Origin of the sequence: Aureimonas pseudogalii (assembly GCF_014196835.1) — a bacterium.
Lineage (GTDB): Bacteria > Pseudomonadota > Alphaproteobacteria > Rhizobiales > Rhizobiaceae > Aureimonas > Aureimonas pseudogalii.
Window position 1 is genome coordinate 275,031 of record NZ_JACIEK010000001.1, and the last position, 56,744, is coordinate 331,774.

General features: G+C 69.3%; 50 protein-coding genes, 1 other RNA gene and 1 pseudogene. 35 read left to right on the plus strand and 17 right to left on the minus strand.

Translation table 11 applies throughout. From position 1 onward, the window contains the following. Positions 1-158: 158 nt before the first annotated feature. The 4 genes from GGR04_RS01390 to GGR04_RS01405 all read left to right on the plus strand — a co-directional run bounded on the left by GGR04_RS01390 (position 159) and on the right by GGR04_RS01405 (position 6,655). Positions 159-638: a (2Fe-2S)-binding protein gene (locus GGR04_RS01390; RefSeq protein ID WP_183197111.1), complete on the plus strand. Its 480-nt coding sequence runs from the start codon at positions 159-161 to the stop codon at positions 636-638. Next, the gene (locus GGR04_RS01395) at positions 635-1,618 is read left to right on the plus strand and encodes an FAD binding domain-containing protein (protein WP_183197113.1); all 984 of its coding nucleotides are present in this window, start codon (positions 635-637) and stop codon (positions 1,616-1,618) included. The genes GGR04_RS01390 and GGR04_RS01395 overlap by 4 nt, the downstream gene beginning before the upstream one ends. Then, entirely contained in the window at positions 1,615-3,912 is a 2,298-nt protein-coding gene (locus GGR04_RS01400) for a xanthine dehydrogenase family protein molybdopterin-binding subunit (protein ID WP_183197114.1), read from the plus strand. The genes GGR04_RS01395 and GGR04_RS01400 overlap by 4 nt, the downstream gene beginning before the upstream one ends. 115 nt (positions 3,913-4,027) lie before the next feature. Further along, positions 4,028-6,655, plus strand: coding sequence for a hybrid sensor histidine kinase/response regulator (locus GGR04_RS01405; protein WP_183197116.1), 2,628 nt, complete (start codon positions 4,028-4,030; stop codon positions 6,653-6,655). A gap of 26 nt (positions 6,656-6,681) precedes the next feature. On the opposite strand, the gene GGR04_RS01410 is transcribed toward GGR04_RS01405, so the two are convergent. Continuing rightward, complete coding sequence (locus tag GGR04_RS01410; protein WP_183197118.1) at positions 6,682-7,467, minus strand: hypothetical protein; 786 nt, start codon at positions 7,465-7,467, stop codon at positions 6,682-6,684. A 234-nt stretch (positions 7,468-7,701) separates the two neighbouring features. Here GGR04_RS01410 and argB point away from each other — a divergent pair, with 234 nt between their 5' ends. From argB to GGR04_RS01430, 4 genes are all read left to right on the plus strand, one after another. After that, positions 7,702-8,586, plus strand: coding sequence for an acetylglutamate kinase (gene argB / locus GGR04_RS01415; RefSeq protein WP_183197120.1), 885 nt, complete (start codon positions 7,702-7,704; stop codon positions 8,584-8,586). A 104-nt stretch (positions 8,587-8,690) separates the two neighbouring features. Further along, positions 8,691-9,977 (plus strand): MFS transporter, encoded by a 1,287-nt coding sequence (locus GGR04_RS01420; RefSeq protein WP_376769818.1) that lies wholly within the window; start codon positions 8,691-8,693, stop codon positions 9,975-9,977. A 113-nt stretch (positions 9,978-10,090) separates the two neighbouring features. Next, positions 10,091-11,281, plus strand: a complete 1,191-nt coding sequence (locus tag GGR04_RS01425) for an OprO/OprP family phosphate-selective porin (RefSeq protein WP_183197123.1) — start codon at positions 10,091-10,093, stop codon at positions 11,279-11,281. A 70-nt stretch (positions 11,282-11,351) separates the two neighbouring features. Beyond that, complete coding sequence (locus tag GGR04_RS01430; protein WP_183197125.1) at positions 11,352-12,077, plus strand: pyrimidine 5'-nucleotidase; 726 nt, start codon at positions 11,352-11,354, stop codon at positions 12,075-12,077. Positions 12,078-12,088: 11 nt separating this feature from the next. On the opposite strand, the gene GGR04_RS01435 is transcribed toward GGR04_RS01430, so the two are convergent. Next, positions 12,089-12,409, minus strand: coding sequence for a hypothetical protein (locus tag GGR04_RS01435; protein WP_183197128.1), 321 nt, complete (start codon positions 12,407-12,409; stop codon positions 12,089-12,091). Between the two features lie 66 nt (positions 12,410-12,475). Continuing rightward, complete coding sequence (locus tag GGR04_RS01440) at positions 12,476-13,354, minus strand: LOG family protein (protein ID WP_376769819.1); 879 nt, start codon at positions 13,352-13,354, stop codon at positions 12,476-12,478. Between the two features lie 100 nt (positions 13,355-13,454). Here GGR04_RS01440 and dapD point away from each other — a divergent pair, with 100 nt between their 5' ends. Both dapD and GGR04_RS01450 read left to right on the plus strand, forming a co-directional pair. Next, positions 13,455-14,309 carry a 2,3,4,5-tetrahydropyridine-2,6-dicarboxylate N-succinyltransferase gene (gene dapD / locus GGR04_RS01445; RefSeq protein ID WP_183197132.1) on the plus strand — a complete coding sequence of 285 codons (855 nt, stop codon included), beginning with the start codon at positions 13,455-13,457 and terminating at the stop codon, positions 14,307-14,309. 100 nt (positions 14,310-14,409) lie between these two features. Further along, on the plus strand, positions 14,410-14,898 hold the full coding sequence (locus GGR04_RS01450) for a DUF805 domain-containing protein (RefSeq protein ID WP_183197134.1): 489 nt from the start codon (positions 14,410-14,412) through the stop codon (positions 14,896-14,898). 70 nt (positions 14,899-14,968) lie between these two features. Here GGR04_RS01450 and GGR04_RS01455 read toward each other — a convergent pair whose 3' ends face one another. After that, positions 14,969-16,381 (minus strand): lytic transglycosylase domain-containing protein, encoded by a 1,413-nt coding sequence (locus GGR04_RS01455; protein WP_183197136.1) that lies wholly within the window; start codon positions 16,379-16,381, stop codon positions 14,969-14,971. Between the two features lie 210 nt (positions 16,382-16,591). Here GGR04_RS01455 and dapE point away from each other — a divergent pair, with 210 nt between their 5' ends. Both dapE and GGR04_RS01465 read left to right on the plus strand, forming a co-directional pair. Further along, positions 16,592-17,773, plus strand: a complete 1,182-nt coding sequence (dapE, locus tag GGR04_RS01460; protein ID WP_183197138.1) for a succinyl-diaminopimelate desuccinylase — start codon at positions 16,592-16,594, stop codon at positions 17,771-17,773. A gap of 4 nt (positions 17,774-17,777) precedes the next feature. Continuing rightward, on the plus strand, positions 17,778-18,368 hold the full coding sequence (locus tag GGR04_RS01465; protein ID WP_183197140.1) for a hypothetical protein: 591 nt from the start codon (positions 17,778-17,780) through the stop codon (positions 18,366-18,368). A 6-nt stretch (positions 18,369-18,374) separates the two neighbouring features. Here the strand turns inward: GGR04_RS01465 and truA are convergent, their stop codons facing one another. From truA to def, 3 genes are read right to left on the minus strand one after another with little or no spacing between them, the layout of a single operon-like run. Continuing rightward, positions 18,375-19,127, minus strand: coding sequence for a tRNA pseudouridine(38-40) synthase TruA (gene truA / locus GGR04_RS01470; protein ID WP_183197142.1), 753 nt, complete (start codon positions 19,125-19,127; stop codon positions 18,375-18,377). Positions 19,128-19,131: 4 nt separating this feature from the next. Continuing rightward, positions 19,132-20,073, minus strand: coding sequence for a methionyl-tRNA formyltransferase (gene fmt / locus GGR04_RS01475; RefSeq protein WP_183197145.1), 942 nt, complete (start codon positions 20,071-20,073; stop codon positions 19,132-19,134). A gap of 13 nt (positions 20,074-20,086) precedes the next feature. Then, the gene (gene def, locus GGR04_RS01480; protein WP_183197147.1) at positions 20,087-20,605 is read right to left on the minus strand and encodes a peptide deformylase; all 519 of its coding nucleotides are present in this window, start codon (positions 20,603-20,605) and stop codon (positions 20,087-20,089) included. A gap of 100 nt (positions 20,606-20,705) precedes the next feature. On the opposite strand from def, the gene GGR04_RS01485 reads away from it, so the two are divergent. Together GGR04_RS01485 and GGR04_RS01490 are read left to right on the plus strand one after the other, a co-directional pair. Then, positions 20,706-21,869, plus strand: a complete 1,164-nt coding sequence (locus tag GGR04_RS01485; protein ID WP_183197149.1) for a DNA recombination protein RmuC — start codon at positions 20,706-20,708, stop codon at positions 21,867-21,869. Positions 21,870-22,052: 183 nt separating this feature from the next. Next, positions 22,053-23,507, plus strand: a complete 1,455-nt coding sequence (locus GGR04_RS01490; RefSeq protein ID WP_246392596.1) for a trypsin-like peptidase domain-containing protein — start codon at positions 22,053-22,055, stop codon at positions 23,505-23,507. An 83-nt stretch (positions 23,508-23,590) separates the two neighbouring features. On the opposite strand, the gene GGR04_RS01495 is transcribed toward GGR04_RS01490, so the two are convergent. Continuing rightward, positions 23,591-23,914, minus strand: coding sequence for a hypothetical protein (locus GGR04_RS01495; RefSeq protein ID WP_183197151.1), 324 nt, complete (start codon positions 23,912-23,914; stop codon positions 23,591-23,593). Between the two features lie 265 nt (positions 23,915-24,179). Here GGR04_RS01495 and GGR04_RS01500 point away from each other — a divergent pair, with 265 nt between their 5' ends. Next, positions 24,180-26,204, plus strand: coding sequence for a PhoX family protein (locus tag GGR04_RS01500; RefSeq protein ID WP_183197153.1), 2,025 nt, complete (start codon positions 24,180-24,182; stop codon positions 26,202-26,204). A 58-nt stretch (positions 26,205-26,262) separates the two neighbouring features. Here GGR04_RS01500 and GGR04_RS01505 read toward each other — a convergent pair whose 3' ends face one another. Next, positions 26,263-27,168, minus strand: coding sequence for a cation diffusion facilitator family transporter (locus GGR04_RS01505; RefSeq protein WP_183197155.1), 906 nt, complete (start codon positions 27,166-27,168; stop codon positions 26,263-26,265). A 57-nt stretch (positions 27,169-27,225) separates the two neighbouring features. Next, entirely contained in the window at positions 27,226-28,467 is a 1,242-nt protein-coding gene (locus tag GGR04_RS01510) for a lytic murein transglycosylase (protein WP_183197157.1), read from the minus strand. 113 nt (positions 28,468-28,580) lie between these two features. On the opposite strand from GGR04_RS01510, the gene GGR04_RS01515 reads away from it, so the two are divergent. After that, a complete protein-coding gene (locus GGR04_RS01515) occupies positions 28,581-28,949 on the plus strand; it encodes a VOC family protein (protein WP_183198970.1) in 369 nt (122 codons plus the stop codon). Between the two features lie 5 nt (positions 28,950-28,954). On the opposite strand, the gene recR is transcribed toward GGR04_RS01515, so the two are convergent. The 3 genes from recR to GGR04_RS01530 all read right to left on the minus strand — a co-directional run bounded on the left by recR (position 28,955) and on the right by GGR04_RS01530 (position 32,037). After that, a complete protein-coding gene (gene recR / locus GGR04_RS01520; protein ID WP_183197159.1) occupies positions 28,955-29,560 on the minus strand; it encodes a recombination mediator RecR in 606 nt (201 codons plus the stop codon). An 82-nt stretch (positions 29,561-29,642) separates the two neighbouring features. Further along, positions 29,643-29,966, minus strand: a complete 324-nt coding sequence (locus tag GGR04_RS01525) for a YbaB/EbfC family nucleoid-associated protein (protein ID WP_183197162.1) — start codon at positions 29,964-29,966, stop codon at positions 29,643-29,645. Between the two features lie 28 nt (positions 29,967-29,994). Continuing rightward, positions 29,995-32,037 (minus strand): DNA polymerase III subunit gamma/tau, encoded by a 2,043-nt coding sequence (locus tag GGR04_RS01530; RefSeq protein WP_446680268.1) that lies wholly within the window; start codon positions 32,035-32,037, stop codon positions 29,995-29,997. 241 nt (positions 32,038-32,278) lie between these two features. On the opposite strand from GGR04_RS01530, the gene GGR04_RS01535 reads away from it, so the two are divergent. Next, a complete protein-coding gene (locus tag GGR04_RS01535; RefSeq protein WP_246392598.1) occupies positions 32,279-32,887 on the plus strand; it encodes a methyltransferase family protein in 609 nt (202 codons plus the stop codon). A 48-nt stretch (positions 32,888-32,935) separates the two neighbouring features. Here the strand turns inward: GGR04_RS01535 and ffs are convergent. Beyond that, positions 32,936-33,032: signal recognition particle sRNA small type (ffs, locus tag GGR04_RS01540), an RNA gene on the minus strand. A gap of 30 nt (positions 33,033-33,062) precedes the next feature. Here ffs and GGR04_RS01545 point away from each other — a divergent pair. From GGR04_RS01545 to GGR04_RS01555, 3 genes are all read left to right on the plus strand, one after another. Beyond that, a complete protein-coding gene (locus GGR04_RS01545) occupies positions 33,063-33,491 on the plus strand; it encodes an HIT domain-containing protein (protein WP_183197166.1) in 429 nt (142 codons plus the stop codon). After that, a complete protein-coding gene (gene nudC, locus GGR04_RS01550; RefSeq protein ID WP_183197168.1) occupies positions 33,488-34,483 on the plus strand; it encodes an NAD(+) diphosphatase in 996 nt (331 codons plus the stop codon). Before GGR04_RS01545 ends, nudC begins: the two co-directional genes overlap by 4 nt. 130 nt (positions 34,484-34,613) lie before the next feature. Next, positions 34,614-34,760: a DUF1127 domain-containing protein gene (locus GGR04_RS01555; RefSeq protein ID WP_183197170.1), complete on the plus strand. Its 147-nt coding sequence runs from the start codon at positions 34,614-34,616 to the stop codon at positions 34,758-34,760. Positions 34,761-34,848: 88 nt separating this feature from the next. Here the strand turns inward: GGR04_RS01555 and GGR04_RS01560 are convergent, their stop codons facing one another. Both GGR04_RS01560 and GGR04_RS23815 read right to left on the minus strand, forming a co-directional pair. Beyond that, positions 34,849-35,739: a prephenate dehydratase gene (locus tag GGR04_RS01560; RefSeq protein WP_246392717.1), complete on the minus strand. Its 891-nt coding sequence runs from the start codon at positions 35,737-35,739 to the stop codon at positions 34,849-34,851. 6 nt (positions 35,740-35,745) lie between these two features. After that, positions 35,746-36,456: pseudogene (locus GGR04_RS23815) on the minus strand (3-deoxy-manno-octulosonate cytidylyltransferase); the annotation flags it as partial. Positions 36,457-36,663: 207 nt separating this feature from the next. On the opposite strand from GGR04_RS23815, the gene GGR04_RS01565 reads away from it, so the two are divergent. From GGR04_RS01565 to GGR04_RS01625, 13 genes are all read left to right on the plus strand, one after another. Beyond that, entirely contained in the window at positions 36,664-37,581 is a 918-nt protein-coding gene (locus tag GGR04_RS01565) for a c-type cytochrome (protein WP_183197172.1), read from the plus strand. A 382-nt stretch (positions 37,582-37,963) separates the two neighbouring features. Next, entirely contained in the window at positions 37,964-39,820 is a 1,857-nt protein-coding gene (locus GGR04_RS01570) for an extracellular solute-binding protein (protein WP_183198973.1), read from the plus strand. Next, positions 39,817-41,697, plus strand: a complete 1,881-nt coding sequence (locus GGR04_RS01575) for an extracellular solute-binding protein (protein WP_183197174.1) — start codon at positions 39,817-39,819, stop codon at positions 41,695-41,697. Before GGR04_RS01570 ends, GGR04_RS01575 begins: the two co-directional genes overlap by 4 nt. 46 nt (positions 41,698-41,743) lie before the next feature. Next, positions 41,744-42,829, plus strand: a complete 1,086-nt coding sequence (locus GGR04_RS01580) for a microcin C ABC transporter permease YejB (RefSeq protein WP_183197176.1) — start codon at positions 41,744-41,746, stop codon at positions 42,827-42,829. 100 nt (positions 42,830-42,929) lie between these two features. After that, positions 42,930-44,054 carry an ABC transporter permease gene (locus GGR04_RS01585; RefSeq protein WP_246392719.1) on the plus strand — a complete coding sequence of 375 codons (1,125 nt, stop codon included), beginning with the start codon at positions 42,930-42,932 and terminating at the stop codon, positions 44,052-44,054. Between the two features lie 8 nt (positions 44,055-44,062). Continuing rightward, positions 44,063-45,148, plus strand: coding sequence for a cation diffusion facilitator family transporter (locus GGR04_RS01590; protein WP_183197180.1), 1,086 nt, complete (start codon positions 44,063-44,065; stop codon positions 45,146-45,148). Positions 45,149-45,189: 41 nt separating this feature from the next. Next, positions 45,190-46,824 carry an ABC transporter ATP-binding protein gene (locus GGR04_RS01595; RefSeq protein WP_183198974.1) on the plus strand — a complete coding sequence of 545 codons (1,635 nt, stop codon included), beginning with the start codon at positions 45,190-45,192 and terminating at the stop codon, positions 46,822-46,824. Further along, on the plus strand, positions 46,821-47,480 hold the full coding sequence (locus GGR04_RS01600; protein WP_183197182.1) for an NUDIX domain-containing protein: 660 nt from the start codon (positions 46,821-46,823) through the stop codon (positions 47,478-47,480). Before GGR04_RS01595 ends, GGR04_RS01600 begins: the two co-directional genes overlap by 4 nt. Then, a complete protein-coding gene (locus tag GGR04_RS01605) occupies positions 47,477-48,418 on the plus strand; it encodes a 2-hydroxyacid dehydrogenase (protein WP_183197184.1) in 942 nt (313 codons plus the stop codon). Before GGR04_RS01600 ends, GGR04_RS01605 begins: the two co-directional genes overlap by 4 nt. Positions 48,419-48,497: 79 nt before the next feature. After that, complete coding sequence (locus tag GGR04_RS01610; protein ID WP_210291603.1) at positions 48,498-49,403, plus strand: ABC transporter substrate-binding protein; 906 nt, start codon at positions 48,498-48,500, stop codon at positions 49,401-49,403. After that, complete coding sequence (gene fhuB / locus GGR04_RS01615) at positions 49,400-51,409, plus strand: Fe(3+)-hydroxamate ABC transporter permease FhuB (protein ID WP_312857380.1); 2,010 nt, start codon at positions 49,400-49,402, stop codon at positions 51,407-51,409. Before GGR04_RS01610 ends, fhuB begins: the two co-directional genes overlap by 4 nt. 117 nt (positions 51,410-51,526) lie before the next feature. After that, a complete protein-coding gene (locus tag GGR04_RS01620; protein ID WP_246392614.1) occupies positions 51,527-52,297 on the plus strand; it encodes an ATP-binding cassette domain-containing protein in 771 nt (256 codons plus the stop codon). A 181-nt stretch (positions 52,298-52,478) separates the two neighbouring features. After that, positions 52,479-53,480, plus strand: coding sequence for a helix-turn-helix domain-containing protein (locus GGR04_RS01625; RefSeq protein ID WP_183197188.1), 1,002 nt, complete (start codon positions 52,479-52,481; stop codon positions 53,478-53,480). 96 nt (positions 53,481-53,576) lie between these two features. Here GGR04_RS01625 and GGR04_RS01630 read toward each other — a convergent pair whose 3' ends face one another. Continuing rightward, a complete protein-coding gene (locus GGR04_RS01630) occupies positions 53,577-54,881 on the minus strand; it encodes a PQQ-dependent sugar dehydrogenase (protein ID WP_183197190.1) in 1,305 nt (434 codons plus the stop codon). Between the two features lie 191 nt (positions 54,882-55,072). Between GGR04_RS01630 and GGR04_RS01635 the strand changes: the two genes are divergently transcribed. Then, positions 55,073-56,002 (plus strand): class I SAM-dependent methyltransferase, encoded by a 930-nt coding sequence (locus GGR04_RS01635; protein ID WP_183197192.1) that lies wholly within the window; start codon positions 55,073-55,075, stop codon positions 56,000-56,002. Next, positions 55,999-56,736 (plus strand): pseudouridine synthase, encoded by a 738-nt coding sequence (locus tag GGR04_RS01640; protein WP_183197194.1) that lies wholly within the window; start codon positions 55,999-56,001, stop codon positions 56,734-56,736. The genes GGR04_RS01635 and GGR04_RS01640 overlap by 4 nt, the downstream gene beginning before the upstream one ends. The last annotated feature ends 8 nt before the right edge of the window (positions 56,737-56,744 follow it).

Sequence of the window (56,744 nt, forward strand, 5' to 3'; positions counted from 1 at the left end):
ATAATCGGAGGCTGCCTCCATTTAATACCCGGCGGCTCGCTCGGCCTATCGCATTCCGGCCTGCCTCTGTCACGTCGCCCTGCGCGTGCCGGCAGATCAAACCATTCGTCCGACGACCACCCGAGCGGCGCACGGCGCCACGAGAGGGAGCATCCACGATGTCGAACACCCGACGATCCCTTCAGTTGCAGGTCAATGGGCAGACGCATGCCTTGCAGGTCGAGCCGCGCGTGACGCTGCTCGACGCGCTGCGCGAAAGCCTGCATCTCACGGGCACCAAGAAGGGCTGCGACCAGGGCCAGTGCGGCGCCTGCACGGTGCATGTCGATGGCCGACGCGTGCTCTCCTGCCTGATGCTGGCCGCGCAGGCGGAGGGGCGTGCCGTCACGACGATCGAGGGGCTGGAGGGCGAGGACGGCGCGCTGCATGCGGTGCAGGCGGCCTTTCTCGAAGCCGATGCCTTCCAGTGCGGCTACTGCACGCCAGGGCAGATCATGTCGGCCGTCAGCGTGATCCACGAGGGCCGCACGGGCTCGGACGCGGAGATCCGCGAGGCGATGGCCGGCAATCTCTGCCGCTGCGGCGCCTATCCCAACATTGTGACGGCGGTGCGCCGCGCCGCGGAGGCGCTGGCATGAGGGACTTCTCCTATTCGCGGGCCGAAACGCTCGACGCCGCACGCGCCGCCGCCGCCCGTTCCGGCGCGATGCTGATCGCCGGCGGCACCACGCTGCTCGACCTCGCCAAATGCGGCGTCGCCGCACCCGAGACGGTGATCGACATCACCCGCCTTCCCGGCCTCGCCGACATTTCGGTGGGGGCTGACGGCGCGCGCATCGGTGCGCTCGCCACGATGGCCGACGCCGCCGGGCATGCCTCCCTGCGCGCCGCGTTCCCGGCCGCCGTCGAGGCGCTCGACCTCGCAGCGTCCGCGCAGATCCGCAACATGGCGAGCGTCGGTGGCAACCTCCTGCAGCGCACCCGCTGCGCCTATTTCCGTGATCCCGCCGCCTACCCCGCCTGCAACAAGCGCCGGCCGGGTTCGGGCTGCGCGGCGATCGGCGGCGTCACGCGCAACCACGCGGTGCTCGGCGTGAGCGACCATTGCATCGCGCTCTATCCCGGCGACTTCGCCGTGGCGCTCGTGGCGCTGGGCGCGACGGTCCATCTCGGCGACCGCTCGGTCCCGGTCGAGGACTTCTTCCTCGAACCCGGCCCGACGCCGGATCGCGAGACCGTGCTCGCCCCAGGCGAACTGATCACTGCCATCTCCCTTCCCGCCTCGAAGGCCGCCGCGCACTCGACCTACCTGAAGGTGCGCGACCGCCAGTCCTACGAGTTCGCCAGCGCCAGCGCGGCGGTGGCGCTCGACCTGCACGAGGACGGACGCACGGTCCGCGAGATCCGCGTCGCGCTCGGCGGCGTCGCGACCAAGCCGTGGCGGGCCCGCGAGGTCGAGGACGCGTTGCGCGGGCGACCGCTCACCGAGGCGGTCGTGCGCGCGGCCGCCGAACTCGCGATGATCGGCGCGCTCGCGCAGGGCGGCAACGCCTACAAGATCGATCTGGCGCCGCGCGTCGTCGCCCGCGCCATTCTCAAGGTCGGAGGTCTCGCATGACGATCCACGAACCCCGCACCCGGCACGGCGACGCCTCGGACGGCGCCGGCCCGCTCGGCCGCGCGACGAGCCGCCTCGACGGCCCCGCCAAGATCACGGGCCGGGCGACCTATGCGCTGGAGAACCATCCGGCAGGGCTCGTCCATGCCGTGATGATCCAGGCGACGGTGGGTGCCGGCCGCGTCCTCTCGATCGAGGTGGAGACGGCGAAGGCCAGCCCTGGCGTTCTCCTCGTGCTGACGCCCGAGACGGCGATCGAGCTGCGCGAGGCCGCCAACCCGTTCGGCGCGCCGGCGCGCGATCGCGCCTATTGCCCCTTCGCCACCGAGGTGACCTACAACGGCCAGCAGGTGGCGGCCGTGGTCGCCGAGACCTTCGAGCAGGCGACCGCGGCGGCGGCGCTCGTCGTCGTGCATTACGACGAAGGGCCGGTGGTGCCCGATTTCCACGCCGAGAATGCCGGCGCCGGTCATCCGATGGACCGCGCCAGCGTCGAGTGGGGCGAGGCCGAGACGGCGCTGGCCGAGGCGCCGGTGCAGATCGAGGCGACCTATCTCACCCCGCGCGAATACAACGTGCCGATCGAGCCGCACGGCCTCGTCGCCGAATGGGAGGGCGACCGCCTGACCGTTCACGAGCCGAGCCAGTGGGTCGACGGCATGGCGCGCACCTATGCCGAATGGTTCGCCATCCCCTTCGAGAACGTGCGGATCGTCTCGCCCTTCATCGGCGGCGGCTTCGGCTCGAAGGCGCTGAGCCTGCCGCATGGCGCGATCGCCGCAATGGCGGCGAAGATGCTGGGACGGCCGGTGAAGCTTGCCGTCACCCGGCCGCAGACCTTCACGGCCTATGGCGGCCGCCCGGCGACCCGCCAGACCTTGAAGATCGGCGCCACGAAGGAGGGCAAGCTCCTCTCGATCGTCCAGACCGGCGCCAACGAAACCTCGATCGGTGCGGCCAAGCTGGAGCCGCTCGGCTCGGTGACGACGCTGATGTACGCGGTGCCCCACCTCTCGACGCGCCAGACCGTCGTTCCCGTCAACACGGTGGAGCCCGGCGCGCTGCGGGCGCCCGGCGAGAACCCCAGCGCCTACGGTCTCGAATGCGCGATGGACGAGCTCGCCTATGCCGTCGGCGTCGATCCTCTGGCGCTGCGGCTGCTCAACTACGCCGAGGAAGACCCGCAGGCCCGCAAGCCCTGGTCGACGCGCCGCCTGCGCGAGGCCTTCGCGGCGGGCGGCGAGGCCTTCGGCTGGGCGCGGCGCACGATGGCGCCGCGCTCGATGCGCGAGGGGCGCGATCTCGTCGGCTGGGGTCTGGCCGCCGGCACCTATCCGGTGCGGCGCACGCCCGGCGAGGCGATGGTGCGGCTTCTCGCCGACGGCACGGCCGAGGTCTTGTCGAGCGCCATCGACATGGGCACAGGCACCTACACGATCCTCGCGCAGACCGCCGCCGACGCGCTCGGCCTTCCCGTGGAGCGCGTCGCCGTGACGCTCGGCGACAGCCGCCTGCCCCGCGCGCCCGTGGCCGGCGGCTCGCAGCTCGCCAACCTGATGACGGCCGCCGTGCAAAAGGCCGCGCTCGCCGTGCGCGAGGAACTGGTGGGGCTCGCCATCAACGCGCCGGCCTCGCCGCTGGCAGGTGCACAGGCCAACGATCTGGAGATCGAGAACGGCGAACTACGCCTGCCCCGCGCCACCGGCGACGGCCTGCCGATCGCCGCGCTGATGCGGGCGATCGGGCGCGACAGCATCGAGGCGCTGCGCGACAATCTGAAGGACGGCGCCACCGCGAAGGACCGGTTCGACAACTTCACCTCCGTCTCGGGCATGCGCTCGCCGACCGACGGCGACCACTCGCTCCACTCCTGGTGCGCGCATTTCGTCGAGGTGCGGGTGGACGAGGATTTCGGCACGGTGCGGGTGTCGCGCGTCGTCTCGGGGCTGGATTCCGGCCGGCTCTACAACCCGAAGCTCGCCGAGAGCCAGTGGAACGGCGGCATCGTCATGGGCATCGGTCAGGCGCTTCTGGAAGAGGGCGTCGTCGATCCGCGCGACGGGCGCATCCTCAACGCCAACCTCGCCGACTACATGATCCCCACCAACGCCGACATCCCGGAGATCCGAACGATCTCGGTCGGCGTGCCCGACTTCGAGGCTTCGGCGCTCGGCGGCAAGGCGGTGGGCGAACTGGCGATCGTGGGGGTGGCGCCTGCCATCGCCAATGCCGTCTTCCACGCCACGGGCAAGCGCATCCGGCACCTGCCGATCACGCTGGAGACGCTGCTCTGACAGGCACTTAAAGAGACGCGGGAGGATTTTTTAGTCGCAGGCATGCCTTGCGAATGCCTGGATTTGCGGGCATCCCTCGTGCAGGGACCGAAGTCGTCGCGGGGGAAGCAGGATCATGTCGCAGTCGGTCGAGGCGGGCGTTTTCGTCGGCGCCGGTGAGACGCGGGCGCTGCTGGCGTCCGTCGACTGGGCGAGCACGCCGCTCGGGTCCCGCGAGAGCTGGCCGGCGGGGCTTCGCATCGTCGTGGATTCGGTGATCGACTCGCCCGTTCCCAAGGTGCTGATGTGGGGGCGCGACCCCGTCATGCTCTACAACGACGGCTATATCGACATTGCCGGCGGCAACCATCCCCGCGCCTTCGGAGCCTCCGTGCGCGAGATCTGGCCCGAGATCTGGGACTGGAACCGCCGCATCGTCGAAGCCGGGCTCGAGGGCCAGACCCAGGCCTTCCGCAACCAGCAGATGGTTCTCCACCGCAACGGTGCGGCCGAGACGGTATTCTTCGATCTCTTCTACACCCCGATCCACGACGAGGGCGGCGCGGTCGGCGGCGTGCTCTGCACCGTCATCGAGAACACCGAGCAGGTGCTCGCCGAGCAGCAGCTGTTCCGTGCCAACGAGCGCTTCCGCGCCGCGGTCGAGATCGTCCACGCCACGATCTGGACCAACGGCGCGGACGGGCGCATGGGACCGGACCAGCCGGGCTGGGGCCGCCTCACCGGCCAGTCGCCGGCCGAATATGAGGGTTTCGGCTGGGCGGACGCGGTGCATCCCGACGACGCCCCCGGCACGGTGACGGCATGGAACGAGGCGGTCGCCGACCGCCGCCTCTTCGTGCACGAGCATCGCCTGCGCCGGGCCGACGGTAGCTGGGGCTGGTTCGCCATCCGCGCCACCCCGACGCTGGACGAGAACGGCGCCATCCGCGAGTGGGTCGGCGTCCACACCGACATCACCGAAACGCGCCTTCACGAGGAGCGCCTGCGCGAGCACGCGGCGATGCTGGAGCGGCAGGTTCGCCACCGCGAGCGCGCCGAGGAGCAGCTTCGCCAGCTGAACGAGACGCTGGAAAACCGCGTCGTCGCCGCGATCGAGGAGCGCCGCCGCGCCGAGGCGGCGCTCGCGCAGTCGCAGAAGCTCGAGACCGTCGGCAAGCTGACCGGGGGCGTCGCGCACGACTTCAACAACCTGCTGCAGGTCGTCTCCGGCAACCTGCAGCTTCTCGCCAAGGACATCGCCGGCAACGAGCGGGCCGAACGACGCGTGCAGAACGCGATGGCCGGCGTCTCGCGCGGCTCCAAGCTCGCCGCCCAGTTGCTGGCCTTCGGTCGCCGGCAGGCGCTGGAGCCCAAGGTCGTCAACGTCACGCGCTTCGTGCGCGGCATGGACGACATGCTGCGCCGGGCGATCGGCGAGCGCGTCGAGATCGAGACCGTGGTCTCCGGCGGCTTGTGGAACACGTTCATCGACCCCGGCCAGATCGAGAACGCGCTCCTCAACCTCGCGATCAACGCGCGCGACGCGATGGACGGCCAGGGCAAGCTGACGATCGAACTCGGCAACGCCTCGCTCGACGACGACTACGCCCGCACCCATGCCGAGGTGACGCCCGGCCAGTACGTGATGCTGGCGGTGAGCGACACCGGCTCGGGCATGTCGCCGGCGATCATCGAGCGCGTGTTCGAGCCCTTCTTCTCGACCAAGGCCGAGGGCAAGGGCTCGGGCCTCGGCCTCTCCATGGTCTACGGCTTCGTGAAGCAGTCGGGCGGCCACGTGAAGATCTATTCCGAGGTCGGCCACGGCACCACGATCAAGCTCTACCTGCCGCGCGCGGTGGAGGCCGAGGACGTCGAGGTCGCCGTCGACACCGGCCCGATCTCCGGAGGCACCGAGACGGTGCTCGTGGTCGAGGACGACCACGAGGTGCGGGCGACGGTGGTGGAGATGCTCTCCGATCTCGGCTACCGCGTGCTCAAGGCGGTGGACGCGCAGTCGGCGCTGAACGTCGTCGAGAGCGGCATCGCGATCGACCTTCTGTTTACCGACGTGGTGATGCCGGGCACGCTGAAGAGCCCGGAACTGGCCCGCAAGACCCGCGAGCGCCTGCCTCAGGTCGCGGTGCTCTTCACCTCCGGCTACACCGAGAATTCGATCGTGCACGGCGGGCGCCTCGACGCCGGCGTGCAGCTTCTCTCCAAGCCCTACACGCGCGAGGCGCTGGCACGGAAAGTGCGCCACGTCCTCGCCAACCAGGCACAGGCCAACCGCAGCCAACGCGGGCACGGCGCGCCGTCGCTGGTGCCGGCCGACCCGCAAGGGCTCGTCGCGGCCCCGGCCGGCGCTGCGATGCCGGAGCGCCCCGCGCCGCGCAATGCTACGGTGCTGCTCGTCGAGGACGACGCCCTGATCCGCTTCAACACATCGGACATGCTCAAGGATCTCGGTCATGTGGTGGTCGAGGCCGGTCGCGCGGAAGATGCACTCATGGCGATCCAGACCGTGCCGTTCGACGTGCTGGTGACCGACGTCAACCTGCCCGGCATGTCCGGCCCGGAACTCGCGCGGCAGGCGCTCGAATTGAAGCCCGGCGTCGGCGTGGTCTTCGCCACCGGCGATCGTCACGTCGAAGGCTTCGACACCGCTGCCGGTGCCAACGTCGCGCTGCTGCCCAAGCCCTACGGCCCGGACGAGCTGGACGCGGCGATCAAGTCGGTGCTGGCACGCGCCAAGGTCGACGCCTGAGCGGGGTTCTGGGCGCCGCGCGCGCCTCAGAACTTGAACCAGAGCGCCGACAGGAGCCCGTCCTCGCGCAGCGCGTTTCGCCCGGCCACCGTGGTGAAGCCGCCGAGCTGGACCGAGATGCGCGGCGTCACGTCGTAGACGCCGCTCAGCTGCACCTTGTGATAGTCGTAAGGGGCCAGGCTCTCGGCTGAGCCTGCGGACACCACGCTGAAGACCTGCGCCAGCGCCAGAAGCCGCGGGGTCGCGCGGATGCCGAGCGTCGTGTCGACGCGGATCTCGTCCGGCCGGTCGCCGGCCCGCGCCCGGTAGGCCAGCTCGACATTGGCGAAGCTCGGACGCTCGCGCAGCGTGAAGCCGTATCCCCCGAGCAGCCGCGCCTCGTACTCGGCCTCCAGCAAACCGGCCTGCACGGGATCGACGAGATCCTGAACCTCGGCCAGCCGCAGATTGGCTTCTGCCGACGCCACGAACCCGCCGCGCTGCAAGAACCGGTATCGCCCGCCGATCTCGGAGAAGCCGAGGCCGGTGCGGCGCTCGGGATCGCCGCCCTCCTGGCGCACGTCCCGCACCTCGGTTCGCACGCGCGCGGTGAAGCGGTCGGAGATCCCGTACTCCGCGAGGCCCTGGATCTCGACCTTGCGAAACCCGGCGACGGCTTGCGTCTTGCGCTCGGCCGCGAAGCCCTTGTCGGCGCGCGACGCGAACCCGGTGACGATCACCAGGCCCTTGCCCTTCTCCAGCGTCCAGGCGCCCGCCAGGGCCTGCGACGGCGCGGCGGCCGAGAGGGCGATGAGCGCCAACGACGCGGACAAGCCCGCGACCCGGGTTCGACCTTTCCTGATCCGCATCGACGTCACCGCTTCCCTTCCCGCCGGTGCGGACATCGCACCTGACGTAGCGTCACACGCAGCACGTAAAATTTGAGCTAAACCTCCGCCTCTGGCGTGTGGTGCGGACGGTCGGCGATCTTTCTCACGGGCAGATGCTTCTTTCTGCCGGGCGCTCGCGCTAAACCGCGCGCACTCTCCTTCACGCCGGGATGCGCCATGAACGACAACGCGGAAATGCAGGCGAGCCTTCTCGCCGAGGCCCTGCCCTTCATGCAGGCCTACGAGCACAAGACGGTGGTCGTGAAATATGGCGGCCATGCCATGGGCGACCCGGCGCTCGGAAAGGCCTTCGCGCGCGACATCGCGCTGCTCAAGCAGTCGGGCATCAACCCGATCGTGGTGCATGGCGGCGGCCCGCAGATCGGCCGCATGCTCGAGAAGATGGGCATCGAGAGCCGCTTCGAACACGGGCTTCGCGTCACCGACCAGCGCACGGTCGAGATCGTCGAGATGGTTCTGGCCGGTTCCATCAACAAGGAGATCGTCGCCCTCATCAACGCCGAGGGCGAATGGGCGATCGGCCTCTGCGGCAAGGACGGCAACATGGTCTTCGCCGAGAAGGCGACGAAGACCGTGATCGATCCCGACAGCAACATCGAGCGCGTGCTCGATCTCGGCTTCGTCGGCGAGCCCGTCGAGGTCGATCGCACGCTGCTCGACCTCCTCGCCCGCTCGGAAATGATCCCGGTGATCGCCCCCGTCGCGCCCGGCCGCGACGGCGCGACCTACAACATCAACGCCGACACGTTCGCCGGCGCCATCGCCGGCGCCGTGCAGGCGGCGCGGCTTCTTTTCCTCACCGACGTGCCCGGCGTTCTCGATGCCAATGGCCAGCTCATCAAGGAGCTGTCGGTGGCGCAGGCCCGCGCCCTCATCGCCGACGGCACGATCTCGGGCGGCATGATCCCGAAGGTCGAAACCTGCATCGAGGCGCTCGACCGGGGCGTCGCAGGCGTCGTGATCCTCAACGGCAAGGTGTTGCATGCCGTGCTGCTCGAACTCCTGACCGAGCACGGCGCGGGCACGCTTCTCGTTCCCTGACGGAGCAAGCGGCATCGCACGGGTTGATCGACAGTGTACCTTGCGTTACTGCGCATGGGCGTACCCCAGGGTACGCTCATGCGCCAGAAGGGTTTCCCGTGTCCATCGCCTCCTCGCCTCCCGCCGCCGCCGTCAACTCGAAGGGCCGCGTCCTCTTTGCCAGCCTCATCGGCACGACGATCGAGTTCTTCGACTTCTACATCTACGCGACGGCCGCGGTTCTGGTGTTTCCGCACCTGTTCTTTCCCAGCGCCGAGCCGACGACGGCGATGCTGCAGTCCTTCGCGACCTTCGCCATCGCCTTCTTCGCCCGGCCGATCGGCGCGGCGATCTTCGGCCATTACGGCGACCGGATCGGGCGCAAGGCGACGCTCGTCGCGGCCCTGATGACGATGGGCCTCTCCACCGTCGCCATCGGCCTGCTGCCGACCTATGAGAGCGCAGGCGTCGTCGCGCCGATGCTGCTGGCGCTCTGCCGGCTCGGCCAGGGCCTCGGGCTCGGCGGCGAGTGGGGCGGTGCGGTGCTGCTCGCCACCGAAAACGCCCCGCCCGGCAAGCGCGCCTGGTACGGCATGTTTCCGCAGCTCGGCGCGCCCATCGGCTTCATCTGCGCCACCGGCTCCTTCCTCATCCTCTCCGACGTCCTGACCGACGAGCAGTTCTTCGCCTTCGGCTGGCGCCTGCCCTTCGTCGCCTCGGCGCTCCTCGTCTTCGTCGGCCTCTACGTGCGGCTGAAGATCCACGAAACGCCCGCCTTCCAGAAGGCGATCGAGCGCCACGAGCGCGTCGAGGTGCCGATCGTCGAGATCTTCGCGCGGCACAAGGCCCACCTTCTCGCCGGCACGTTCGGCGCGATGGCGACCTTCGTGCTGTTCTACCTGATGACGACCTTCGTCCTCTCCTGGGGCACCGGCCCGCTCGGCTTCGCGCGCTCGACCTTCCTGCCCATCCAGATGCTCGGCGTCGTGTTCTTCGGCCTCGCCATCCCCGTCTCGGCTGTCCTGGCCGACCGCTATGGCTCGCGCGCCATGCTGCTGGCCGCGACGCTCGGCATCGCGCTCTTCGGCTTCCTCTTCCACCCGCTCTTCGGTGCGGGCACGACGGGCAGCGTCGTCGCCTTCCAGATCGTCGGCTTCGCGCTGATGGGCCTGACCTACGGCCCGCTCGGCACGGCGCTCTCGGAGCTGTTTCCGACGAAGGTGCGCTACACCGGCGCCTCGCTCACCTTCAATCTCGGCGGCATCGTGGGCGCTTCGCTCGCGCCCTACATCGCGACGCGCCTCGCCACCGACCATGGCCTCGCGGCGGTCGGATACTACCTGTCGGCCGCCGCATTGATCACACTCGTGGCCTTGGCGCTGTCGCCGCGCTCGAAGGCCGGCGCCGACTAGGCGAGAGCCACGCGGCACCGCCGAAAGGCGCGGCGGGTGTGGCGGCCGCGCACTGGCATGTGACGGGCGCGGATGGGACGAACCGGCCACCGCTCATGGACAGGAGGTTCCCCGTGACCCGCACCGCCCTCGCGATCTCGGCTCTCGTCGTCGGCTTCCTGCCTGGCATGGCTAGGGCGCAGGTTGCATCCGACACATCGCTTGCCGAGCGCCTGGAGACCGCACCTGAGATCGGCGACGACGCGCGCTTCGTGCGCTTCTCGCCCTTCGTGCAGTTCGACGGCGGCTGGGCCTCCTCCTCGCCGGACGATCTCGTCGCGCAGGCCGACCGGCGCAACGGCGAGGTGCGGCGGGGCCGGCTCTACGTCGATTTCGGCTTCGATCAGATCGGCGGCCGGCTGACCGTCGACTTCGCCAATCTCGAGACGGACCCGGTCACCTACGCCTATCTGAACTATGAAGTCGGCGATGCGCTGACGGTGCAGGCGGGCTACCAGGACGTCACCTTCTCGATGCAGCAGCTGATGGGCAGCCGGTCCGCCACCTTCGCCGAGGACGGGCAGAACGCCGGGCTGCAGCTGACCGACGCCGTGGGCGTTGCGGCGCTCGCCGGCGGCGAACGCTGGAGCTTCAACGGCGGCGTCTTCGGCGGCGACATCAATCGCCAGCCCTTCGACGACGGCGTGACGGTGGCCGGGCGCGGAACCTATGCCCCCTATCTCGACGGTGACGACGCCGTGCATCTCGGCCTCGGCCTTGCCGGCGGCTTCGACCGGCAGGAGACACTCTCCTTCTCCGGCGACGCGGGCACCAGTCTCGTCGCCGCCTCGCCGGTCTCGACCGGCGATTTCGAGGGCCCAGGCAAGCTCCTCTCGGTCAATCTCGAGGCCGCCGCGACGCTCGGGCGTCTCACGCTGCAGAGCGAATACACCGTGAGCCGCGTCGAATCGCGCGCCGGCGGCGAGGCGACGCTCGGGGGCGGCTACCTCTCCGCGCTCGTGTTCCTCACCGACGATCATCGACAATACGAGGCGAAGTCCGGCCAGTTCGAGCGGGTGAAGCCGGCGCAGTCGGTGACGAAGGGCGGCATCGGCGCCTTCGAGATCGGCGCCCGTCTCGACCATCTCGACCTCTCCGACGCCGAGGACGGCGGCACGCAGCTTTCCGGCACGGCGATCCTCAACTGGTATCCGACCGACGTCCTGCGCTTCACCACGAGCCACACGTATACGCAAGTGACCGAGGGCCCGGACGACGGCGACGAGGTGAACGCGACGCTGCTGCGGGCGGCGATCATCTACTGAGCGCCGAAGCCGCACGCCGTCGCAGCGATTGGCGATTGACGGGACGCGTTGCGCCATGTCGAAAGGAGCGATGAACGACAGCACCACCATCCTTCGGACCGTCGAGGCCGACCCGACGCATTTCGCCGACGTGCGGACCTGGGTCTTCGACCTCGACAACACGCTCTACCCGCGCAAGACCGATCTCTTCTCGCAGATCGACGGGCGGATGACCGCCTTCGTCTCGGAGCTGCTCCAAGTGCCGCGCGAGGAGGCGAAGACCCTCCAGAAGGACCTCTATCGCCAGTACGGCACGACGCTGCGCGGGCTGATGGAAGTGCATCGGATCGAGCCCGACGCCTTCCTCTCCTACGTCCACGACATCGACTATTCGTGGCTGGCGCCCGACCCCGCGCTCGGTGAGGAGATCGCGGCGCTGCCGGGGCGCAAGTTCATCTTCACCAACGGCGATCGCGGCCATGCCGAGCGGACCGCGCGCCAGCTCGGCATCTTCGAGCATTTCGAGGACGTGTTCGACATCGTCGCCGCCGGCCTCGTGCCCAAGCCCGCCGCCGAGACCTACGACAAGTTCATGGGCCTCCACCGGATCGACACGGCCCATGCCGTGATGTTCGAGGATCTCGCGCGCAATCTCGAAGTGCCGAAAGCGCTGGGGATGAAGACCGTGCTCGTGGTGCCCGAAAACTTCGAGACGACGCTCGGCGACGTCTGGGAGCACGAGGGCCGCGACGCCGCCCATATCGACTTCATCACCGACGACCTGACACGCTTCCTCAAGAGCATCCGCGCCGTCTGAGGCTGCGAACCTCAGGACCCGAGACGCGAGCGGCCCGGCTGCGCCAGAGACTGGCGTTCGGCCTCGCGGCGGTCCTCCGGCGTGCGAGCAGTCCTCGCATCGCTCTCGTCCGACGAGACGGCGCGCCGGTTGGCTTCGAACACGACGTCCATCTGATCGCGCCCGTCCGCGACGTTCCCTGCCTTGGCGCGCTCGCGCTCGGTCTGGCTCACAGCGTCGACATCGTTCGGTCGAAGCGCTGCCTTCGCCGTCTCGTCCGTTTCGATCGTTTCCGGCGCGTCCTCGTTCTGCTGCGTACGCATCATCTTCGGATCGGTGTCGAGGTCGCCCATCGCGTTCTCCTTCGCCTTCTTCATTGCCACCCGTGCCAACGAGCCGCAGACGAGCCCGTTCCCGGTCTAAAAGCCGTAGAAGCCGCGGATGATCGCCCAGCCCTCTTCCGCCGTGTCGGCGAAGCGGAAGAGCTGGAGGTCGTCCGGTGCGATCGTGCCCTCCTGCGCCAGGAACTCGAAATCGACGACCCGGCGCCAGAAGGCCTCGCCGAACAGCACCACGGGCATGCGCGCCATGCGCCCCGTCTGCATCAGCGTCAGCGCCTCGAACAGCTCGTCCAGCGTGCCGAAGCCGCCGGGAAAAGCCACCATCGCCTTGGCGCGCATCAGGAAATGCATCTTGCGCATGGCGAAGTAGTGGAAGTTGAAGCAGAGCTCGGGCGTCACGTAGGGGTTGGGCGCCTGCTCGTGCGGCAGGGTGATGTTGAGCGCGATCGAGACGCCGCCGACATCCGCCGCGCCGCGGTTTCCCGCCTCCATCACACCGGGCCCGCCGCCGGTGACGATCACGAACTCCTTGCCGCCCGAACTGTTGGCCGAGTGCTGCGAGGCGAGCGCGGCGAAACGGCGGGCCTCCTCGTAGTAGCGGCTGTTGGCAACGAGGCGCTCCGCCTGCCCCTCGTTGCGCGCCGCCCAGGCCGGCTTGCCGGGCTCGGGGATGCGCGCGCCGCCGAACAGCACCACGGTCGAGAGGATGCCGGCCTCGCGCAGCGCCATGTCGGTCTTCAGGAGTTCCAGCTGCAGCCGCACGCCGCGCAGCGGCTCGGAGGCGAGGAAGTCCTCGTCGTCGTAGGCGAGCCGATAGGTCGGCGAGAGCGTCTGCGGGGTCTGGGGCTTGGCCTTCTGCTGCGCGCGGTCGGTGCCGGAATCGGGGAATGGCGTGAAGCCGCCGCCTTCGGTTTCGCGGCCCGTCGCGGGCAGGTCGTCGGCCATGTCGTCGGCCATGTCGTCGTCGGTCATCGCCGGGTTTCCTTCGATTGATTGTTGGAGGGCCTTCTACTAGGAGAACGAACCACTTCCAAACCCCTTCCGGAGATCCCGACCGATGACCGATGGCACGCATGCCGGCCTCGAACGCACCATCGAAGCCGCCTTCGAGGCCCGTGACGGCATCGACGCTTCGACGAAGGGCGAGGTGCGCGAGGCCGTGGACGCCGCGCTCGAGCTTCTCGACGCCGGCGAGGCCAAGGTCGCGACGCGCGGCGAAGACGGCGCCTGGACGGTGCACCAGTGGCTGAAGAAGGCGGTGCTCCTGTCGTTCCGGCTCAACGACATGGAGATCGTCGAGGGCGGACCCGGCGGCGCGGTGTGGTGGGACAAGGTGCCCTCGAAATTCGCGGGCTGGGGCGAGAACCGTTTCCGCGACGCGGGCTTCCGGGCCGTGCCCGGCGCAATCGTGCGCCGCTCTGCCCATATCGGCCGCAACGCCATCCTGATGCCCTCCTTCGTCAATCTCGGCGCCTCCGTCGGCGAGGGCACGATGGTGGACACCTGGGCGACGGTGGGATCCTGCGCACAGATCGGCCGCAACGTGCATCTGTCCGGGGGCGTCGGCATCGGCGGCGTGCTGGAGCCGCTGCAGGCCGGCCCGACCATCATCGAGGACAACTGCTTCATCGGCGCCCGATCGGAGGTCGTGGAAGGCTGCATCGTGCGCGAGGGCGCGGTGCTCGGCATGGGCGTCTTCATCGGCCAGTCCACCAAGATCGTCGACCGCGAGACCGGATCGATCACCTATGGCGAGGTGCCGCCCTATTCCGTGGTGGTCGCGGGCTCGCTTCCGGCCAAGCCGATGGGCAACGGCGAACCCGGCCCCGCCCTCTACTGCGCGGTGATCGTCAAGCGCGTGGACGAGCGCACGCGCTCCAAGACGAGCATCAACGAGCTGCTGCGCGCCTGATACCGGCAGAGGAGCCGCCACGCCCGGCACACAACCTGGGCATCGTTGTGCAAACCCGTATCAGTCGTACGCTGCAGGGAATGCACGACGGGCGCCCCTCATGTCGAACGTATCGATCCGCGAGCTTTTCTTTTCCTGGCACGGCACGATCGGACGCGGGTCCTGGTGGCTCGGCGTCTGTGCCCTCGTCGGCGGCACCATCGTCGGTCTGATCGCGCTCGGCGTCCTTCTTCTCTGGATCGCTCCGATTGGTCCCGTGGCGGTGAAGACGTTCACCACGGCAAACGGCCTCCAAGCAGAGAACCGCACATCCGTTGCGATGAACGTGGCGGGCGCGATCTGGCTTCTTGCGGCGGTCGTCTGCTTCATGATGCTGTCGGCCAAGCGGCTTCGGGATGCTCGCATTTCGCCGGCCCTTCTGGCTCTCGTGCCGTTGCCGATCCTGCTGGTCGTCGGGCTGCCTCTGATCCGCGAGCCGTCGCCCGGAGGAGACGCGCTGGCGATCCTTCTGGTCGCGCTGGCATGCTATGGGCCGCTGTGGGTCGTTCTCGGCTTCAAGCCGAGCGCAGCACGCGATCCCCTGATCTGATCGACGTTGCCGGCACGAAAAAGCCGGGACGAAGCCCGGCCTTTTCCAAACTCGATCCGCTTTAACGCCGTCAGTTGAAGCCGAGACCACCGGCCGGCGCAGTGGTCGCCGGCGTCGAGGCGTCGAAAGCGCCGCCGAACCGGTCGATGTCGGGCTGCGGCACGGCGGCCGCCGACGGGCGCACCACCCGGCCGCCGACCATGCGGCCGACGGGGATGCCGCCGTTCGCGGCGGCAGCCGGCCGCGAGCTGTTGTCGGCGACGCGCACCGGGTTCACGGCCGGAACCGGCACGGTCTTGGGAAGCCCGACCGCGGCGGCCGCGCCCGAAGCGGGCGCCTGCGAGGTCATCGCCGTCGCGGCAGGCGATGCCGACTGGGGTGCCGCGGCCACGGCATTCGTCGCGGCGACGCGCGCGAGCACGGGCTTGGCGGCGACGGTGCGCTCGATGATCCCCGCGCGTACGGTCGGCTCGACCGCGGCGATGAGCGTCGAATCCGACGACATGGCCGGGCTCTTGCGCGAGCGGATCGCCGCCATGTGGCGCTTGACGTTGGAGCAGTAGACGCTGGCCGACTTCGACATCGTGGTCGTGCGGTGGCCGCCCTTGTACTTCATGGCGGTCTGGCAGACGTCGCCGCCGCCCTGCTCCCAGGCGCCCTTCAGGTAGCGCATGCCGTAGCGAAGGTTGGTCTCGGGGTCGAGCAGCGCCTCGGTGGGCCCGGAGAAGCCGAGCCCACGCGCGGTGGCCGGCTTGATCTGCGAGAGGCCGTAGACGCCGGAGCCGCGCGCGCGCGGATTGTAGTGGCTCTCGACGCGCACCACGGCATAGGCCAGTTCGCGCGGGATCTCGTTGTCGTCGGCGGCCTGGGCGATCAGGCGGTCGATCTTCGGGTCGCCCGTGATCGTGTCGCCAACGGCCTGCGCGACGGTCTTCACGGTCTGCACGGAGACGTTGGCCACCGCCACCGCGCCGGCGCCGACACGCGAGGCGCCGGCGACGACGCTGTCCTTCGCGGCGACCGCGCCGTCCTTCGCCGCGGAGACCGTGTTCGTCGCCACGGTCTTGGCGGCCGCCGCACCGGCGACGGCGCGGGTCGTCAGGGTGGCGGACGAAGCGTCGCGAGCGGTCTCGGCGGACGAGGCCTTGGCGGCGGCGACGACGACGCGTCCACCACGAGCGGTCTCTGCTCCACTCGTCGTCGCGGCGGCGACGGGACGACCCGAAGGAACCGTGACGCGGGAGGGGCCGTTGTCGGCCAGCGAAATCTTCGTGATCTCGGGCCGGGCGGTGCTGGTGGACGAAGCGGAACTCGAGGCGGTCTCGGCGGCCGGCGCAAGGTTGGCCGTTCCCGTGAGTTTGTCCCCGTCGGAGACGCAGGCCGACAATGTCAGCGGAGCAAGAAGGGCGAAAGCCGCCACCGAAGCCAGACGGCTGGAACGCTTGAAGACGCTCCGATCTCCCTCAGCCCGCTGTATCGTCATGCAGAGTCCCCAAGGCCGTTTCCCATGCAGAACGAACTTGGCCTCGAAACCGGCCAAAACGTGGCGGCCCTCGGGCAGAAGTTACGATCCGTTCACGAAGGTTAGCGCAATGTTGCCAAAAGACACCACCCCCATCCCGTCAGAAAGTCGGCTCGGAGCCAGTTTCACCGCCGCGTGACGGCCTCTGCCGCATCGGATATGCAGGCCGGCATGACCGCGCTCGCCCTCGACCCCGTCGCCAATCTCGTCGCGCTTCTGCGCTGTCCGTCCGTGACGCCGCAGGAGGCCGGCGCCCTCGACGCCCTGCAGGCGCTGGTCGAACCGCTCGGCTTTTCGGTCGAGCGCCCGGTGTTCCGCGAGCCGGGAACTGCGGATGTGGAAAACCTCCTCGCCAGCTTTGGAAGCGGCCCTGCGCACCTGTGTTTCGCCGGCCACACCGACGTCGTGCCGCCGGGGCGCGACGCCGACTGGACGCACGGTCCCTTCGACGGTGTGATCGACGGGGGCGAGATCCACGGCCGCGGTGCCGTGGACATGAAGGGCGGCATCGCCTGCTTCGTCGCGGCGGTGGCGCGGCTCGTCGCGCGCGGGGCCATGCCGGCCGGCCGCATCTCGCTGCTGATCACCGGCGACGAGGAAGGACCGGCGGTCAACGGCACCGTCAAGCTGCTGGCCCATGCCGAGGCGCGGGGCGAGCGCTTCGACGCCTGCCTCGTCGGCGAGCCGACCAATCCCGAGCGGCTCGGTGACATGATCAAGATCGGGCGCCGCGGCTCGCTCTCGGGCATCCTCACGCTCAACGGCCGGCAGGGCCACGTCGCCTATCCCCACCTCGCCGACAATCCTCTCCGCCGGCTCCCGGCGGTGCTCGAGGCGCTGCAAGCGACGCCGCTCGACGCGGGCACGCCGGACTTCCAGCCCTCGAACCTCGAGATCACCTCGGTCGATGTCGGCAATGGCGCGACGAACGTCATCCCGGCGCGGGTGTCGGTGGCCTTCAACGTGCGCTTCAACGACCGCTGGACGGCAGCCGCGCTGCGCGCCGAGCTGCTGCGGCGGATCGAAGCGGCGCTCGCCTCGGCGGGCGCGCCGGGAAGCGCCGAGATCGCGTGGCGCGAGCCGGTGTCCGACGTCTTCCGCACCGCGCCGGGCCCGCTGACGGCCGAATTGGCGGGCGCGGTCGAGGCGGTGACGGGGCGAGTTCCCGAACTCTCCACCTCCGGCGGCACGTCCGACGCCCGTTTCATCAAGAACCATTGTCCGGTCGTCGAATTCGGGCTTGTCGGCAAGACCATGCATATGGCCAATGAGCGGGTCGCCCTGTCCGACCTCGAAACGCTGACGGCCATCTATGAAACCTTCATTGCCCGCTGGTTCGCCGCCCAGTCCTGACTTCATGCCCTCGCTGCCCGAGATCGCCCGCTACTTCACAGGCGCGGCGCGGCTGATGAGGGGGCACCGCGACGGTCTCGACCGGCTCGACCTTTCGGCCGATGGATTCTGGCGCTCGTTTGCCGCCCTCGTGGTGGCGCTGCCGCCGACGATGCTCTCCTGGCTCGAGTTCGAGCGGGTCGAGCGCGCCGGGCTTCACGCCGGCCGGAGCGAGATGGCGACCTATTCGGCCCACGCCCTCGCCGACCTGACGGCGTGGCTGCTGCCGATCCTCGTCATGACCGTGGCGGCGCGCCGTCTCGGCCTGTCGAAGAAGATCGTCGCCTTCGTGGTGGCGACGAACTGGGGCGGCGCCCTGCTGACCTGGCTCTTCGCGCCCTATTTCCTGCTTCTCATGGCGGTCGGCCCGAGCGAGGCGATGCAGCTCGTTGGGCTGCTGATCTCGATCGCCTCGATCGTGCTGACGGTCCGTCTGATCGCCGCCGCCACGGCGATCGACATCCCTCTGTCCATCGCGATCACCACGATGATGGTGATGGCGACGCTCCTCTCCTATGCAGCGGTGTCGGATCTCTTCCAGGTGCCGCTGGCCTGACGGGCGTCACGCCGCGTCGTAGTCGATCCGCGCGAGGTAGAGCCCGTCCGGCGGCGCCACCGGGCCGCAGCGCTTGCGATCGCCCGATGCCAAGGCCGCCGCGAGGTCGTCGGCGCTCCAGCGCCCCTCGCCCACCAGCTTCAACGAGCCCGCGAAGGAGCGGATCTGGTTGTGCAGGAAGGATCGCGCGGAGGCGTGGATGTGGATCTCGTCGCCGGGCCCCCTGATCACGTCGAGCCGCTCCAGCGTGCGGATCGAGCTTTTCGCCTGACAGTTGACCGAGCGAAAGGCGTTGAAGTCGTGCGTGCCGAGGAGGCGCTTGGCGGCCCGATCCATCGCCTCGACGTCGAGCCCCTTCCAGACCCACCAGACATGGCCCTTCAGGACGGTGGGCGGCGGCCGGCGGTTGAGGATGCGGTAGAGATAGTGCCGCTGGCGGGCCGAGAAGCGAGCATCGAAGCTGTCGGGCACGATCTCGGCGGCGAGCACGGCGACGCCGCCTTCCTCGCGCAGATAGGCGTTGAGCGCGTCGCGCACCGTATCGGTCGGCCACGCCTTGGCGATGTCGACATGCGCCACCTGGCCGGTGGCATGGACGCCCGCGTCTGTGCGCCCTGCCCCGAAGAGGGTCACGTCGTCGCCGCAGAAGGATTTCAGCGCGGTCTCGACGGTCTCCTGCACGGAGATGCCGTTCTTCTGGCGCTGCCAGCCGACATAGGCGGCGCCGTCGTATTCGAGCGTGAGGCGGTAGCGCGGCATGCGCTCAGCCGAGCCGCGTGCCGGCCGGCACGCTCGTGCCGCGCAGGAACTCCGCCGCCTCGGCCGGCCGGCCGCCGGCCTTCTGAACGCTCAGGAGCCGCACCGCCCCCTCGCCGGCGGCAACAAGGAGCGAGCCGTCGAGTGCGGTGCCCGGCTCGCCGTCGCCCGGCTCCGCCACCGCCCGCAGCAGCTTCAGCCGCTCGCCCGCAAGGCTCGTCCAGCCGCCGGGAAAGGGCGAGAAGGCGTTGATGCGGCGTGCGATCTCGCCCGCCGTCCGGGTCCAGTCCACCGCGGCCTCGCCCTTCTCGATCTTGCGGGCATAGGCGAGCTCGCGCCCGGTGCGCGCGGCGATCGCGTCCTGCGGCTCGAAGGCGAGCGTTCCCGCTTCCAGCTGTGCGAGCGCCTCCACCATCAGCTCGGCCGAGGCGAGCGACAGCCGGTCGTGGAGTTCGCCCGCGGTCTCGGACGGGCCGATGCCCAGTTCGCACGTCAGCGCCACCGGCCCCGTGTCGAGCCCGGCTTCCATGCGCATCACCATCATGCCGGTGACGGCGTCGCCTGCCTCGATCGCGCGCTGGATGGGCGCGGCCCCGCGCCAGCGCGGCAGCAGCGAGCCATGGCCGTTGAGCGCACCGAGGCGCGGCGCGGCCAGAATGTCGGGCGGCAGCAGGAGCCCGTAGGCGACGACCACCGCGACGTCGGCACCCAGCGCGGCGAAGGCCGCCTGCTCGGCCTCGCCCTTCAGCGAGACGGGCGTGCGCACCGGGATGCCCAGCCGCTCGGCCTCCCCCGCCACCGGCGACGGCACGGCGTTCAGCCCGCGGCGCCCGGCGGGCCGGGGAGGCTGCGAATAGACGGCGGCGATGCGATGGCCGGCCTCTGACAGCGCGCGCAGCGTCGGCACCGAGAAGTCCGGCGTTCCCATGAAGACGAGGGTCAGCGGCATCGGATACGACCGGTCAGGACGCCACCCGCTTCGAGGCCTTGGTGAACTTGCGGATCACCATGTCGCGCTTCAGCTTGGAGATGTGGTCGATGAACAGGACGCCGTTCAGATGGTCGAGCTCGTGCTGCAGGCAGGTGGCGAGAAGCCCGTCGGCCTCGGTCTCGTGGGTCTCTCCGTCGAGGCCCAGATAACGTAAGGTCACGCTCGCAGGGCGCTCGACCTCGGCGTAATAGTCGGGGATCGACAGGCAACCTTCCTCGTAGACCGAGCGCTCGTCGCTCGCCCGCAGGATCTCGGGGTTGAGGAAGACCTGCGGCGCCTTGGTCTCGTCGTCTTCCTTCGAGAGGTCGATCACCAGCATGCGCAGGGGCACGCCGACCTGCACGGCGGCAAGGCCGATGCCGGGCGCGTCGTACATGGTCTCGAGCATGTCGGCGGCGAGACGCTGCACGTCGGCGTCGACCCGCTGGATGGGGGTGGAGACCTGCCGAAGAACGGGATCGGGAAGGAGAACGAGGGGCTTGACGGTCATGGGCTCCCCCTAGATCGAAGGCCGCAAAGGGTCAATCCGGGTGACGAATGTTCTTGCTTTGATCTGGTCTCGCCCTTGCGAATCCGCTAGGGTCGCGGGCATGGATTTCGCCGCGCTCGCCCCCGTTCTCGACCATGTGCTCTTCGTCGTCTTCGGACACGGGGTCACGTTAGGCGAGATCGCGTTCGCGCTGGCGGTGCTGTGGGGGCTGCTGCGCCTCGCGCGGTCGCTGCGGCACGCCGGCGACGACGAGCCGTCGGGTGAGGAGGAAGCGCGAAGCGAGGCGATCCTGCGCTCGCAGGCCGAACTCGCGGGACGCCTGCAGAGCATGGGCGAAATGCTCGGCGCCAGGCAGGCCGAGCTTGCCCGCAGCGTCGGCGAGCGTCTCGACGGCATGGGCGTCCGCGTCGGGCGGTCCCTGTCGGAAACGCAGGTCCAGACCGGCGAGACCCTGTCGCGCCTCGCCGAGCGCCTCGCCGTCATCGACCGGGCGCAGGGCCAGATCCGCGATCTCGCGGGCGAGGTCGTACGCCTGCAGGACATTCTCTCCAACAAGCAGGCGCGCGGCGCCTTCGGCCAGGGGCGGATGGAGGCGATCGTCATGGACGCCCTGCCCCGTGGCGCCTACTCCTTTCAGGCGACGCTCTCCAACGGCAAGCGGCCGGATTGCGTCATTCCCATGCCGAACGGCGCGCCCTCGCTGGTGATCGACGCGAAGTTTCCGCTGGAGGCCTGGACGGCGTTTCGCGAGGCGGCGTCGGACGAGGCGCGCAGCTTCGCGGCCGGGCGTATGCGGCGCGACATGGAGGTGCACATCCGCGCGATCGCCGAGAAATATCTCCTGCCCGGCGAGACGCAGGACACCGCCTTTCTCTTCGTGCCCTCCGAGTCCGTCTTCGCCGAGCTGAACGAGCATTTCGAGGACGTGATCCGCCGTGCCCACCGCGCCCGCGTCGTGATCGTTTCGCCGTCGCTCCTCATGCTGTCGATCGAGGTCGTGCGCGCCCTCTTGAAGGACCAGCGCATGCGGCAGGAAGCCGGACGGATCCAGAAGGAGGTCGCGCTGCTGGCCGAGGACTTGCAGCGGCTCGACCAGCGGATGGCGTCGCTGAAGACGCATTTCGGCCAGACCGGACGCGACATCGATCAGATCCTCGTCTCCACCGAGAAGCTGATCCGGCGCGGCGAGCGGATCGCACGGGTGGAGGTGGAAGCCGACGAAGCCGACGCTTCACCGGGCGGCATGACCACGCGACTGGGATGATTCGATAAGATGCAGCAAGTTTTCCACAGCCGACCGCAACCATGCTAAAAGAGACCCGCGTCAAAGCTTGACAAATCCTTAAGACGCCGGGATCGAAACCGGCGCCGCCGCATTGTTCGAAAGACGAACGGATATCGGGGGCTTTCAATGCGCAGCGTGGCGACGGCAGTTCTGGCAGGATTGATGCTGTGCGCCTCCCCGGCCGTATTGCCGACCGCCGCGCAGGCGGTGACGACCGATCTGGCCACCGCGTACAACGATAACACGGACGCGGGTTTTCGCGTCGGGTTGCAGACGCGCCTCGCCTGGACGGGCGACTATTCCGGCAAGTTCGACGGACGCATCGGCGCACAGACGCTGCGGGCCATCCGCGATTTCCAGGCGCGCTTCGGCTTCAAGGCCGACGGCGTCATGGACGAGGCGTTCCTGAAGGCCGTCATCGCTCGCTCGGACATTGCGCGCGATGCGGTCGGCTATAAGTTGACGAACGACCAGACCACCGGGGCTCGCCTCGGTCTGCCGCTTTCGCTGGTCGCGAGCGCGGGCGACACGGAAGTCGGGCATATGTGGCGGTCCGCGGATGGAAAGGTCGAGGTCGAGACGGTTCGCTTTGCGGAAGACAGCTACTCGCTGGCCGGCGTCTACGAGGTTCTCTCGACACCCGGACCGTCCAAGACCATTATCTCACAGCAATTGACCGAAACCGGTTTCGACATTCGCGGCGTCGATGCGGGCCGCGAGTTCGTCATCCGCTTCGCGGGCAAGGACAAGGACCTGCGCGGCTTCTCGGTCGCATGGAACGACGACGTCGCCGGGCTGGTCGCACCCTACGTCTCCGTCGCGCTCAACAGCTTCGATCCCTTCGCCGGGCGTCCACGTGAGACCGATATCGGGCCGGTCGCCAAGCTGTTCGAGAGCGGACGCGCCGAAGGCGTGGCATTCGGCGACCATGGCACGGCGGCGCTCGGCAATGGCGCGGACGCCACGTCGCTGACGCCCCCGGCCGCGCCCGGCTTCGACTCGTCGGGCACCGGGTTCGTGGTGTCGAAGGGTGGCTGGCTGCTGACGAACGCCCATGTCGCGAAGTCCTGCAAGACCGTGCTCGTCGGCGATCTCGGCGCGGCGTCGGAGGTCGTGGTCGACGAGGATCACGATCTCGCGCTCATCAAGATCGACGCTGCGCTCGGCAGGCCCCTGTCCATCGTCGCCGGCAAGCCGCGCCTCGGTGAAGACGTGCTGGCGCTTGGCTTCCCGCTTCGCTCGATCCTCGCCGACAGCCTCAACGTGACGCGCGGCAATGTCTCGTCGCTGATGGGCCTGCGCAACGACGCGAACTATCTGCAGATTTCCGCCGCCGTGCAGCCCGGCAATTCCGGTGGTCCGCTGGTCGATCTCGCCGGTCGCGTCGTCGGTGTCGTCACCGCCAAGCTCAACGCGGTGGCCGTCGCCGATCTGACCGGCGATATCCCCCAGTCGATCAACTTCGCCATCCGGCCTGACGCCGCGGCGAAGTTCCTGACCGATCACGGGATCGACTTCCAGAAGGCGGACGCCTCCGCACCGCTTTCCAGCGTTCCGGATGCCACGGCCTCGGTGCAGGAGTCGATCTACCCGATCCTCTGCCTCGGACAGAACTGAGACTTGCAAGACGGTTGAGTGAAAAAGGGGTGGCCCGTCGTGCAGGCCACCCCTTCTGTACGTCTGGTTCGGACTGCTCGCGCTTAACGGCGGACAACGGCCTCGAAGAGCGGGGTTACCGTCACCCTGTCGCCATCGGCGCTCGCGCCGGTCAATGGCACTTCGAGGCGCCGCCCCTTACGCTCCATTACGAGAATGCCGCCGTCGCTCGTATCCGAGCTGCGCTGAACGGCGACGAGCCGGCCGATCTCGCGTTCGTCCGAACTGACGACGGTCTTGCCGATCCAGCCTTGCGTCTCGTCGTTACCGACGCCGGAATCGAGGCTTTCGCTCTCTTCCGTGATGGAGGGCACCGCCGGCTGGACGGCTGTCTGGGCCCGTAGGGGACCACCGGTGGCGGCGAGCAAGGCGAAGCTCAAGGCCGCGATGTGAAGACGTTGCGATGTCATGGTCCGTGGACTCCCGGTTCACGAGATCGGTTCGTCGTGTCCAGCGGATGACGCCGTCGCCGACCACCCCGTTCCGCTGTCACGGAAGTTTCGCAGAGCTGCGCTCGCGCGAGCGCTGCGTCGCCGCCGCGCCTCGACCGGCGAGCGCGCATGTCATCGCGCTGTGACAAAGCTCTCGTATGCGGGGTTTGGAACCCTTCCAGATCCGCAGAGAGCGTCCCCGATGACCGAACTCGTCACCGCCCGCCACGTCTTCCCCACCAGCCGTCTCGAAGACGGCGAGGGAGAGGGCCTCAATCCGACCGCGAACCGGACGATGGGCGAGATCGTGGCGGCGCGCTTCTCGCGGCGCGACTTCCTGCGCGGCTCGCTGGCCGCCACCGCCATCGCCGCGACGGTGAGCCCGCTGGCGCTTCTCTCGGCCGACGAGGCGAAGGCCGAGACGAGCGCGTCGCGCTTCGACTTCCGCGAGGTCGAGGCCGGCATCGACGAGCGCCATCACGTGGCGGAGGGCTACGACGCCGACGTGCTCTTGCGCTGGGGCGACCCGCTCTTCCCGGACAGCCCGGCCTTCGACCCGACGAAGCAGACGCCGGAAGCGCAGGCCCGCCAGTTCGGCTACAACAACGACTATGTCGGCTTCATTCCGCTCGACGGCTCGTCGGAGCACGGGCTGCTCGTGGTCAACCACGAGTACACGAACGAGCATCTGATGTTCCCGGGCATCGTCCAAGTGGTCGAGAAGGCCGACGAGAAGAACCCCGGCAAGACCCTGACGGAGCTGAAGATCGCCGATGCCGACCAAACGCGGGTCGACATCGAGATGGCCGCCCATGGCGGCACGATCGTCGAGATCCGCAAGGTCGCCGGCAAGTGGCAGGTGGTGCGCGACGGCGCCCTGAACCGGCGCATCACGTCCACGACCGAGATGGAGCTGACCGGCTCCGCCGCCGGCGACGCGCGCCTCCAGACCACGGCGGATGCAAGCGGACGCAAGGTCTTCGGCACGATCAACAATTGCGCCGGCGGCGTGACGCCCTGGGGCACCTACATCATGGCCGAGGAGAACATCCACGGCTACTTCACCGGCAAGCTGCCGGAGGGCCATCGCGAGGCCGCCAACTACAAGCGGCTGGGCCTGCCCGAGGGCACCTATGCCTGGGGCCAGTTCCACGATCGTTTCGACGTGTCGAAGGAGCCGAACGAGGCCAATCGCTTCGGCTGGGTGGTCGAGGTCGACGTGATGGACCCGAACGCGGTGCCGAAGAAGCGCACCGCGCTCGGCCGCTTCAAGCACGAGGGCGCCGACAACATCGTCGCCAAGGACGGCCGCGTCGTCTTCTATCTCGGCGACGACGAGCGCTTCGACTACGTCTACAAGTTCGTCACTGCCGGCCGCTACGACCCTGCGAACCGCGCCGCCAACATGAACCTTCTCGACGAAGGCACGCTCCATGTCGCGAAGTTCGAGGAGGACGGCACGATGGAATGGCTGCCGCTCGTCTTCGGCGAAGGCAAGCTCACCGCGGAGAACGGCTTCGCGAGCCAGGCCGACGTCCTGATCGAGACGCGCCGCGCTGCCGACCTCCTCGGCGCGACGCCGATGGACCGGCCCGAGGATATCGGACCGAACGCCGAGAACGGCCGCGTCTACGTGATGCTGACCAACAATTCCAAGCGCAAGGACGACAAGGTGGACGCGGCCAACCCGCGCGCCAACAACGCCTTCGGCCACATCATCGAGATCGCCGAGGACGGCGACGACTTCGCGGCAACAAAGGGCCGCTGGGAGATCCTCCTCAAGTGCGGCGACCCCTCGGTGGCTGCCGTCGGCGCGACCTTCTCGACCGAGACCACCAAGAACGGCTGGTTCGGCATGCCCGACAATTGCGCCGTCGACACCGCCGGCCGCCTGTGGGTCTCCACCGACGGCAACTCGCCGAAGGCGACGGGGCGCACCGACGGGCTCTTCGCCGTGGATACCGAGGGCGCGGCGCGCGGAACCTCGAAGCTCTTCTTCCGCGTGCCGGTGGGCGCCGAGATGTGCGGCCCCCTCCTCCTGCCGGACATGCAGACGGCCTTCGTCGCCGTGCAGCATCCCGGCGATGGCGGCGAGGACTGGGAGGGGTTCGGCCGCCTTTCCTACTACGAGGATCTCTCCACCCGCTGGCCCGACTTCCAGCCGGACATGCCGGTGCGGCCCTCGGTCGTCGTGATCACCAAGCAGGGCGGCGGTCAGATCGCCTGATCCTGCCCGACCGACGAAAGGCGGCGCCGGGATTTCCCTTCCGGCGCCGCATCGCGTTTCACTCCGCCCATTTGGCATCGCCAGTGAAGGCGATGGTCAGCCAGCGGTCGCGCCCCTCGCCGCCGATCGCGGCGCCGACCTCCTCGCGGACCGCGTCGAGCACGGCCACGGAGCCGATGGCGAAATCGGGCGGCAGGATGAAGTGGACCTCGACGAGGCGGGAGCGGCCGGCCTTGGCGACATAGGTGCGCGCGTCGCGAAAGCCGTGTCGGCGGACGGCCGCCGCGGCGACGCCCGCGACATGCCGGTCGAGCTCGGCCGGCGCCACGAGGAAGACGTCCTGCAGGGCGGCCGCCACGGTGCGCAGCGGTACGGGAATGAGGCAGAGCGTCAGCACGGCGAGAATCGTCGGATCGACATAGGGCATGGCCCAGGCGTAGCGCGTGCCCTCCAGCAGCGAGGCCACCACGAAGGCGACGAGCAGCGCAGCGGTGATGGCGCCGGACATGGTCCAGCCCTTGATGTCGAGCGCCACGAACTGCGAGCCGATCGTGCGGTTGGCGCGCCGCCCGGTGGTGATCATCACCGCGCAGATCGCCAGCACGAGAACCGCGTAGACGATCGCCCAGTCGAACACGAGCTCGCGCCCACCGGCGAGGATCGTCGCGACGGCGTTGACGAAGGCGTAGAAGGAGAGGAGCGTCAGCAGTGCGCCGTTGAAGGCGAGCACCATCGGCTCGAAATGCCAGAAGCCCATCTGGAAGCGCCGGCTCGTGTCGCGGGCGATGAGCCGCGCGACGAGGAGCGCCAGCCCCGTCATCGCGGCATCCACCGCCGAGAAGACACCGTCGAAGACGATCGACAGCGAACCCGACAGGATGCCGAAGGCGACGCCGGACGCCCCGACCAGGACGGTCATGGCGATGGAGCGCTTGAGGACGGTTTCTTCGGCTGAGGTCGTCATGCCTGCCGATGTGGAGGCGTCGCCCCGTACGGCAAGGCAGTGCGCCTTCCCCGGTGACTACTTCAACCGAACTGCGAGCTCGCGGGTCGGCCAGCAGTCGGCGTTGAGGCCCGCCTTCTCCTCGTAGGCGCCGATCGAGCGGCGGGTCTTGAAGCCCGCGAGCCCGTCGGTGCCGCCGACGTCGTATCCCCCCGCCTGCAGCCGCTCCTGCAGGCGCGAGACGTCGCCGCGCGTCAGGCCCTTCACCGGCTGCCACGATCCCGCGAAGGGTCCGGCGCCGGCGATGCGGTCGGCGACATGGCCGATGAAGAGGGCGTAGAGGTCGGAATTGTTGTAGGTCTTGACCACGTAGAAGTTCGGCGTCGCGATGAAGCCGGGGCCGAAGCGGCCGGCCGGCATCAGGAGATGGCCTGTGGCCTTCGTCTCGGCGGCGGGAAACGCCTTGCCGGAAACGCGCGTCACGCCGGCGCGCACGAAATCGGCGATCGGCCGCCCCATGTCCGGCCCCTCCAGCGTGCAGGAGACCCCGGCGGGAATCGCCGCCTCGAAGCCCCAGCCGCGGCCCGCCACCCAGCCGGAGAGCTGGAGATAGTGCGCGATCGAGGCGAGCGTGTCCGGCACCGAATTCCAGATGTCGCGGACCCCGTCTCCGTCTCCGTCCACCGCCAGCTCGCGGAATTTCGAGGGCATGAACTGCGGCTGGCCGAGGGCGCCGGCCCAGGACGACTTCATCTGCGCCACCGTGAGGTCGCCGTCCTCGACGATCTTCAGCGCGGCCAGCAGCTCGCCTCGGAACATTTCCTTGCGGCGCGAGAGATAGGCCTTGGTGCCCAGCACCTCGAAGGCGTCGTAGGGGATCTTCGCCGCGCCATAGCCGGATTCGCGCCCCCAGATCGCCAGCACGATCTCGCCGGGCACGCCGGTGCGCGCTTCGATCCGCTTCAACACCGGGCCGTAGGTCTTCAGGAGCACGCGCCCCTTGGCGGCGACGCCCGCGACCTTGGCCTCGTCGAAATAAGCCGACGGGCTCTGGAACTCGGCCTGCCGGTTAATCTCCTCGACCTTCTTCGGCTGGCCGGGCAGTTGCAGGTCGGGCAGCTTGAGGTTGGGCTTCACGCGGCCGAGCGCGGCGTCGAACGTTTGGCGCGACACGCCCTCGGCCTTGGCTTGCGGCCAGATCTCGTCGTTCAGGAAGCGCCGGAAGCCGGCCTCGACGCCGCTCGTTTCGGCCCGTGCCGGAGCGGCCACGCCGCCGGCGAGCGTGGTCAGCGCGAGAAGGGCGAGGGTGATGCGTCTCATCGTTAAAGTCTCCGGCATGCGGCTGTCCTGCCGGAAGGCTAGTGACGAAGACTTGCGCCGGCGTGGTGGCGGCTCGCAGGATCGCTCGCGCAACCCTTCGTGAGGTGTGGACGATGGCGGTTCTGGCGCTCGATCACCTGCAGTTGGCGATCCCGCCCGGCGGGGAAACGCTGGCCCGCACCTTCTACGGCGATCTCCTCGGTCTCGCTGAGATCGCCAAGCCCGAAAGTCTTGCCGGGCGCGGCGGGTGCTGGTTCGTGCTCGGCGCGGTGCAGTTCCGCCTCGGCGTCGAGAACGAGTTCCGGCCGGCGCGAAAGGCCCATCCCGCTTTCGAGGTCGGCGACCTCGCCAAAATGGGCGCACGGCTCACGCGAGCGGGCGCCCCGATCGAAGAGGCCGTCGCGCTGGCGGGCTGGTCGCGGCTCTACACCGCCGACCCCTTCGGCAACCGGATCGAACTGATACAGCGCGTGTCCGGCTGACGCCCTCAGATCTTCGTGCGCGAGCGCATGGCGGCCGAGAGCGTGCCTTCGTCGAGATAGTCGAGCTCGCCGCCGACGGGCACGCCGTGCGCGAGCCGGGTGATCTTCACCTCGAACCCGTCCATCTGGTCGATGAGGTAGTGCGCGGTGGTCTGCCCCTCGACGGTGGCGTTGACGGCGACGATGATCTCGTCGATCCCGCCCTCCGCCACGCGCTCCACCAGCCGGCGGATGGTGAGATCGTCGGGCCCGACGCCGTCGAGCGGCGAGAGCACGCCGCCGAGCACATGGTAAGCCGCGTTCAGGGCCTTTGCCCGTTCCAGCGCCCAGAGGTCGGAAACATCCTCCACCACGATGACGGTGGAGCGGTCGCGCGTGGGATCGGTGCAGATCGTGCAGGGGTCGCGCGAATCGATGTTGCCGCAGTTCGAGCAGATCTTCACGTTCTCGGCCGCCTCGGCCATGGCGTCGCCGAGCGGACGAAGCAGCTGCTCGCGCCGCTTCACGAGATGCAGTGCGGCTCGGCGGGCCGAGCGGGGCCCGAGGCCCGGAAGCTTGGCGAGCAGCTGGATCAGCCTCTCGATCTCCGGGCCGGCGATGGTCTTGGCCATGTCGTGTCGATCTGTCGGGAATGGGCCCTGTCGGCGATGGGCGGGGCCACCCCCAGCCGGCGGCGGCGTTCGAAAGCGGGCCCTAGAACGGCAGCTTCATGCCCGGCGGCAGCTGCAGGCCGGCGGTGAGAGCCTGCGTCTTCTGCTGAACCTCGTCGTCGAGCTTACGCTTGGCGTCGGCATGGGCGGCGACGACGAGGTCTTCGAGAATGTCCTTCTCATCGGGCTTGATGAGCGAATCGTCGATGGCGAGCGAGACGAGTTCGCCCGTGCCCTTCAGCGTTACGGACACGACGCCGCCGCCGGCCTGCCCCGTTGCGGTGGCCTCGGCGATCTCGGCCTGCAGGCTCTGCATCTTCTCCTGCATGGCTTTCGCTTGCTTCATCATGCCCATGATGTCCTTCATGCGGACGGTTCCTCGCGGTTGGTTTCGGTCAGTCGTCGTCGTCGGCAGTGTCGTCGGTATCGGCGTCGGGATCGAAGAGCACGCCGTCGTTCCCCTCCGGGCCCATGTCGTCATCCCCGTCGGGAATGCCAAGGGTGGCGGGGTCGATGTCGTAGCGCTCCGGCAGATCCTCGTCGGCGACTGTCTCGATGGCGCGCGGCGCCGAGATTTCGGGCTCGGGCATCTCCGGCTCGGGCGTCGGCTGGCCGCGAAGGCGCACCTCGCGCACGCTCGCGCCGGGCATCAGCGCCAGGATCGCGGCGACGTCCGGATCGGCCTCGGCCTCGGCGATGAGCTGCGCGCGCCGGGCGGCATCCTCCGCCTCCAGCGTGAGGCCGCCCCCCTCCACCACCGTGACGACCCAGCGGAGCCCCGTCCAGTCGTGCAGGCGCTTGGCGAGATCGCCGGCGAAGGTGACGGGGGCGCCGTCCGCCGGCTGCATCTCGAGCCGGCCCGGCTCGATGCGGGCAAGGCGCAGATAGCGGCGGATCCAGGCCTTCATGCGCGAGTCGCGCTTCTCCGCGGCGAGCGCCTCGAGATCGCGCAGCGAGGTCGGCAGTTTCGCGGTCGCCGCCGCATCGGGTGCGGCCGGACGCGCCGGCGCGGGCTGCACGGACGCGGCCTGCATGCGCGCGCCGAGCGACAGGCCGCCGCCGGTGCCCGCCACCGTGCGCAGCTGCATCGTGGCGCCCGGGCCGGCGGGCGGCGCGGCGGGGCCGGGTGCGGCGCGGGCGTCGACATCACCGTGCGCAGGACCGGCGCCATGGCCGCTGCCGGACGACGGAAGCGACGGCGACGCGCCGCGAACGGGCTCGCCATTCGGCGCGGAGCCAGGAGGCGCGGCGGGCAAGGCCGGCAGGGTGCCCGCCTGCAGAAGGCGCAGGAGATCGTCGGGCGCCGGCAGATCCGCGGCGTAGGCGATGCGGATCAGCGCCATCTCGGTGGCCTGCTTGGGCGAGGCCGCAACGCGCGCCTCCTCGATCGCCTTCAGCAGCATCTGCCAGACTTCCGAGAGCGTGCGCACCGAGAGCCGCGCGGCGAAGTCGCGTCCGCGCTCCACCTCGTCGGGCGAGAGCGAGGCGTCGCCGGCCGTTTCCGGCACGAAGCGCAGCGAGGTCACGAGATGGGCGAAGTCGGCGAGATCGGTGAGCACCACCACCGGATCGGCGCCCGCCTGATACTGCGCGTTCAACTCGCGCAGCGCCCCGGCCCCATCGCCGCGCATCAGGAGCTCGAAGAGATCGACGACGCGCGCCCGGTCGGCGAGGCCCAGCATGTCGCGCACGGTCTGCGTGGAGACGGCGCCCGCCCCGTGCGCGATCGCCTGGTCGGTGAGCGACAGCGCGTCGCGCACCGAGCCCTCGGAGGCGCGCGCGATGATGCGCAGCGCGTCGTCCTCGGCTTCCACCGCCTCGGCCGAGAGCACCCGGCGCAGATGCGCGATCATCACGGCCGGATCGACCCGGCGCAGGTCGAAGCGCTGGCAGCGCGACAGGACGGTGATGGGAACCTTGCGGATCTCGGTGGTGGCGAACACGAACTTCACGTGCTCGGGCGGCTCCTCCAGCGTCTTCAGCAGGCCGTTGAAGGCCTGCGTCGACAGCATGTGGACCTCGTCGATGATGTAGACCTTATAGCGCGCCGACACAGGCCGGTAGCGCACCTGCGCGATGATCTCGCGAATGTCGTCGATGCCGGTGTGCGAAGCCGCGTCCATCTCGACCACGTCGACATGACGCCCCTCCATGATCGCGACGTCGTGGACGCCGGGCTCGATCATGTGGATGCGCGGCTGGTGGATCGTCGCCGTCTCGTAGTTCAGCGCCCGCGCCAAAATGCGCGCCGTGGTGGTCTTGCCGACGCCCCGCACGCCCGTCAGCATCCAGGCCTGGGCGATGCGGCCGGATTCGAAGGCGTTGGTCAACGTGCGCACCATCGGCTCCTGGCCGATCAGGTCGTCGAAGGAGCGGGGCCGGTACTTTCGTGCCAGCACCCGATAGGGCGTCGTGGGCGCGGCGGAGCGGGTGGGCACGTCGTCGGCCATGAGGGGCGAGCGGGTCCTAAGGTCAGGTTCGCGATACGGGCGTCGATCATCGTCGCGCGAACGCGCCCGTCGTCGGCGCGACCCTAGAGCATGCCGGCTTGAGGGGGAACAGCCTGGATGCAGCGGCAGCCGAGCGGCAAGCGCCCGCCATTGCGGCAACGCAATTGCGCGTCATCTCCCGAAGGGTTCCGCCCGCCGCCGGGCGACCCCGCTTTGCAGAGGATGCCTCATGTCGATGTCGCTCAGCCGCTACCAGTCGCGGCGACGCCTCGTGCTGGCCGTCTCGATCGCCATCGCGCTGGCCGCCCTCCTCACCGTCCGCTCGGCCTGGGCCGACGAAGGCCACGAATCGATCGAGGCCATCGGGCTGGGTCTGATCTGCCTCGGCATTCTCGGGCGCATGTGGTGCACCCTCTATATCGGCGGGCGCAAGTCGAAGGAGCTGGTGGATCGCGGTCCCTATTCGATGACCCGCAACCCGCTCTACGTCTTCTCCTCGGTCGCGGCCGCCGGCGTCGGCGCGCAGACCGGCAGCCTCGTCGTGGCGCTTCTCGGCGGCGTCGCGTCGGTCGTCGCCTTCACGATCGTGGCGCGCCGCGAGGAGGCGCATCTCACGGCCGTCTTCGGCACGCCCTACCGCGACTATCTGGCGCGTGTGCCCCGGTTCTGGCCCGCCGTCCGGCTCTATCGCGACCGAGAGCATCTCGACGTTTCGACCGGGCGCCTCTATCGCACGCTCGGCGACGGGCTGGTCTTCCTGCTGGCGATTCCCGTTCTCGAAGGCATCGAGAGCCTTCAGATCGCCGAACACCTGCCGGCGATTATCCGCCTCTACTAGAGAGGCACGATGCCCGGCAGGGCGGCAAGACGAATGAAAAGGGGAAAGGTGGGAGGCTGGCACGATGACCCGTGCCGGATTCGTTGGGGCTGCTTCCTTCCGGACCTGACCCGATTGGCGAGCGGCTCGTCCACCACCAACCTCCCGCCTTCCATATCGTGGAGAAGCGAACCGAATGCAAGACATCTCGAACCCGGACGCGGCCTTCACACTCGATCCGCGCCTCCAGGCCGACACGTTTCCCGTCGCCGATCTCGGCCTCTGCCGCGTTCTCCTGATGAACGACGCGCGCTGGCCCTGGCTGATCCTGGTGCCGCGCCGCCCTGGCATCGTCGAGATCTTCGATCTCGGCGCGGACGATCGCCACCGCCTCGCCGACGAGTCCGCGCGGGTCGCCGCCACGCTGAAATCGCTCGTCTCGGCCGAAAAGACCAACGTCGCGACCCTCGGCAACGTCGTTCGCGCGTTCCATCTTCATGTCGTCGCGCGCTCCGCGGGCGATCCCGGCTGGCCCGGCCCCGTCTGGGGCTTCGGCGCTCGCCTCCCCTACGACGAACCCGCCGCGGAGGCGCGTCTCCGCAGCTTGCGCGAAAGCCTTCGATGACCGCTCCCGATCTCCTGCGCCTCGGCTATGCCCACAATCGCCTGCGGCGCGACGGCGAAACCCGCACCGACGAATCGCTCGCCGAGGCGCTGGCCGAACCGCGGGCGCGCGTCGCCCTGCAGGCCGGTGGCCTCTGGCTCTGCAGGGGGTCGGCGGATGCGCCCGAGCCCTATTTCACAGTCGGCGAAGCGCAGGCGCTTCTCGGATCGGGCGCGGTCGAGCTGCTGCTCGGCCACACCGAAGCGGGCGAGCCGCGTCTTGCCGCCGCACTGCCCAGTGACCGGGCGGAGAGCGGCTCGGAGCCGGACTGGCCGGGCGCCCCGCGCAGCATCGCGGGACACAACGCCTTCGATCTGCGCACCCTCGGTATGCGCGAGCTGCTGGATCCAAGCGTCGAGGGCGAGTTGGCGCAGGCCGCACATCTCCTCAACTGGCACGCCCAGACGCGCTTCTGCGGGCGCTGCGGCGGCGAAACGCGGATCGAGGCCGCCGGCTTCCGTCGCAAGTGCACGCGCTGCGACCATCTCGTCTTCCCGCGCACCGATCCGGTGTCGATCATGCTCGTGCACGACGGCGAGGGCCGCGCCCTCATGGGGCGCCAGCCCCGCTTTCCCGCGCAGCTCTGGTCGTGCCTCGCCGGCTTCATCGAGGCGGGCGAGACACTGGAGGATGCCGTGCGCCGCGAGACGGCGGAAGAGGCGGGCATCGAGGTCGGGGCTGTGCGCTACCATTCCTCGCAGCCCTGGCCGTTTCCGGGCTCGCTAATGATCGGCTGCACCGCACGGGCCTTGACGCGCGAGATCCGGTTCGACGCGACGGAACTGGAGGATTGCCGCTGGTTCGAACGGGCGGAGCTCGCAGACATGCTGGCGGGAACCCATCCGGACGAGCTCGCCGTGCCGCCGCGCTACGCGATTGCCCACCATCTCATCCGAGCCTTCGTGATGCACGAAATAGAGGCAGACAACGCAGAGAAATCAGAGAATGCTTAACGGTGTCTGAACTTCGTCTGCACGGGTCATGCGCAGGCTGCACAACAGACGTGCAGAACTTGCTCTCCTTGTGGGCAGGTCCAAGGCGTATATCCCGGTCACGAAATTCGTTTGAACCGGACACTCCGTCATGATCAATTCCTTCACCAAGCGCCTGCAGTCCTTCCGCAGCCACCGCCGCACGATCCTCGAGCTCACCCGCATGGACGACCGCATGCTCAGCGATATCGGCGTCATTCGCGGCGACATCGAGCGCATGGTCCGCGTCGGCCGCTAAGCGTCGATCCACCGATCCTGCATGAACGAAAAAGCCCCGCATCGCGGGGCTTTTTGCTGTCCCGCTCTTCGCGGCGGGACGCCGCGCCTCACTCGCCGAGAACGGGCGGCACCGGCTCCGGCCGGTCCTGCGAGGCCGGGTAGACGCCGAGGATCGAGACGCGCTTGGAGAAGAAGCGCAGTTCTTCCAGCGCATGGGCGACGCCGACGTCGTCGGGATGGCCCTCGATGTCGGCGTAGAACTGCGTCGCCACGAACTTGCCTTCGAGCTGGTAGCTTTCGAGCTTGGTCATGTTGATGCCGTTGGTGGCGAAGCCCCCCAGCGCCTTGTAGAGCGCCGCCGGCAGGTTGCGGACCTCGAAGATGAAGGTGGTGACGACGCGCCCGCCCTCGTTCGGCGCCCAAAGCGCGCGCTCCTCGCGGCCGCGCCGCGCCAGCACCACGAAGCGCGTGGTGTTGTGCTCGAAATCCTCGACGTTCTCGGCGAGGATCTCCAGCCCATAGAGCTCGGCCGCAAGGCGCGGCGCGAGCGCCGCCACGGCGCGCTCGGGCATCTCGGACACGATGCGCGCGGCGCCCGCCGTATCGCCCGAGATCACCGGCTTCCAGCCGTGACGGCGCAGGATCTCGCGGCACTGGCCGAGCGCATGGATGTGGCTGTGCACCTCGCGGATGTCGGCGAGCGCCGTGCCGGGCTTGGCCATCAGCTGGAAGCGGATGGGCAGAAAGAACTCGCCGACGATCTTGAGGCCGGACACCGGCAGGAGATGGTGGATGTCGGCGACGCGGCCGGCGATCGTGTTCTCGATCGGGATCATCGCCAGATCCGCCTCGCCGCGCGTCATCGCCGCGAAGGCGTCCTCGAAGGTGGCGCAGGGCAGCGGCTCGAGATCGGGATACATGCGCCGGCACGCGGTGTCGGAATTGGCGCCGGCCTCGCCCTGGAAGGCGATGCGCCCGGTGGCGCGAGCGGGCGCCAGGAGATCGCGCGCCTCCTGCAGCTGGTAGGCGGTGTCGACGCCGAGCGGCACGGCCTCCACCAGGGCGGCGTCGATGCGCATCCCGTCTTCGAGCGCGCGCAGCTGCTCCAGCCTCTCGCGCCGCTCCAGCGGCGAGGGCGGCAGCGCCACGAAGCGCTCCAGCGCCGAGCGGCGATAGGCGTAGATGCCGACATGGTGATAGAGCGGCCCCTCGCCGCTCGGCGCGCCCGCCCGGGTGAAGTAGAGCGCCTGCAGGCGCCCCTCGCCCGCCGGCGTTCCCACGAGCTTGACGACGTTGGGATCGGTGCGGTCGGCCTCGTTGGAGATTTTCACGGCCACGGTGGCGATGTCCACCGCAGGGTCTTCGAGCGGGCGCAGCACGGCGCGCACGGTCTCGGGCTCGATCGTCGGCAGGTCGCCCTGGAGGTTGACGATCACCGTCACCTCGCCGTCGGGATCCACGGCCCGAAGCGCCTCGAAGATCCGGTCGGAGCCCGATTCGTGGGTGCCCGCCGTCATCACCGCTTCGAAGCCGGCGGCCACCACGGCGTCGAGGATTTCCTGGGCGTCGGTGGCCACCACGACGCGGCCGATCATCGCGGCCCGCGCGCGCTCGGCCACCCGCACGATCATCGGCGCGCCGTGGATGTCGGCGAGCGGCTTGCGCGGCAGACGCGTGGAGGCCAGCCGCGCGGGAATCAGGACGAGTGTGGACATGACGGGCGGCCTCGATGCGACGGTGGGCGATTTCAGCGATTCTGTGGCCGCGGGACGCTTGATCCATCCCGGCCGGAATGTCAGAACGCTTCCAGATTTGCGGGCTTATAGGCGTTGCCACGTTCTGGCGAAAGACCGAAGCGCCCGCACCGTTTTCAGGCGTTCGCCGGCCACTCGTGCCGTCGGCAGAGGGAGCCGCCCTTCATCATGAACTCGTTCGAGGCCAACAAGATCTTCGGCGCCCTTCTCGGCACCGTCTTCGTTCTGTTCGGCGGCAGCCTGCTCGCGGAAGGCATCTTCCATTCCGAAGCCCCCGAGAAGCCCGGCTTCGCGATCGCCGCCGCCGAGCCGACCGAGGGTGGCGCCGCCGCGCCGGCCGCCGCCGGCGTGACGCCGGTCGGCCAGATCATGCAGACGGCCAGCGCCGAGGCGGGCGCCGCGATCTTCAAGCGTTGCCAGGCCTGCCATTCCGGCGAGAAGGGCGGACCGAACAAGGTCGGCCCCGATCTCTGGGACGTGGTGAACCGGCCGATGGCCTCGCACGAGGGCTTCGCCTATTCCGCCGCGATGACCGAGTTCAGCCAGGGCAAGACCGTGGTCTGGGACTGGGATCACCTGAACCACTTCCTGCACGGCCCCAAGCAGTACATCAAGGGCACGGCGATGGGCTTCGCCGGCCTGCCGAAGGATCAGGAGCGCGCCGACCTGATGGCGTATCTGCGCTCGCTCTCGGACAATCCGCCGGCATTGCCGGCCGCGGATGCCGGCGCCACCGAGGCCTCGGCCGAAGGCCCCGCCGCCGAAGGTGCAGCCGTGCCCGCCGGCGACGCTTCGGCCGCACCCACCACGGCGCCGGCGACCTCCACCAACCCGATGACCGTGCCCGGCGATGCCGTGTCGCAGCCCCAGTCGGGCGGCACCACCGACCAGACCACGGGCGCCGCGCCCACGGCGCCGCCTTCCGGCAGCACGCCCGCCACCGGCGGCAACGCGACCTCCGCTCCCGCCGCCGCGCCGACGCCCCCGGCCGCACCCGGCGAGACGGCCCCGGCCGCTCCGGCGCAGCCGGCTCCGGCGGCGCAGCCCGCTCCGGACGCCCCCGCGGCTCCGGCTCCGGCGCAGTAACCTCGCGCCTCACGATCAAAAAGGGCCGGACCCTCGCGTCCGGCCTTTTTCGTTGAGGGCAACCGGTCCTCAAGCGGTCGGCAGCCGGGTAGACAGCGGCGCTTACGAGATTACACTTTCGTCATTGCGCGGCCTCGGCCCGACCCCGGCCACAAAGCTGGGGCGGTCTGCCGAGACGCGCCCTCGCGAGCCGCTTCCCTCGCCAGACCTGGAGATCGATTTGCCGTTCCGCCTTCGTGCCGTATCCACCGCCCTCGCCCTGACCGTTCTTCAGATCGGGGCGACCGGCTCGGCCGGCGCGCAAGGAGCCACTGCTCCGGCTGCGGCGAGTTCGTCCACCGCAGAGCCTGCCGCGACCGCTGCGGCGAGCCAGCCTGCGGCGATGGGCGAATGGATGCGCTATTCCTCGCTCATCGGCCCTTCGAAGTACGGGAACAACTTCTCGCGCTACGACTACGTCAATGCCGAAGCCCCGAAAGGGGGAACCCTCAATCAGATCGCGGCTGGGACCTTCGACAGTTTCAACCCCTTCGTCGTTCGCGGCACGGCGGCAGCAGGCATGAGCTCGGGCGTCGGCGGCTTCGGTGGCGGCATCATCTACGACACGCTGACCGAGCAATCGACCGAGGAGGGCTCCACCTCCTACGGCATGATCGCGGAAGAGATGCGGTTCGCGTCCGACTATTCGTCGGCGTCCTTCCGCCTCGATCCCAAGGCCCGGTGGCACGATGGGCAACCGATCACGGTCGAGGACGTGCTCTGGAGCTTCGACACGCTCCGGAAGCTCCATCCGCAGTGGTCGAGCTATTACCACAACGTCACGAAGGCCGAACAGACCGGCGAGCGCGAGGTGACGTTCACCTTCGACCAAGCCGGAAACCGCGAGCTTCCCAACATCATGGGCGATCTCGTCGTGCTGCCCAAGCACTGGTGGACGGGCGTGGACGCAAGCGGCAAGCCGCGCGACATCACACAGCCGACGATGGAGCCACCCTTGGGATCGGGGCCCTACAAGATCGCATCCTGGCGAGCGGGCAGCGAGATCGAGTGGGAACGCGTCCCCGATTCCTGGGCCAAAGATCATCCGACCCGGATCGGTCGCTACAACTACGACCGCATCCGCTACGTCTATCTTCGGGACTCGAACGCGCAGTGGGAAGCCTTCAAGAAGGGCGGCCTCGATGACTGGCGCCTGGAGAACAGCACCCAGCGCTGGGTCGAAGGCTACAATTTCCCGGCCGCGGTCGACGGCCGCGTGACGAAGACCGTCCTGCCGAACCGGCAGGTCCGGTCGATGCAGGCCTATGTTCTCAACAATCGCCTGCCGAAATTCTCCGACCCTCGCGTTCGCAAGGCGCTGACCCTCGCGTTCAACTTCGAGGACATGAACCGGACGCTCTTCTACGGGCTGAACGAGCGAATCTCGAGCTATTGGTACAACAGCGAACTGGCGGCGACGGGACTGCCGAGCGAGGCGGAGCTCAAGTATCTCGAGCCGCTGCGGGGCCAGATCCCGGACGAGGTCTTCACGCAGCCGTTCAAGCTTCCCGTCTACGACACGCAGGCCTCGACGCGCGAATATCTGCGCGACGCCTTGGCGCTGTTTCGCGAGGCGGGCTACGTGCTGAAAGGCACCGCCCTGATCGATCCTGCCACCGGGGCCCAGATGACGATCGAGATTCTCGGCGACGACCCGAGCGACAACCGTATCCTCGAACCCTATGCGAGACAGCTGGAGCGGCTGGGCATCCGGACGAACGTCCGGATCGTCGACACGTCGCAATATGTCGACCGCATGACCAATTTCGATTTCGAGGTCGTCGGCATCGCCTACTATCCGCAATCCATTTCCCCCGGCAACGAGCAGCGCGACTTCTGGGGTTCGGCGGCGGCGCGCGCACCGGGAAGCCGGAATTATGCGGGCGTCAACAGCCCGATCGTCGACAAGCTGATCGACGACATCGTCTACGCACCGGATCGCCCGTCCCTGGTGGCGGCAACCCGTGCGCTCGACCGCGTCATGCTCTGGAATTGGTACGTGGTGCCGCAATGGACACGCACCGAGACGTGGCTCGCGGCCTGGAACAAGTTCGGCATGCCGGCGACGCAGCCCGCCTACGCCGGCATCGATCCGTTCTCGTGGTGGGTGAAGGGCGAGGTGCCGGTGAACACCCCGGCCGACCAGGCCGCCGCCGAAAAGAGCGAGAGCGCGCCCGCGATCCCGCCGGCCAAGCCATGACGGAGAGCTTCCGAAGCATCACCCGCCGCCGCTTCGGCGCGATGGCGCTGGCGGCAATGGGCTCGGCGACGCTGCCGCGTGTCGTCTTCGCGGCGACGCCGACCGAGACGCCCGTGCACGGCCTTTCTGCTTTCGGCGACCTGAAATATCCCGCCGACTATGCCGCGTTCGACTACGCCTCGCCCGAGGCGCCGCAGGGCGGGCGCATGGTGATGACCGTGCCCTCCTGGCTCTTCAATCAGGCGCCGGACACGTTCGACACGTTCAACACCTTCGTGCTGCAGGGCAACGCCCCGCCACGCATCGAGCTGCTCTACGAGGGCCTGATGCTCTCGACGCTGGACGAGCCCGACGCGCTCTACGGTCATCTCGCCGAAAGCGTGACGCTCTCGACCGATCGAAACCGCTTCACCTTCCGGCTGCGGCCCGAGGCGCGCTTCTCCACCGGCGCGCCGGTGACGGCGGCCGACGTCGCCTTCTCCTACGAGCGGATGAAGACGGAAGGGCATCCGAGCCTCGCCATCGCGCTCGCCGAGGTGGCGGAGGTGACGGCGGAGGACGAGCGCACGCTGCACGTCACCTTCACCGGCCGCCAGACGGTGCCGACCGCGCTGGCGGCACTCTCGATCCCAGTGGTGCCCAAGGCGTTCTTCGAGAGCCGCCCCTTCGCGCAAGGTGGCTTCGACGAGATCCCGGGATCGGGCGCCTACCGGATCGGGCGCTACGCCGCCGGGCGCTACATCGAATACGAGAAGCGCGACGACCATTGGGCGCGTGACATGCCGTTCACACGCGGGCTCTCGCACTTCCAGACCCTGCGCGTCGAGTTCTTCCGCGACCGGCAGGCCGAGCTGGAGGCCTTCAAGAAGGGCGACGTCACCTATCGCGAGGAGTTCACGACCCGCGCCTGGGCGACCGAATACGACTTTCCAGCGGTGAAGGACGGGCGCGTGAAGAAGGCGACCTTCCCGGGCGAGAGATGGCCGCGCTTCCAGTGCTGGGCGCTCAACCAGCGCCGCGAGCGCTTCGCCGATCCGCGCGTGCGCCGCGCCGTCAATCTCTGCTTCGACTTCGAGTGGACCAACGCCAACCTCCTGTTCGGCTTGCGCCAGCACTCCGTCTCGCCGTTCCAGACGTCGGACTTCGTGGCGGCGGGCGCGCCGCCGCCGGAGGAACTCGCGATCCTCGAGCCGCTGCGCGGGCAGCTCATGCCGGAGGTCTTCGGCGCGGTCTGGGTGCAGCCGGTCAGCGACGGGTCGGGCCGGGACCGGGCGCGGCTGCGCGAGGCCGCCGACCTCTTCGCCGCCGCCGGCTGGACGCGCCGCGGACAGAGCCTCGTGAACGGGGCGGGCGAGACCTTCCGGCTGGAATATCTGATCAACCAGCCCGAGCAGGCGCGCGTCTACGGCAAGATGATCGAGAACCTGAAGCTCGTGGGCGTCGACGCCTCGCTGCGGCTGGTGGACGCCGCGCAGTATCAGGACCGGCAGAACCGCTTCGACTTCGACATGATCCTCTGCGCCTTCTCGCTGAACGGCACACCGACGCGCGAGAGCCTCGGCCTGTTCTTCGGCTCGGCGGCGCGGAACCGCAACGGCTCCTACAACTATCCCGGCATGGCCGACCCCGCGGTGGACGCGCTGATCGACCGGCTCGGCGCCGCCGCCAGCCGCGAAGAGCTGACGGTGGTGATGCGCTGCCTCGACCGGGTGCTGCGCTGGCGGCTGGACTGGATCCCGAACATCGGCTCGCCCGGCCACACCGTCGGCCACTGGGACATGTTCGGCTTTCGCGAGCCGAAGCCCGATTACGGGTTCCCGGTCGAGTCTCTGTGGTGGTACGACGAAACGAAGGCGAAGGCCGTGGGCCGCGCCTGATACGAGACATGCGCGCGTCCCAAGGGCGCCGCGACGGGACCGGTGAATGGGCGCCTACATCCTTCGACGCATCCTCCTGATGATCCCGACGCTTCTCGGGATCATGGCGGTGTCTTTCGCGGTCATCCAGTTCGCGCCGGGCGGGCCGGTGGAACAGGTGATCGCGGGGCTGCAGGGCCAGGGCGGCGGCGCCACCGAGCGGCTGTCCGGCGGGGGCGGCGACATGGCCGCGCAGAGCGGCGACACGTCGGGCTATCGCGGTGCGCAGGGGCTAGACCCCGAATTCATCAAGCGGCTGGAGGTGCAGTTCGGCTTCGACAAGCCGCCGCTGGAGCGCTTCGGCGAGATGATCTGGAATTATGCCCGCTTCGACTTCGGCACGAGCTTCTTCTCCAACGCGACCGTGATCGACCTCGTGCAGCAGAAGCTGCCGGTCTCGATCTCGCTCGGGCTCTGGATCACCCTCCTCTCCTACCTGATCTCGATCCCGCTCGGCATCCGCAAGGCGCTGAAGGAGGGCTCGCGCTTCGACACTTGGACGAGCGCCGTCATCATCGTCGCCTACGCCATTCCCGGTTTCCTCTTCGCGGTGCTACTCATCGTGCTCTTCGCCGGCGGCTCGTTCCTCGACTGGTTCCCGCTGCGTGGCCTCACATCCGACAACTGGGCGCAGCTCTCCTGGCCGGCGCGCATCGCCGACTATTTCTGGCACCTGACGCTGCCGCTGATCGCGCTCTCGCTCTCGGCCTTCGCCACCACGACGCTCCTAACGAAGAACTCCTTCCTCGACGAGATCCGCAAGCAATACGTCACCACCGCGCGCGCCAAGGGCTTGAGCGAGCGGCGCGTGCTCTACGGCCACGTCTTCCGCAACGCCATGCTGATCATCGTCGCCGGCTTTCCCGGCGCCTTCATCTCGGCCTTCTTCGCCGGCTCGCTGCTGATCGAGACCATCTTCTCGCTCGACGGGCTGGGGCTCCTCTCCTTCGAGAGCATCTACAAGCGTGACTATCCGGTGGTCTTCGCCACGCTCTACATCTTCTCGCTGATCGGCCTCGTGACGACGCTCATTTCCGACCTCACCTACACCTGGATCGATCCACGCATCGACTTCGAGCGGCGGGAGGTCTGAGGCGATGACCGACACGACCGAGAACCGCCCGGCCATCGACCGGCCGCCCGAGATCGAGACGAGGGCCGAGGCGCAGGCCGGCGCCGGGGGCGTCGCGCAGATGGCGCCGCCCGCCGTGGCGATGCGCCCGCCCCGCCTGTCGCCGCTCAACCAGCGGCGCTGGGCCAACTTCAAGACCAACCGACGCGGCTGGTGGTCGCTCTGGGTCTTCCTGGCGCTTTTTCTCGTCACGCTTTTCGCCGAAGGCGTCGCCAACGACAAGCCGATCTTCATCTCCTACAAGGGCGAGTTCTACACGCCGATCCTCGTCGACTACCCGGAAGAGGTGTTCGGCGGCTTCCTGCCGGTCACGAACTATCGCGACCCCTTCATCCAGGAGGAGGTCGCCGCCAACGGCTGGATGGTCTGGCCGCCGATCCGCTATTCCTATCAGAGCGTCAACAACGAGATCCCCTCGCCCGCTCCGTCCGCGCCCTCGTGGACCTACACGAAGGAAGAGCGCTGCCAACGCTATCCACTCGGCGTCGAGGACCCCAACTGCACCATCGGCAACTGGAACTGGCTCGGCACCGACGATCAGGCGCGCGACGTGCTGGCGCGGCTGATCTACGGCTTCCGCATCTCCGTGCTCTTCGGCCTCGTGCTGACGGCCGCCTCGGCGGTGATCGGCGTGTTCGCCGGCGCTGTGCAGGGCTATTTCGGCGGCTGGGTCGATCTCCTCTTCCAGCGCTTCATCGAGATCTGGTCGTCGATCCCGGTGCTCTACCTGCTGCTCATCGTCTCGGCGATCCTGCCACCCGGTTTCTGGATCCTGCTGGGCATCATGCTGCTCTTCTCCTGGGTGTCGTTCGTCGGCGTGGTGCGGGCCGAGTTCCTGCGGGCGCGCAACTTCGAATACGTCAACGCCGCGCGGGCGCTCGGTGTCGGCGACTGGACGATCATGGGCCGCCATCTCCTGCCGAACGCCATGGTGGCGACGCTCACCTTCCTACCGTTTATCCTCAACGGCTCGATCACGACGCTGACCTCGCTCGACTTCCTCGGCTTCGGCCTGCCGCCCGGCTCGCCGTCGCTCGGCGAACTGCTCTCGCAGGGGCGCAACAACCTTCAGGCCCCCTGGCTCGGCATCTCCGGCTTCGTGGTGCTCTCGCTGATGCTGTCGCTCCTCGTCTTCGTCGGCGAGGCCGTGCGCGACGCCTTCGACCCCCGCAAGAGCTTCCGATAGGACCCGACGTGGCCTCTTCTCACGAGCACTCCCACGACCATTCCGGGCACGGGCATCACGACCACGGCGCCGACGGCCACGACCACACCGCCAACGCAGGCGAGGGACGGCTGGCGATCGCCGCGGGGCTCACGGGGCTCTTCATGCTGGCCGAGGTCGCCGGCGGTCTCGTCTCGGGGTCGCTGGCGCTGCTCGCCGATGCCGGGCACATGCTGGTCGACTTCGCGGGGCTGGCGCTTGCCTGGTTCGCCATCCGCATGGCGCGCCGTCCGGCCGATGCGCGCCGCACCTATGGCTACGACCGGTTCCAGATCCTCGTCGCCTATTCCAACGGCCTCGTTCTCTTCGGCATCAGCGCGGTGATCCTCTACGAGGCCTGGCACCGGCTGACGAACCCGGTCGAGGTGCTCGGCGGCACGATGCTCGCGGTGGCGCTCGGCGGGCTCCTGGTCAACGTCGTCGCCTTCTTCGTGCTGCACGGCGGCGACCGTGAAGACCTCAACATGCGCGGCGCGCTGCTGCACGTGATGGGCGATCTCCTCGGCTCGGTCGCGGCGATCGTCGCCTCCCTCGTCATCCTCTGGACGGGATGGACGCCGATCGATCCCATCCTCTCGGTCTTCGTCTGCCTGCTGATCCTCGGCAATGCCTACCGGCTGATCCGCGAATCCGGACACATCCTCCTCGAAGGCGCACCGGCGGACGTCGAAGCCGGGACGATCGAGAGCCGCCTCGCCGGCATCTCGGGCCTTGCCGGGATCCACCACGTGCATGTGTGGATGCTGACGCCCAAGCGCCGTGCGGCGACGCTGCATGCCTCGCTCCACGACGAGGCCGACGGCACGGCGGTGGTGCGCGCCATCAAGTCCGAGCTTCGTGCGAGCTTCGCGATCGTGCATGCCACCGTCGAGGTGGAGCGGGTGGGCGACTGCGCCGACGCATCCGCCCACGATGATCACGACCATGCGGCCGACGCGGCGAGAGGCTCCGCCTGCCTGCATTCGCCCCCACCCGGCCGGCATGATCACGACCATGGGCATGATCATGGTCCGGTGGGAGGCCATGCCTCCGCAGCGCTGCCGCGACCGGCATGAAGGATCCCGAATTGGTCACGCCCCTCGCCTCTCCCGCTCCTATGCCGGGCACAACGCCCCTCCTCAGCGTGCGGAACCTGCAAGTCGCCTTCCATCAGAACGGAGAGACGAGCTTGGCGGTGAAGGGCATCTCCTTCGACATCGCCAAGGGCGAGACGGTGGCTCTGGTCGGCGAGTCCGGCTCCGGCAAGTCCGTCTCGGCGCTCTCGATCCTCAAGCTCCTGCCCTACCCCGCCGCCAGCCATCCCGGCGGTTCCGTGATGTTCGGCGGTCAGGATCTCATCGCGACCTCGGACGACCGGTTGCGCGGCGTGCGCGGCAACCAGATCTCGATGATCTTCCAAGAGCCGATGTCCTCGCTCAACCCGCTGCACACGATCGAGCGGCAGATCGGCGAGGTGATGAAGATCCACCGGGGCCTGCGCGATCGCGAGGCGCGGGTGCGCACGCTCGAACTCCTGCATCAGGTCGGCATCCGCGATCCCGAGAAGCGGCTGAACGCCTATCCGCACCAGCTCTCGGGCGGCCAGCGCCAGCGCGTGATGATCGCGATGGCGCTCGCCAACGAGCCCGACCTCCTCATCGCCGACGAGCCCACCACCGCGCTCGACGTGACCGTGCAGGCGCAGATTCTCGAACTCCTGAAGTCGCTGCAGAGCCAGCGCGACATGGGGCTGCTCTTCATCACCCACGATCTCGGCATCGTCCGGCGCATCGCCGACCGGGTCTGCGTGATGTACCGTGGCGAGATCGTCGAGACCGGGCCGACCGCCGAGATCTTCGCCAACCCGCAGCATGCCTATACCAAGCACCTCCTCGCCGCCGAGCCCAAGGGCCGACCGCCTGCCGCCAACGCCAACGCGCCGGCGGTGATGGAGGGGCGCGACGTGAAGGTCTGGTTCCCCGTTCGCACCGGCTTCATGCGGCGCGTCACCGACCACGTGAAGGCGGTGGACGGCATCGACGTCACCGTGCGCGCCGGCCAGACCGTGGGGGTCGTCGGCGAATCGGGTTCGGGCAAGACGACGCTCGGCCTCGCCCTCTGCCGCATGATCGCCTCGAAGGGCGAGATCCGCTTCGACGGGACGCGCATCGACGATCGGTCGCTCAGCGCGATGCGCCCGCTGCGCGACCGCATCCAGATCGTGTTCCAGGATCCGTTCGGCTCGCTCTCGCCGCGCATGCCGATCGGCGAGATCATCTCGGAGGGGCTCCTCGTCCACCAGCCGAAACTCGGCGCGGCCGAGCGCGACGCGCGCGTCGTCGCGGCGCTCGAAGAGGTGGGGCTCGATCCCACCACGCGCTTCCGCTACCCGCACGAGTTCTCCGGCGGCCAGCGCCAGCGCGTCGCCATCGCCCGCGCCATGGTGCTGAACCCGCGCTTCGTGATGCTGGACGAGCCGACCTCGGCGCTCGACATGAGCGTGCAGGCGCAGGTCGTGGATCTCCTGCGCGATCTCCAGCGCAAGCACGATCTCGCCTATCTCTTCATCAGCCACGATCTGAAGGTCGTGCGCGCGCTCGCCAACGAGGTGATCGTGATGCGCGGCGGCCAGGTGGTGGAGCGCGGTACGAGCGAGGAGATCTTCGAGCGGCCGAAGACGGACTACACGAAGGCGCTGATGGCGGCGGCCTTTCGCATCGAGGCGGCACCCACGGAAGGAATCGCCCCATGACGGCAGGCTACCGGCATCGCCTCGAAGACCAGCCGCTCGACTTCACGGTTCTCGACGAGCGTCGCGCCTTCGACGGGTTCCGCCCGCTCGACGTTCTCTCGATCGAGCACGCCGCCCTCGGGCGCGACGAGCCATCGAAGGCGCGGCGCGAGATCGTGCGCGGCGGGCGCTGCGCGGTGGTCATCCCCTACGATCCCGTGCGCGACGAGATCGTGGTGATCCGCCAGTTCCGCATCGGCGCCGCCCTCGCCACCGCCAACGCCGCGCCGCTGGAACTGCCGGCCGGCGGCATCGACGAGGGCGAGGATCCTGCCACGGGCGCGGCGCGCGAGCTGGAGGAGGAGACCGGCCTCGACGTCCTCGCCATCACGCATTGCTACACGATCCTGACGACGCCCGGCCTCACCGACGAGACGGCGCTGGTCTTCCTGGCGCTGGTGGATGCCGCCGCGCTCGACGGGCGCGGCGGCAAGGCCGATGAGCAGGAGGACATCCTCGCCATCCGCGCGCCGGTGGACGCCCTGATCGCCGCGGTGGACGAGGGTGCCATCGCCAACGGGTTTCTCGTCGGCGCGACGCATTGGTTCGCCCGCCATGGCCGCACCCGCGCTAGGCTGCTGGCCGATTCGATTCGCCAAGACGAGACCACGACGTGACCCTTCTTCTTTCCGTGACGGGCTTCGACCCCACCCGCTGGCGCGAGGCGCTGCTGCGCGAGGCGCCGAACGAGACCATCGTGCTGCGGCCCGCCAGCGCCGCCGACGAGAGCATCCGCTACGCCGTGGTCTGGAAGCAGCCGCCGGGCGTCCTCGCCAACCTGCCGAACCTCGAGGCGATCTTCTCGCTCGGCGCCGGCGTCGATCACATCCTCGCCGACCGCACCCTGCCCGACGTGCCGGTGGTGCGGATCGTCGCCGAGGACCTGACGCGGCGCATGAGCGAATACGTCGTCTGGCGCGTGCTCGACCACCAGCGTCGCGGCATGACCTATCGCGCCCAGCAGGCGGCCCGTATCTGGAACGAGCGGGTGCAGCCCGCCGCGAGCGACATCCGCGTCGGTATTCTCGGCCTCGGCGAGCTCGGGCGCGACGCGGCCGAGAAGCTGCGGCTCCTGGGCTTCCAGGTCTCGGGCTGGAGCCGTACGCCGCGCGAGATCGAGGGCGTCGCCTGCCGCCACGGCGACGCCGGACTCGGCGAGATCCTCGCCGAGAGCGACATTCTCGTGGTGCTGCTGCCGCTGACGCCGCAGACGCACGGCCTCATCGACGACGGGTTTCTCATGCGTCTGAAGCGCGAGACGCCGCTCGGCACGCCGGTGCTGATTCAGGCGGGGCGCGGCGGGTTGCAGAAGGACTCGGCGATCCTGCGCGCGCTGAACGACGGCCGGCTGATGGAGGCCTCGCTCGACGTGTTCGAGCGCGAGCCGCTGGCGGCCGACAGCCCGCTCTGGCGTCACCCCCGCGTCTTCGTCACGCCGCATGCCGCCGCCTCGTCCGATCCCGCCGCGCTCGCGCCGTTGATCATTCGGCAGATCGCCGCCCATCGTCGCGGCGAGCGGCTCGCGAACGTGGTGGATCGAACCGCCGGTTACTAGGGCGGACCCCGTATAGCGGCTTGCCGGGCCGCTTCGGCTTGCGATAGAGAAATCTGACGAACGAAGTCAGGTTTCTCGCGTGCCCCATTCTCTCTCCCTCCCGATGCCGCGCCGACGCTTTCTGGCGCTGACGGGCGGCTTGGGGTTCGCGGCGTGGTCGCCGCCCTCGCGCGCCGATGCGCCGTCCTTCCCCGCCCGTGTCGCGACGCTCGACTACGGGCTGGCCGAAACGATGCTGGCGATCGGGGTCGAGCCGGTGGCGATCGCCTCGGCGGCCGACTGGACCACCTGGGTGGTGGAGCCGCCGCTGCCATCCGCCGTTGCCGATCTCGGCGCGGCGCAAGATCCCAATCTGGAGCGCCTCGCGGCGCTACGCCCCGACCTCGTCCTTTCCACCGACTTCACGGCGATGGCGGAGCCCGCGCTGGCGCGCATCGCCCGTGTCGAGCGCGTGACGCTCTACGGCACCGGCGTCGATCCGCTGCCGCGCGCCCGCACCGTGACGACGCTTCTCGGCGACATGCTGGGACGGGCGGCGGAAGCCCGGTCCGCGATCGAAGCCTACGATGCCGAGATTGCCGGGCTGGCTGGGCGGCTGGCCGGACGGAGCACCGAGCCGCTTCTTCTCGTCAGCTTCCTCGATCCGCGCCATGTGCGGGTCTACGGCCGCAGCGGCCTCTACGGCAACGTGCTCGACGGGCTCGGCCTTCGCAACGCCTGGGACGCGCCGGTGAACTACTGGGGCTTTTCCACCGTCGGCATCGAGGATCTCGCCGCCGCGCCCCATGCCCGCCTCGTGGCCGTGGACCCGGTGGCGCCGGACGTCTGGCCGACGCTCGCTCGCAGCCCGCTCTGGACGGGGCTGCCCTTCGTCGCGGCGAGCCGGGTGTCCACGGTCGCGCCGGCCCTGATGTTCGGCGCGCTCCCGTCCGCCGGGCGCTTCGCGCGCCTCCTCTGCGAGAACCTTCTGGGAGAGAGAGCGTGACGGCGATCCGCCGTGCCGGGCTGCCGGCGGCGATGCTCGCGCTCCTCGCGGCACTGGCGCTGGCGCTCTGCCTGCCGCTGCTGGCGGGGCCGCTCGCCGCGCTCTGGCGGGCCGCGCCGACGGCGGCGGGCGCCTACGATCCCGACCGCATGCGCCTCCTCTATTCGACGCTGCCGCGCTTCGCGATGGCGCTCTTGTGCGGCGGGGCTCTGGCGGCCTCCGGCGCGCTGCTGCAGCAGGCGCTGCGAAACCCGCTGGCCTCGCCGACGACGCTCGGCGTCGATGCCGGCGGCCGGCTGGCGCTCGCCGTGACGCTTCTCTTCGCACCCGCCCTCTTCGGCTGGGGCCGCGATCTCGTGACGCTCGCGGGAAGCGGCCTCTCGACGCTCCTTGTCTTCGCGCTCGTGCGCCGGCGCCATTTCGCCGCGGTGTCGCTGATCCTCGCGGGTCTCGTGGTCGGGCTCTATGCCGGCGCCCTCTCGGCGATGCTGACGCTTCTGAACGAGCGCTATCTGGTGTCGCTCTTCATCTGGGGCAGCGGCTCGCTCAGCCAGCAGGGCTGGGATCCCGCCCTTCAGCTCGGCCTGCGGCTCGCCGTGCTCGCGGTGCCGGTGGCGGTCATCGTGCGCCCGCTGGCGCTGCTCGAACTCGACGACGCCAACGCCCGGGCGCGGGGCGCCGATCCCGGCCGACTGCGCTTCCTCGCCGTCGCGCTTGCCGTGCTCCTCTCGGCCTTCGTGGTGAGCTCGGTCGGCGTCATCGGCTTCGTCGGGCTCGTCGCGCCGGTGCTGGCGCGTGTTTCGGGCGTGCGGGGCTTCGGCGCCCGGCTGGCGCTCGCAACCGGGCTCGGCGCGCTCCTGCTTCTCGTCACCGACGCCGCGGTGCAGGCGGCTTCGGGCGCCAGCGGCGATTTCCTGCCGACCGGGGCCGTCACCGCGCTGCTGGGCTCGCCGCTTCTCCTCGTCCTGCTGCCGCGGCTGCGGCTGGCCGATCGCCCGCCCGCCGCCGCCGAACCGGCGCGAAGGAACGCGCGCCGGTGCAATCCGAAACTTCTGGCGACGGCTCTCGTCCTCGGCGCCATCCTGCTCGCGGCGTTCGTGCTTCTCGTCGGGCGCGATCCCGTCGACGGCCGCTGGACCCTCCTCCTCGATCTCGCGCATGCCGAGGCGGTGCTGCCGTGGCGCTGGCCGCGTGTCGTCGCCTCGTTCGGGGCCGGCGCGATGCTCGGCGTCGCGGGGTTCCTGCTCCAGCGCCTCACCGGCAACGAGATGGCGAGCCCGGAAGTGCTCGGCGTCAGCGCCGGCGCCGCCTTCGCCGCAACGCTGACGCTCTTCCTGGTCGTGACGCCGCAGGCCGCCACCACGAGCCTCGCCGCCACGCTCGGCAGCCTCGCGGTGATCGCGGCGGTCTTCGCGCTCGGCCGGCGATCGGGCTTCCAGCCCGAGCGGGTCATCCTCACCGGCATCGCGCTGAACGCGCTGCTCGATGCCGTGGTCGGCGTCGTCGCCTCGACCGGCGATCCGCGTGCGCTCATGCTCTTCGCCTGGATGGCGGGCTCGACGAGCGGCGCGACGCCGCCGGCGGCTCTGGCGATGGCGGCGTCGGCCGCCGTGCTCGTGGCGCTGGCACTGCTCGCGGCCCGGCCGATCGCCATCCTGCCGCTCGGGCCCGCCGCGACGCGCGCGCTCGGCGTGCCGCTGGAGCGCACGCGGCTGCTGCTGTTTCTCCTCGCCGCCGCCCTCACCGCCGCCGCCACGCCGGTGGCGGGAACGATGACCTTCGTCGGGCTGATGGCGCCGCACGCCTTGCGGCTCGTCGGGTTGCACCGGCCGATCCCCGCGCTCGTCGGATCGGCGCTCGCCGGTGGCGCCCTGCTGATGACCGCAGACTGGGTGGCGCGCGTCGCCGCCTATCCCTGGCAGCTTCCGACGGGGCTCGTCGCCGCTCTCATCGGCGCGCCCTTCCTCATGCTGCTGCTGGCCGGCGGCCGGCGGCCGGCCTCCTAGAACCGCACCGACGTCGAACGCCGTCCCGACACCCGTGAAAGCCGCTTCCCGATGACCCTGCCCACCGCTTCGGCTCGAACGACCCCGGCTCCGGGCCCGAGGCCCTCGGGCGCGCCCATGGCCTACGAGCTGGAAGACGTGCATCTGCGGATCGGCGACCGCACGCCGCTGCATCCGCTCACGGCGGCGTTTCCCGCCGGGCGCTTCATCGGTCTCGTCGGCCACAACGGATCGGGCAAGTCGACGCTCCTGAAGGTCCTCGCCCGGCAGCAGGAGCCGAGCGGCGGCCATGTGCGCTTCGGCCCACGGGCGCTGCGCGACTGGAGCGACCGCGCCTTCGCGCGCCACGTCGCCTATCTGCCGCAGACTCTGCCGCCGGCGCCGGGCATGCGGGTGCGCGATCTCGTGCGGCTCGGCCGCTACCCGTGGCACGGTCCGTTCGGGCGCTTCACGGCGGAAGATGGCCGGCGCGTCGACGACGCGCTCGATCTGACGAAGCTCGACGACTTCGCCGATCGCCTCGTCGAGGAGCTCTCGGGCGGCGAGCGGCAGCGGGCCTGGATCGCGATGCTGGTGGCGCAGGACGCCGGCTGCCTGCTGCTGGACGAGCCGACGTCGGCCCTCGACATCGCGCACCAGGTCGAGATCCTGCAGCTCGTTCGCGACCTCTCGCACGAGCGCGGCATCGGCGTCGTCGCCGTGCTGCACGACATCAACATGGCCGCGCGCTACTGCGACGAGATCATGGCGCTGAAGGCCGGCCGCCTGATCGCGCGCGGCACGCCGGCCGAGATCATGACGCCACCCGTGCTGGCCGAGGTCTTCGGGATCGGCATGGCGACGCTCGCCCACCCGACGACGGGCGCACCACTCGCCTTCGCCTCCTGATCGGATGGCTCGTCACGGATAGTCACAAGCCGCGATATGTCTTGAAACCTGCCGTTGCAAAAGCGGTCGCACTCGCCCTGGAATCGTTCTATGAGTTAACTCAGACAAAAAATGCGTGACACGCGGCTCCGGGGCGAGAGCTGCCGACGCGTCAGACGCATGAGGTTTAAGGCGACCACCGGTGCAAACGATTCCACAATCGGTCTCTCGCTTCGATCCGAGCTGGAAGGCTCTGTCGGCCGCCGGCGGCTCGCTTCGTCACCTGACGGTGCGCGACGCGTTCGACCTCGAACGGCTGAACGCAGCCGGATATCCCATCCATCTCTCGCCGCCCGACCGCGGTGGTATCACCTTCGAGAGCCTCGCCGTTCGAAGGGGACCGCTCTCGGTCTTCGACATGCGCAGCGGCAGCGGATTTCGCGCGGCGGGCGGTTGCGAAGGCGACGCCTACTCCTTCTCGCTGACGCGATCGGGAACCTCGGTCCGCAGCTTCGACAAGCGGGACGTCCGAAGCCGCATCGGCACGATCTCGATCAGCCGATGCTCCGAACTGACGCGGCTCGACACCTCGCCGCAGTTCCGCACCACCGGAATCCTGATCGAGGGCGACTTTCTGGCCCGTCAGGCGCGGCTTCTCGGCTCCGGTGAAAATTTCGGAACGCCTGCCTTCGAACCGGTGGTCGATCGGTCCGATCGCGCCGCCGCGACGCTGGCTCGCAGCCTAGAATGCCTGCACGAGCGCATGATGACCGGTGCGGGCCTCGCGATGCTGGACGACCCCCTGATGCAGGAACTGCTCTGCCAGCAGATCCTGCATCTCTGGCCGCGGACACCGCTCTGCGGGCCCGCCCTGCCGGCGAGCGCCCCGATGGTCCGCCGGGCTCGCGACTATGTCGAGGCACATCTGGCCGAGCCCTTCACCGTGTCCGACGTCGCGATCGCGGCGGGCACGAGCGTGCGCGCACTTCAGTCGGCGTTCCGCCGGAACGTCGGCCTTTCTCCCGTCGCCTACATCCTGAACCAGCGCCTCGAGCGCGCGCATGCGCAGCTGAAGCAGCAGGCGGACGTGCGACCCGTCTCGCAGATCGCCTACCAGTGCGGTTTCCTGCACATGAGCGACTTCGCGCGGCGCTATCGCGAACGCTTCGGCTGCACCCCGTCGCAGACCCGCCAGCAGCGGTAGCCCGGCCTTCGCGAGACCGGGCGGGAGCTCTGTTTCGGCGCATTGTCCCGTGAACGCCGGCTTGGCCTTCACGGGACAGGTTCGAACACGCGGCGATCAGACGCCCTTCGTCAGGCGCAGGATCTTCGAGTCGCCGCCGCCGCGCTGTTCGGTCACGGCATAGACCGCGCCGTCCGGTCCGACCTTCACGTCGCGGATGCGCGCTTCCAACGGAATGCGCTCCTCGCTCGCCACGCGCCCGTCCTTCATCGTCAGGGCGACGAGCCCCTGCGTCACCAGACCACCGACGAGCACGGTGCCGTTCCATTCGGGGAACTCGGTGCCCTCGTAGACCGCCATGCCGGACGGGCCGATCACCGGATCCCAATAGTAGACGGGCTGCTCCATGCCCTCCTTGGCGGTGATGCCGTCGCCTACGGGCTGCCCCCCGTAGGAGATGCCGTAGGTGATCACGGGCCAGCCGTAGTTCTTGCCGGGCTCGGGCTGGTTCAACTCGTCGCCGCCGCGCGGCCCGTGCTCGATCGTCCAGAGCCGGCCCTCGCCGTCGAGGGTGGCGGACTGCAGGTTGCGATGACCGTAGGACCAGATCGCGTCCTGTGCGCCCTCGCGATCGACGAAGGGATTGTCGGCGGGAACCGAGCCGTCGGCGTTGATGCGGAAGATCTTGCCGAGGCCGCTGTCGAGGTTCTGCGCCTGGTCGCGGATCGGCTCGTCGGAGCGCTCGCCCACCGTCACGAAGAGCTTGCCGTCGGGCGCGAAGACGAGGCGCGAGCCGAAATGCTTGTCGCCGTCATAGCCCGGCGTCTGCTGGAAGATCACCTTCATGTCGTCAAGCGAGGCCGTCTCGCCGCTGGCGACGAGCTTGGCTGAGGCCACCGAGGTGCCGTTGACGTCGCCCTCGCGCGGCTCCGAGAAGGAGAAGAAGACGAGGCCGTCGCTGGCGTAGTCGGGGCCGAGCACGACGTCGAGGAGACCGCCCTGGCCTGCCGAGGCGACCTCGGGCAGTCCCGAGACCTCGGTGCGCGTCTCGCCGTCCGGCGACACGATCATCATCTTGCCGTCCTTGGCGGCCACGAGTATGCGGCCGTCCGGCAGGAACTCCATCGACCAGAGATGTGGCAGGCCGTCGGCCACCGTCTCCACCTTCACCTTCGTCAATTGTGCCGGCTGGTTCGCACGGGTCTGGCCGGCGAAGGCGGGCGTCTGCGCGGGTGCGTTGGCCGCGGCGGTCTCGGCCGGCTGGCCGGCGCCGCCGCCATCGTCGGGAAGGTTGCCGTCGACATGCTGGAGGCGGTCGGCGTCGTTTCCGGTGGCCTGCGCCATCGAGACGCCCGTGCCGAGGAGGGTCGTGGCGAGGAGGAGGGCGAGACCGGAGGTGGCGCGGCAGGAGGACGATCGCATGAAGAGCCTTTCTCGATGGGCATACGCAGCGACGACCCCGTGGGGCCGACTGCATCTGAGAGGGACTTGGTCTTCAACGACTGGCGCACAAGGTTTTCCCGGTTTGTTGACCGGCGCGTGTTCTCGGCCGGGCGGAAGCGGAAGCGATGCCGGCGCCTTTATCGCGGCGCCAGACCTGCTAAAGACGCGGCGTGACGAACGCTTCTCCCCCCGCATCCCCCGCCGCCGCGCTCTACGGCTCGCCGCCCGCCGACCTTGCCGACGCGCCGCCCGGCGCCGCGCAGGTGTCGCCGCTGCGTCCCGGTTCGGCCGACATCGCCGCGCTCGCCGACGACAGCATCGGGCAATTCACCGTGGCGGCACCGCCCGGCTCGATCGAGCGCCGCTTCGTGCTGGCCCATGCGCTTCGCGCCCTCGCGTCGGATGGGCGTCTCGTGGCGCTGGCCCTCAAGGACAAGGGCGGCTCGCGGCTGCGGGGCGAGCTCGAAGAGCTCGGATGCGAGGTCGCCGAAAGCTACAAGGCGCGGCATCGGATCTGCGTCGCCCGCAAACCCGCCGGCGGCGAGGCGGCGATCTCAGCGGCGATCGAGGCGGGCAGCCCGCGCTTCGTGGAAATACTCGGCCTTCATTCGCAACCCGGCATCTTCTCGTGGGATCGCATCGACCCCGGCTCCGCCCTGCTGCTGGCCCATCTCCCGGCGCTAGCCGGCCAGGGAGCCGACCTCGGGGCCGGACTCGGCATTCTCGCGCGCCATCTGCTGCAGGGGTCGAAGGTCGAGGCGGTGACGCTGGTCGAGCTCGACCGGCGCGCCATGGAGGCCGCCCGGCTGAACGTTACCGATCCGCGGGCCCGGTTTCTTTGGGCGGATGCGCGCGAGACGGGGCTCACCGAACTCGACTTCGTGGTGAGCAACCCGCCGTTCCACGCCGAAGGCATCGAGGATCGCGGGCTCGGGCAGGCCTTCATCGCCGCGGCCGCCCGCATGCTGCGGCGCTCCGGCACGCTCGTTCTCGTTGCCAACCGGCACATGCCCTACGAGGCGGCGCTGCGCACCGCCTTCCGCAGCGTCGAGACCATCGCCGACACCGCCGGCTACAAGATCTTCGAAGCCCGAAAATGACCAAGACACCGACCTCGCGCCTCGACAAGCTGCTCGCCAACATGGGCTACGCCTCGCGCCGCGAGATCCAGCTCTTGGCGAAGAACGGCCGCATCCGCCTCGACGGGGCGCCGCGGCCCCGCGCCGACGAGCGGATCTCGCTCACGCCCGATCTCGAAACCCGCCTCGTGGTGGATGGCGAGGCGCTCGATCCCCTCCCCGGCTTCATCCTGATGCTGAACAAGCCGCTCGGCGTCACCTGCTCGCACAAGGAAGCGGGGCCGCTCGTCTACGATCTCCTGCCGCCTCGCTGGCGCCGACGCGACCCAGCCCTCTCGACGGTGGGGCGTCTCGACAAGGAGACCTCGGGCCTCCTCCTGATGACCGACGACGGGGCGCTGCTCCATCGCATCATCTCGCCGAGCCGCCACGTGCCCAAGCGCTACCGCGCGACGCTGGCGCGCCCGATGACCGGCACCGAGGCGGCGCTCTTCTCGGCGGGAACGTTAATGCTGGAAGGCGAGACCAAGCCGCTGGCGCCGGCCGAACTCGAGATCGTCGGGCCGCAGGAGGCGCTGCTGGCGGTGCACGAGGGCCGCTACCATCAGGTGCGCCGCATGTTCGCGGCCGCGGGCAACCATGTCGAGACGCTGCATCGCGAGGCGGTGGGCGCGCTGACGCTGCCGGCCGATCTCGAACCCGGCCACCTGCGGCGCCTCACGCTGGCGGACGTCGACGCCATCTTCGCGGCCTGACGCCTGCC

Bases quoted from the DNA above. Each gene is read 5' to 3' on its own strand.
- GGR04_RS01390 (WP_183197111.1), top strand. From the start codon at position 159: ATGTCGAACACCCGACGATCCCTTCAGTTGCAGGTCAATGGGCAGACG.
- GGR04_RS01395 (WP_183197113.1), top strand. From the start codon at position 635: ATGAGGGACTTCTCCTATTCGCGGGCCGAAACGCTCGACGCCGCACGC.
- GGR04_RS01400 (WP_183197114.1), top strand. From the start codon at position 1,615: ATGACGATCCACGAACCCCGCACCCGGCACGGCGACGCCTCGGACGGC.
- GGR04_RS01405 (WP_183197116.1), top strand. From the start codon at position 4,028: ATGTCGCAGTCGGTCGAGGCGGGCGTTTTCGTCGGCGCCGGTGAGACG.
- argB (WP_183197120.1), top strand. From the start codon at position 7,702: ATGAACGACAACGCGGAAATGCAGGCGAGCCTTCTCGCCGAGGCCCTG.
- GGR04_RS01430 (WP_183197125.1), top strand. From the start codon at position 11,352: ATGAACGACAGCACCACCATCCTTCGGACCGTCGAGGCCGACCCGACG.
- GGR04_RS01435 (WP_183197128.1), bottom strand. From the start codon at position 12,409: ATGGGCGACCTCGACACCGATCCGAAGATGATGCGTACGCAGCAGAAC.
- GGR04_RS01440 (WP_376769819.1), bottom strand. From the start codon at position 13,354: ATGGCCGACGACATGGCCGACGACCTGCCCGCGACGGGCCGCGAAACC.
- dapD (WP_183197132.1), top strand. From the start codon at position 13,455: ATGACCGATGGCACGCATGCCGGCCTCGAACGCACCATCGAAGCCGCC.
- GGR04_RS01450 (WP_183197134.1), top strand. From the start codon at position 14,410: ATGTCGAACGTATCGATCCGCGAGCTTTTCTTTTCCTGGCACGGCACG.
- GGR04_RS01455 (WP_183197136.1), bottom strand. From the start codon at position 16,381: ATGACGATACAGCGGGCTGAGGGAGATCGGAGCGTCTTCAAGCGTTCC.
- dapE (WP_183197138.1), top strand. From the start codon at position 16,592: ATGACCGCGCTCGCCCTCGACCCCGTCGCCAATCTCGTCGCGCTTCTG.
- GGR04_RS01465 (WP_183197140.1), top strand. From the start codon at position 17,778: ATGCCCTCGCTGCCCGAGATCGCCCGCTACTTCACAGGCGCGGCGCGG.
- truA (WP_183197142.1), bottom strand. From the start codon at position 19,127: ATGCCGCGCTACCGCCTCACGCTCGAATACGACGGCGCCGCCTATGTC.
- fmt (WP_183197145.1), bottom strand. From the start codon at position 20,073: ATGCCGCTGACCCTCGTCTTCATGGGAACGCCGGACTTCTCGGTGCCG.
- def (WP_183197147.1), bottom strand. From the start codon at position 20,605: ATGACCGTCAAGCCCCTCGTTCTCCTTCCCGATCCCGTTCTTCGGCAG.
- GGR04_RS01485 (WP_183197149.1), top strand. From the start codon at position 20,706: ATGGATTTCGCCGCGCTCGCCCCCGTTCTCGACCATGTGCTCTTCGTC.
- GGR04_RS01490 (WP_246392596.1), top strand. From the start codon at position 22,053: ATGCTGTGCGCCTCCCCGGCCGTATTGCCGACCGCCGCGCAGGCGGTG.
- GGR04_RS01500 (WP_183197153.1), top strand. From the start codon at position 24,180: ATGACCGAACTCGTCACCGCCCGCCACGTCTTCCCCACCAGCCGTCTC.
- GGR04_RS01505 (WP_183197155.1), bottom strand. From the start codon at position 27,168: ATGACGACCTCAGCCGAAGAAACCGTCCTCAAGCGCTCCATCGCCATG.
- GGR04_RS01510 (WP_183197157.1), bottom strand. From the start codon at position 28,467: ATGAGACGCATCACCCTCGCCCTTCTCGCGCTGACCACGCTCGCCGGC.
- GGR04_RS01515 (WP_183198970.1), top strand. From the start codon at position 28,581: ATGGCGGTTCTGGCGCTCGATCACCTGCAGTTGGCGATCCCGCCCGGC.
- recR (WP_183197159.1), bottom strand. From the start codon at position 29,560: ATGGCCAAGACCATCGCCGGCCCGGAGATCGAGAGGCTGATCCAGCTG.
- GGR04_RS01525 (WP_183197162.1), bottom strand. From the start codon at position 29,966: ATGAAGGACATCATGGGCATGATGAAGCAAGCGAAAGCCATGCAGGAG.
- GGR04_RS01535 (WP_246392598.1), top strand. From the start codon at position 32,279: ATGTCGATGTCGCTCAGCCGCTACCAGTCGCGGCGACGCCTCGTGCTG.
- GGR04_RS01545 (WP_183197166.1), top strand. From the start codon at position 33,063: ATGCAAGACATCTCGAACCCGGACGCGGCCTTCACACTCGATCCGCGC.
- nudC (WP_183197168.1), top strand. From the start codon at position 33,488: ATGACCGCTCCCGATCTCCTGCGCCTCGGCTATGCCCACAATCGCCTG.
- GGR04_RS01555 (WP_183197170.1), top strand. From the start codon at position 34,614: ATGATCAATTCCTTCACCAAGCGCCTGCAGTCCTTCCGCAGCCACCGC.
- GGR04_RS01565 (WP_183197172.1), top strand. From the start codon at position 36,664: ATGAACTCGTTCGAGGCCAACAAGATCTTCGGCGCCCTTCTCGGCACC.
- GGR04_RS01570 (WP_183198973.1), top strand. From the start codon at position 37,964: ATGGGCGAATGGATGCGCTATTCCTCGCTCATCGGCCCTTCGAAGTAC.
- GGR04_RS01575 (WP_183197174.1), top strand. From the start codon at position 39,817: ATGACGGAGAGCTTCCGAAGCATCACCCGCCGCCGCTTCGGCGCGATG.
- GGR04_RS01580 (WP_183197176.1), top strand. From the start codon at position 41,744: ATGGGCGCCTACATCCTTCGACGCATCCTCCTGATGATCCCGACGCTT.
- GGR04_RS01585 (WP_246392719.1), top strand. From the start codon at position 42,930: ATGGCGCCGCCCGCCGTGGCGATGCGCCCGCCCCGCCTGTCGCCGCTC.
- GGR04_RS01595 (WP_183198974.1), top strand. From the start codon at position 45,190: ATGCCGGGCACAACGCCCCTCCTCAGCGTGCGGAACCTGCAAGTCGCC.
- GGR04_RS01600 (WP_183197182.1), top strand. From the start codon at position 46,821: ATGACGGCAGGCTACCGGCATCGCCTCGAAGACCAGCCGCTCGACTTC.
- GGR04_RS01620 (WP_246392614.1), top strand. From the start codon at position 51,527: ATGGCCTACGAGCTGGAAGACGTGCATCTGCGGATCGGCGACCGCACG.
- GGR04_RS01630 (WP_183197190.1), bottom strand. From the start codon at position 54,881: ATGCGATCGTCCTCCTGCCGCGCCACCTCCGGTCTCGCCCTCCTCCTC.
- GGR04_RS01640 (WP_183197194.1), top strand. From the start codon at position 55,999: ATGACCAAGACACCGACCTCGCGCCTCGACAAGCTGCTCGCCAACATG.